The organism is Glutamicibacter sp. AOP12-B1-11 (assembly GCF_052379245.1).
Classification (GTDB): domain Bacteria; phylum Actinomycetota; class Actinomycetes; order Actinomycetales; family Micrococcaceae; genus Glutamicibacter.
In genome coordinates this window covers 56,138-101,480 of record NZ_JBQSYL010000017.1, presented here as the reverse complement: position 1 = coordinate 101,480, position 45,343 = coordinate 56,138, and the positions used below count along the sequence as shown (strand labels likewise).

The 45,343-nt window shown below is 60.8% G+C and carries 41 protein-coding genes and 1 riboswitch; of the genes, 23 read left to right on the top strand and 18 right to left on the bottom strand.

Going from position 1 to position 45,343, the window contains the following annotated elements; all coding sequences use genetic code 11:
- From ACT3UQ_RS11765 to ACT3UQ_RS11755, 3 genes are all read left to right on the top strand, one after another.
- Positions 1 to 1,379 (top strand): amidohydrolase (locus ACT3UQ_RS11765; RefSeq protein ID WP_444637159.1); only part of this gene is annotated, 1,379 nt, incomplete at its 5' end.
- Positions 1,380 to 1,383: 4 nt separating this feature from the next.
- A complete protein-coding gene (locus ACT3UQ_RS11760) occupies positions 1,384 to 2,748 on the top strand; it encodes an APC family permease (protein ID WP_105552698.1) in 1,365 nt (454 codons plus the stop codon).
- Positions 2,749 to 2,904: 156 nt separating this feature from the next.
- Entirely contained in the window at positions 2,905 to 4,428 is a 1,524-nt protein-coding gene (locus ACT3UQ_RS11755; protein WP_105552699.1) for a GMC family oxidoreductase, read from the top strand.
- Positions 4,429 to 4,513: 85 nt separating this feature from the next.
- On the opposite strand, the gene cycA is transcribed toward ACT3UQ_RS11755, so the two are convergent.
- From cycA to ACT3UQ_RS11735, 4 genes are all read right to left on the bottom strand, one after another.
- Positions 4,514 to 6,013: a D-serine/D-alanine/glycine transporter gene (gene cycA, locus ACT3UQ_RS11750; RefSeq protein WP_105552700.1), complete on the bottom strand. Its 1,500-nt coding sequence runs from the start codon at positions 6,011 to 6,013 to the stop codon at positions 4,514 to 4,516.
- 353 nt (positions 6,014 to 6,366) lie between these two features.
- A riboswitch (glycine riboswitch) is annotated at positions 6,367 to 6,464 on the bottom strand.
- Between the two features lie 627 nt (positions 6,465 to 7,091).
- Positions 7,092 to 8,129: a metallophosphoesterase gene (locus ACT3UQ_RS11745; protein ID WP_105552701.1), complete on the bottom strand. Its 1,038-nt coding sequence runs from the start codon at positions 8,127 to 8,129 to the stop codon at positions 7,092 to 7,094.
- Positions 8,130 to 8,346: 217 nt separating this feature from the next.
- A complete protein-coding gene (locus tag ACT3UQ_RS11740; RefSeq protein ID WP_105552702.1) occupies positions 8,347 to 8,604 on the bottom strand; it encodes a hypothetical protein in 258 nt (85 codons plus the stop codon).
- Between the two features lie 157 nt (positions 8,605 to 8,761).
- On the bottom strand, positions 8,762 to 10,675 hold the full coding sequence (locus tag ACT3UQ_RS11735; protein WP_105552703.1) for a metallophosphoesterase: 1,914 nt from the start codon (positions 10,673 to 10,675) through the stop codon (positions 8,762 to 8,764).
- Positions 10,676 to 10,996: 321 nt separating this feature from the next.
- Here ACT3UQ_RS11735 and ACT3UQ_RS11730 point away from each other — a divergent pair, with 321 nt between their 5' ends.
- Positions 10,997 to 12,127, top strand: a complete 1,131-nt coding sequence (locus ACT3UQ_RS11730) for a YkvI family membrane protein (RefSeq protein WP_444637158.1) — start codon at positions 10,997 to 10,999, stop codon at positions 12,125 to 12,127.
- Between the two features lie 173 nt (positions 12,128 to 12,300).
- Here ACT3UQ_RS11730 and ACT3UQ_RS11725 read toward each other — a convergent pair whose 3' ends face one another.
- Positions 12,301 to 12,618 carry a heavy-metal-associated domain-containing protein gene (locus ACT3UQ_RS11725; protein WP_105649665.1) on the bottom strand — a complete coding sequence of 106 codons (318 nt, stop codon included), beginning with the start codon at positions 12,616 to 12,618 and terminating at the stop codon, positions 12,301 to 12,303.
- 43 nt (positions 12,619 to 12,661) lie between these two features.
- Complete coding sequence (locus ACT3UQ_RS11720; RefSeq protein ID WP_096286191.1) at positions 12,662 to 12,991, bottom strand: metal-sensitive transcriptional regulator; 330 nt, start codon at positions 12,989 to 12,991, stop codon at positions 12,662 to 12,664.
- Positions 12,992 to 13,328: 337 nt separating this feature from the next.
- On the opposite strand from ACT3UQ_RS11720, the gene ACT3UQ_RS11715 reads away from it, so the two are divergent.
- Both ACT3UQ_RS11715 and ACT3UQ_RS11710 read left to right on the top strand, forming a co-directional pair.
- Positions 13,329 to 14,471 carry a lipid II:glycine glycyltransferase FemX gene (locus ACT3UQ_RS11715; protein WP_444637157.1) on the top strand — a complete coding sequence of 381 codons (1,143 nt, stop codon included), beginning with the start codon at positions 13,329 to 13,331 and terminating at the stop codon, positions 14,469 to 14,471.
- Positions 14,472 to 14,485: 14 nt separating this feature from the next.
- Complete coding sequence (locus ACT3UQ_RS11710) at positions 14,486 to 15,760, top strand: carboxylate--amine ligase (RefSeq protein ID WP_444637156.1); 1,275 nt, start codon at positions 14,486 to 14,488, stop codon at positions 15,758 to 15,760.
- A 38-nt stretch (positions 15,761 to 15,798) separates the two neighbouring features.
- Here ACT3UQ_RS11710 and ACT3UQ_RS11705 read toward each other — a convergent pair whose 3' ends face one another.
- The gene (locus tag ACT3UQ_RS11705) at positions 15,799 to 16,395 is read right to left on the bottom strand and encodes a CGNR zinc finger domain-containing protein (protein ID WP_105569531.1); all 597 of its coding nucleotides are present in this window, start codon (positions 16,393 to 16,395) and stop codon (positions 15,799 to 15,801) included.
- A 93-nt stretch (positions 16,396 to 16,488) separates the two neighbouring features.
- Between ACT3UQ_RS11705 and ACT3UQ_RS11700 the strand changes: the two genes are divergently transcribed.
- The 5 genes from ACT3UQ_RS11700 (at position 16,489) to ACT3UQ_RS11680 (ending at position 21,204) form a co-directional block, all read left to right on the top strand.
- Positions 16,489 to 17,547, top strand: a complete 1,059-nt coding sequence (locus tag ACT3UQ_RS11700; protein ID WP_444637155.1) for an LLM class flavin-dependent oxidoreductase — start codon at positions 16,489 to 16,491, stop codon at positions 17,545 to 17,547.
- A 52-nt stretch (positions 17,548 to 17,599) separates the two neighbouring features.
- A complete protein-coding gene (locus ACT3UQ_RS11695) occupies positions 17,600 to 18,235 on the top strand; it encodes an isochorismatase family protein (protein ID WP_444637154.1) in 636 nt (211 codons plus the stop codon).
- A gap of 101 nt (positions 18,236 to 18,336) precedes the next feature.
- Complete coding sequence (locus ACT3UQ_RS11690; RefSeq protein WP_444637153.1) at positions 18,337 to 19,581, top strand: CynX/NimT family MFS transporter; 1,245 nt, start codon at positions 18,337 to 18,339, stop codon at positions 19,579 to 19,581.
- Between the two features lie 85 nt (positions 19,582 to 19,666).
- A complete protein-coding gene (locus tag ACT3UQ_RS11685) occupies positions 19,667 to 20,839 on the top strand; it encodes a hypothetical protein (RefSeq protein ID WP_444637152.1) in 1,173 nt (390 codons plus the stop codon).
- A gap of 200 nt (positions 20,840 to 21,039) precedes the next feature.
- Positions 21,040 to 21,204 carry a hypothetical protein gene (locus tag ACT3UQ_RS11680; protein ID WP_181150366.1) on the top strand — a complete coding sequence of 55 codons (165 nt, stop codon included), beginning with the start codon at positions 21,040 to 21,042 and terminating at the stop codon, positions 21,202 to 21,204.
- A 121-nt stretch (positions 21,205 to 21,325) separates the two neighbouring features.
- On the opposite strand, the gene ACT3UQ_RS11675 is transcribed toward ACT3UQ_RS11680, so the two are convergent.
- Positions 21,326 to 22,264, bottom strand: coding sequence for a DMT family transporter (locus ACT3UQ_RS11675; protein WP_181148356.1), 939 nt, complete (start codon positions 22,262 to 22,264; stop codon positions 21,326 to 21,328).
- Between the two features lie 71 nt (positions 22,265 to 22,335).
- Between ACT3UQ_RS11675 and ACT3UQ_RS11670 the strand changes: the two genes are divergently transcribed.
- Complete coding sequence (locus ACT3UQ_RS11670; RefSeq protein WP_444637151.1) at positions 22,336 to 23,265, top strand: LysR family transcriptional regulator; 930 nt, start codon at positions 22,336 to 22,338, stop codon at positions 23,263 to 23,265.
- 127 nt (positions 23,266 to 23,392) lie between these two features.
- Positions 23,393 to 24,211, top strand: coding sequence for a PspA/IM30 family protein (locus ACT3UQ_RS11665; protein ID WP_105569537.1), 819 nt, complete (start codon positions 23,393 to 23,395; stop codon positions 24,209 to 24,211).
- Positions 24,212 to 24,285: 74 nt separating this feature from the next.
- On the opposite strand, the gene ACT3UQ_RS11660 is transcribed toward ACT3UQ_RS11665, so the two are convergent.
- The 4 genes from ACT3UQ_RS11660 to ACT3UQ_RS11645 all read right to left on the bottom strand — a co-directional run bounded on the left by ACT3UQ_RS11660 (position 24,286) and on the right by ACT3UQ_RS11645 (position 28,366).
- Positions 24,286 to 24,957: a hypothetical protein gene (locus ACT3UQ_RS11660; RefSeq protein ID WP_105569538.1), complete on the bottom strand. Its 672-nt coding sequence runs from the start codon at positions 24,955 to 24,957 to the stop codon at positions 24,286 to 24,288.
- Positions 24,958 to 25,554: 597 nt separating this feature from the next.
- The gene (locus tag ACT3UQ_RS11655; protein WP_444637150.1) at positions 25,555 to 26,418 is read right to left on the bottom strand and encodes a hypothetical protein; all 864 of its coding nucleotides are present in this window, start codon (positions 26,416 to 26,418) and stop codon (positions 25,555 to 25,557) included.
- On the bottom strand, positions 26,415 to 27,104 hold the full coding sequence (locus ACT3UQ_RS11650; protein ID WP_105552719.1) for a response regulator transcription factor: 690 nt from the start codon (positions 27,102 to 27,104) through the stop codon (positions 26,415 to 26,417). The genes ACT3UQ_RS11655 and ACT3UQ_RS11650 overlap by 4 nt, the downstream gene beginning before the upstream one ends.
- Positions 27,092 to 28,366 carry a sensor histidine kinase gene (locus ACT3UQ_RS11645; RefSeq protein ID WP_105552720.1) on the bottom strand — a complete coding sequence of 425 codons (1,275 nt, stop codon included), beginning with the start codon at positions 28,364 to 28,366 and terminating at the stop codon, positions 27,092 to 27,094. The genes ACT3UQ_RS11650 and ACT3UQ_RS11645 overlap by 13 nt, the downstream gene beginning before the upstream one ends.
- Before the next feature lie 122 nt (positions 28,367 to 28,488).
- Between ACT3UQ_RS11645 and ACT3UQ_RS11640 the strand changes: the two genes are divergently transcribed.
- A complete protein-coding gene (locus tag ACT3UQ_RS11640; protein ID WP_444637149.1) occupies positions 28,489 to 29,106 on the top strand; it encodes a GNAT family N-acetyltransferase in 618 nt (205 codons plus the stop codon).
- A 10-nt stretch (positions 29,107 to 29,116) separates the two neighbouring features.
- On the opposite strand, the gene ACT3UQ_RS11635 is transcribed toward ACT3UQ_RS11640, so the two are convergent.
- Positions 29,117 to 29,875: a FadR/GntR family transcriptional regulator gene (locus tag ACT3UQ_RS11635; protein WP_444637148.1), complete on the bottom strand. Its 759-nt coding sequence runs from the start codon at positions 29,873 to 29,875 to the stop codon at positions 29,117 to 29,119.
- A gap of 188 nt (positions 29,876 to 30,063) precedes the next feature.
- Between ACT3UQ_RS11635 and ACT3UQ_RS11630 the strand changes: the two genes are divergently transcribed.
- Genes ACT3UQ_RS11630 through ACT3UQ_RS11610 form a run of 5 tightly spaced genes read left to right on the top strand, consistent with a single transcriptional unit; the run spans position 30,064 to position 36,641 of the window.
- The gene (locus tag ACT3UQ_RS11630; protein WP_444637147.1) at positions 30,064 to 31,584 is read left to right on the top strand and encodes an ABC transporter substrate-binding protein; all 1,521 of its coding nucleotides are present in this window, start codon (positions 30,064 to 30,066) and stop codon (positions 31,582 to 31,584) included.
- Positions 31,585 to 31,617: 33 nt separating this feature from the next.
- Entirely contained in the window at positions 31,618 to 32,565 is a 948-nt protein-coding gene (locus ACT3UQ_RS11625) for an ABC transporter permease (protein WP_444637146.1), read from the top strand.
- Positions 32,565 to 33,416 carry an ABC transporter permease gene (locus ACT3UQ_RS11620; RefSeq protein WP_444637145.1) on the top strand — a complete coding sequence of 284 codons (852 nt, stop codon included), beginning with the start codon at positions 32,565 to 32,567 and terminating at the stop codon, positions 33,414 to 33,416. Before ACT3UQ_RS11625 ends, ACT3UQ_RS11620 begins: the two co-directional genes overlap by 1 nt.
- A gap of 2 nt (positions 33,417 to 33,418) precedes the next feature.
- Entirely contained in the window at positions 33,419 to 35,197 is a 1,779-nt protein-coding gene (locus ACT3UQ_RS11615) for a dipeptide ABC transporter ATP-binding protein (RefSeq protein ID WP_105552725.1), read from the top strand.
- Between the two features lie 28 nt (positions 35,198 to 35,225).
- Positions 35,226 to 36,641, top strand: a complete 1,416-nt coding sequence (locus tag ACT3UQ_RS11610) for an amidase (protein WP_444637144.1) — start codon at positions 35,226 to 35,228, stop codon at positions 36,639 to 36,641.
- A gap of 36 nt (positions 36,642 to 36,677) precedes the next feature.
- Here ACT3UQ_RS11610 and ACT3UQ_RS11605 read toward each other — a convergent pair whose 3' ends face one another.
- Genes ACT3UQ_RS11605 through ACT3UQ_RS11595 form a run of 3 tightly spaced genes read right to left on the bottom strand, consistent with a single transcriptional unit; the run spans position 36,678 to position 39,756 of the window.
- The gene (locus tag ACT3UQ_RS11605) at positions 36,678 to 37,454 is read right to left on the bottom strand and encodes a FadR/GntR family transcriptional regulator (RefSeq protein ID WP_105569542.1); all 777 of its coding nucleotides are present in this window, start codon (positions 37,452 to 37,454) and stop codon (positions 36,678 to 36,680) included.
- Positions 37,455 to 37,508: 54 nt separating this feature from the next.
- Positions 37,509 to 38,279, bottom strand: a complete 771-nt coding sequence (locus tag ACT3UQ_RS11600; RefSeq protein WP_105552728.1) for an SDR family NAD(P)-dependent oxidoreductase — start codon at positions 38,277 to 38,279, stop codon at positions 37,509 to 37,511.
- Between the two features lie 28 nt (positions 38,280 to 38,307).
- The gene (locus tag ACT3UQ_RS11595) at positions 38,308 to 39,756 is read right to left on the bottom strand and encodes an aldehyde dehydrogenase family protein (protein ID WP_444637143.1); all 1,449 of its coding nucleotides are present in this window, start codon (positions 39,754 to 39,756) and stop codon (positions 38,308 to 38,310) included.
- Positions 39,757 to 39,991: 235 nt separating this feature from the next.
- On the opposite strand from ACT3UQ_RS11595, the gene ACT3UQ_RS11590 reads away from it, so the two are divergent.
- The 3 genes from ACT3UQ_RS11590 to ACT3UQ_RS11580 all read left to right on the top strand — a co-directional run bounded on the left by ACT3UQ_RS11590 (position 39,992) and on the right by ACT3UQ_RS11580 (position 42,727).
- Entirely contained in the window at positions 39,992 to 40,630 is a 639-nt protein-coding gene (locus tag ACT3UQ_RS11590; protein ID WP_444637142.1) for a GntR family transcriptional regulator, read from the top strand.
- Positions 40,627 to 41,739, top strand: a complete 1,113-nt coding sequence (locus tag ACT3UQ_RS11585; protein ID WP_444637141.1) for a 3-isopropylmalate dehydrogenase — start codon at positions 40,627 to 40,629, stop codon at positions 41,737 to 41,739. The genes ACT3UQ_RS11590 and ACT3UQ_RS11585 overlap by 4 nt, the downstream gene beginning before the upstream one ends.
- A 154-nt stretch (positions 41,740 to 41,893) precedes the next feature.
- The gene (locus ACT3UQ_RS11580) at positions 41,894 to 42,727 is read left to right on the top strand and encodes an SGNH/GDSL hydrolase family protein (RefSeq protein WP_444637140.1); all 834 of its coding nucleotides are present in this window, start codon (positions 41,894 to 41,896) and stop codon (positions 42,725 to 42,727) included.
- Between the two features lie 74 nt (positions 42,728 to 42,801).
- On the opposite strand, the gene ACT3UQ_RS11575 is transcribed toward ACT3UQ_RS11580, so the two are convergent.
- Positions 42,802 to 43,224, bottom strand: a complete 423-nt coding sequence (locus ACT3UQ_RS11575) for a VOC family protein (RefSeq protein ID WP_444637139.1) — start codon at positions 43,222 to 43,224, stop codon at positions 42,802 to 42,804.
- A 209-nt stretch (positions 43,225 to 43,433) separates the two neighbouring features.
- Positions 43,434 to 43,856 (bottom strand): acyl-CoA thioesterase, encoded by a 423-nt coding sequence (locus tag ACT3UQ_RS11570; protein WP_105552734.1) that lies wholly within the window; start codon positions 43,854 to 43,856, stop codon positions 43,434 to 43,436.
- 241 nt (positions 43,857 to 44,097) lie between these two features.
- On the opposite strand from ACT3UQ_RS11570, the gene glsA reads away from it, so the two are divergent.
- A complete protein-coding gene (gene glsA / locus ACT3UQ_RS11565) occupies positions 44,098 to 45,126 on the top strand; it encodes a glutaminase A (RefSeq protein WP_105569547.1) in 1,029 nt (342 codons plus the stop codon).
- Positions 45,127 to 45,343: the final 217 nt, after the last annotated feature.

Below are 45,343 nucleotides of genomic sequence, written 5' to 3'. Positions count from 1 at the left end.
GTCGAGTCCGCGACTACGCCGCGGCTCATCCTCAGAAGCAATGGATCCTCGGCGCCTCCTACGATGGCTCGCTCGCCGAAGGCGGACTCTTCCGCGCCGAATGGCTGGATGAAGCTGTCGCGGATCGACCGGTAGTTCTCCGCGCTTGGGACTATCACACCGTCTGGTGCAATTCGAAGGCCCTGGAACTTGCCGGCGTCGACGCGTCCACCGCCGAACCTGAGCTCGGTGAAATCCCGCGAAACCCCGACGGGACGCCGGTCGGAATCCTGCGTGAGTGGGGCGCGGTAGACCTGCTCATGAGCGTCAACCCCGGTTATGACTTCGAAGACCGTGTCGAGGCCTTGGGCCGAGCCAGCGAAAAGTACGCCAGGCTCGGCGTGACCTGGGTGCAGGACGCCTGGGTGGAACCTGCGGATGTCGAGGTCTACTTCGAAGCAGCCCGCCGCGGACTGCTGCGCAACAGATACAATTTGGCGCTGCTCGCCGACCCGCGCGATTTCCCCGACTCGCTGCCGGCGCTGCTGCAAGCCCGGGAGTCGGTCGCAGCGTTCAACCACCGGCTGCTGAGCGCGCAGAGCATCAAATTCTTCGCCGACGGGGTGGTGGAAAACGAAACCGGCGCACTGCTGGAACCCTACTGCGGCTCGCTGCACAATCACGGGCTCTCGGTTTGGGAACCGGAACCGCTGGCCGAGGCCGTAGCCGCTGTGGTGGAGCAGGGCTTCCAGCCACACATCCACGCGATCGGTGACGCCGCGGTGCGCATGGCCCTGGACGCTATCGAAGGTGCGGTGAAGCTGACCGATCGCCAGCACGTCCGCCCGGCCATAGCGCATGTGCAGTTGGCCAAGGAGAGCGACCTGGAACGCTTCGCCCAGCTGGGCGTCATCGCGGTCATGCAGCCTTTGTGGGCGCAACTGGACCCGCTGATGAATGTGCTCACGGTGCCACGGCTAGGCGCAGAGCGCAGCGGCAACCAATACCGGATGCGCACGCTGCATGATTCCGGAGCAAAACTCGCTTTCGGCTCGGATTGGCCATGTTCTTCGGCCAACCCCCTGGAGGGGATTTCCATCGCGATCAGCCGGATGACCGAAGAACAGCATCCGGTCGGTGGCTGGATGCCAGAGGAAATCTTGGATATTGAAGCGGCGCTTGGCGCCTATACCGCGGGGGTGGCCTATCAGGCGGCTGCCGACCGGCTGGAAATGCCATGGGGTGTTCTCGAGGTGGGATGCAGCGCGGATATGGTCTGGCTGGAACGCGATCCACGCCTGCTGGACGCCGTCGAGCTGCGCGGGTTGCCGGTGCTTGGCACCTGGCTTGCGGGGGAAGAAATGTATCGTCAATGCAGCGCCGCCAGCGGGCGGGTGTAGCCTCATGCGCTCCACTTCTTCGCAAGTCGGCAACGAAGCAGGGCAGGGCCCCGGGGAGCTGAAACGAGTCCTGCGGCTGCCGCAGCTGGTGCTTTTCGGTCTGGTCTACATGGTTCCGCTGACCGTATTCACCACCTACGGCATCGTCACCCAAATTACCGGCGGCCGGTTGCCGCTGGCATATCTAATCACGCTGGCCGCCATGCTGTTCACCGCGCGCTCCTATGGCTTGATGTCCCGCGCCTTCCCGGTGGCCGGTTCGGCCTATACCTACACGCAGCGTACCTTTGGCGCGGGAGTTGGATTCGTCAGCGGATGGGCGCTGCTTCTGGATTACCTGTTTTTGCCGATGATCAATTATCTGGTGATCGGCATCTACCTGCATGAGGCGATCCCGGGGATACCCGCAACGGTTTTTGTCGTGGCCGCCATTGCGTTGGTTACGGTCCTCAACGTGATCGGAGTGGTCTCCATTGCACGGACCAACATAGTGATTATCGCCGTGCAAGCAATCTTTATCGTGGTGTTCCTAGCTCTTGGGTTTTCCGTGGCGTTCGGCGCCGGCGAAGTGGACATGCTGGCGCCATTCGCCGGCGACGGTTCGGCCCCCGGTTTCGCTCCGGTCATGGCGGGCGCCGCAATCCTCTGCCTGTCCTTCCTCGGCTTTGATGCCATCTCAACCTTCGCGGAGGAGACCCGCAATCCGCGCAAGACGCTGCCGACGGCCATCATGATCACCACCTTGCTATGCGGTGCGCTGTTCATAGTTGTTTCTTTCACCGGCCATGTGGCGATGCCAAGCAACGATTTCGGCAACGTCGATTCGGCGGCCGTGGATGTCATGCTGCATGTGGGAGGCAGTGTGCTCGCGGTGTTCTTCACCGCTGCCTATGTGGCTGGCGCAACCGGTTCGGCGCTGGTATCCCAAGGTTCGGTGGCGCGCATCCTCTATGCGATGGGTCGGGACGGGGTCCTTCCACGCAAGTTCTTCGGGAAGCTCAGCGCCAGATTCAGTACCCCGGTGCCGGCGATCATGCTGGTTTCCGTCATTTCGCTGTCTTCCGCGTTGATCTCGTTGGAAGTACTAGCCGAAATGGTGAGCTTCGGGGCGCTGGTCGCCTTCTCCATGGTGAACCTCGCGGTCATTGGACATTACTTCGTTGGGGAAGGACAACGTCGGGGCATCGAATTCTTCCACCACCTGCTGGTCCCGGCCTTGGGGTTTGCGCTGACCATCTGGTTGTGGACGAGCCTGACCGGCCGCACCTTGTTGATCGGGGTGCTCTGGCTCCTGATCGGGTTGGTTTATCTGGCGGTGCTCACCCGTGGATTTACCCGTCCGGTGCCGAAACTAGATCTCACCGAATGACTCCAAGGCTCAGGCTCAGGCTTCGCACGCAAAGACAAGGTCGTTGCACGCGATGACAAGAACCTGGCAGGACCGCGACGCAGACTGGAAGAAAGTAGCGCTCGCGAGTGATCCTGATCACCGAAAATCGGTGCTACGTCTCAATTAGGAGAGCTCATGAACAGTAAATCCGTCATCGTGGTTGGAGCAGGTTCTGCAGGATCCGTAGTCGCTCGTCGGTTGGTGGACGCCGGCGCCAAGGTGACGCTGTTTGAAGCCGGGGGAGAAGACACCAACCCTGCGATTCATGACCTGTCCCGCTTGGGCGAACTGTGGCACAGCCCAGACGACTGGGATTACCACACGGCTCCCATGCAAGGCGCAGCAAATAAACCAATGCACCTACCGCGCGGGAAGGTGCTGGGCGGATCCCACGCACTCAACGCGACCATCTGGGTGCGCTGCGCGCCGCAGGACTTTGACGGTTGGGCCGAAGAATCCGGGGAACGGTGGTCTTGGCGCAATGTCCTGCCCATCTATAAGTCCATTGAAAACTACTCCGAAGGCCCCAGTGAATTTCACGGCACAGACGGCTTGCTCCCGGTAGTCAACGACTACGAATTGGACCCGATCCAGCAGTCGATTGTCGACGCTGCCGTGCAGTCGGGGGTTAAATTCAATCCCGACTACAACGGGGAAAGCCTCGAAGGTGTCTCCAAAGAGCAGGTCAATATCGTAGACGGGGAACGGATCAATACCTGGAAGGCGTACCTGAAACCGGTGCGCGAGCAGCTGGAGATCATCACCAACGCCGAGGTGCACTCGGTAATAGTCCGGGACGGTGCTGCCGTTGGCCTTCGATACCAGCAAGATGGCGAGCTCAAAGAACTTCTGGCAGATGAGGTGGTACTGAGTGCAGGGGCTCTCGGTTCTCCGCAGATCCTGCTGCGTTCGGGTATCGGCCCGGGTGAAGAGCTTGAAGCGGTAGGAGTGAGACCGGTGCTGGAATCGCCGCAGGTGGGAAAGAACCTGCACGATCATCTGCTTGCACCGGTCATTGCCCAAACCACTACCCGAGATATTGACCCGCCACGGACCGGGGTCTCGGTGTCGCAGAGTCATCTGTTCGCCAAGTCGCGCGCGGAACTCGAAGTGCCGGACACCCAGCCGATTTTCTTCTCGGTTCCCATGTACTCCCCGGGGATGGACATGATCGAAGGAACCGCGTTTACCCTGCATTCGGGGATCGTCACGCCTGCAAGCCGAGGCGCGGTGACGCTGAGCGGGCCGAATCTCGATGACCCGGTAACCATAGACTTAAATGCCCTAGACGATCCGCAGGATATGAAGTCCTTCTTGTTCTCCATCAAGCAGTGCCGGGATATTGTGAAGCAGCGGGCACTCGCCGAGGACTGGGGCGCAGTGGAGGTTTACCCAGGTCCCACGGTGCAAAGTGATGCGGAGCTTGAAACTTACATTCGCAATAACGTGGTCACCTACCATCATCAGGTGGGTACTTGCCGGATGGGCAGCGATGACCAGGCCGTGGTTGACCCCCGGCTCAAGCTCAACGGGCTGAGCGGATTGCGGGTGATCGATGCGTCGATCATGCCGAAAATTACTACCGGCAACACCAATGCGCCGGCGATTCTGATCGGCGAGCTCGGTGCGCAGTTCCTCATCGAGGATCTGGAGCTCTAAGTACCTTAAACCGCCTTGCGGGGCTGTTGCAGGGCGGACCGAGGGTAGGCGCCGCACACCAAGTGGGGTGCGGCGCCGATCTCAGTTAATCTATGGACACGGCTTGTTTCTCGGATTCGCCGACCGCTTCGGTCGCAGCCGGGCCGTGGATGCGGAAGGCCCCGGCATCTTCCTTCTCCACCGCGACCTTTGCCACATGCGCGGCACGAAGTGCAACGTGCCCCGGCTTGCTGCGCACCACGCGGTATCCGATAGCCAGACCGATGAACCACAGCGGGGTGATTAGCAGTGCCGACAGCGTATCGCTCTGCGTGGTCAACGCCCAGAGGATGAATCCGAAGAAGGCCAGCACCACATAGGGCATGAAGGTGCCACCGGGCATCTTGAACTTGCTCTGCGCATGCAGGTGCGGACGGCGCTTGCGGTACACGAGGTAACTGACCAAGATGATCGACCAAACAAACATGAAGCAAAGGGCCGCTACGGTGGTGACCAAGGTGAAAGCTACCATCACCGAATCGCCGCTGTAGAGCAGCACCACTCCGGCCAGCAGGAACATGCAGGAGAACATCAGCGCGTTGCGCGGCACCTTGTTTTCGGACAATTGGGCGAAGGCCTTCGGCGCATCGCCCTCAAGGGCCAAGCCGCGGATCATGCGGGAGGTCGAGTAGATGCCCGAGTTCGCGCTGGACGTCGCGCTGGTGAGCACCACGAAATTGATAATGCCCGCCGCACCGGCCAGCCCGGCCAAGGCGAACATGCCCACGAAGGGGGATTCTCCGGCGGAGAACAAGCGCCATGGCTGAACCGCCATGAGGATGATGAGCGCACCCACATAGAAGATCAGAATGCGGATAGGAATGGAGCTGATGGCCTTGGGGAGGGTCTTCTCGGGGTCCTTTGTTTCGGCAGCGGTGGTGCCTACCAACTCAATTCCCACGAATGCGAATACTGCAATCTGGAAACCTGCAACAAAGCCCATGAAGCCGGTCGGGAACATTCCGCCGTCGGTCCAGAGATTGTTGAAGGACGCGGTAGCACCGTTGTGCCCGAAGCTGGTGATGACCATGACCAGGCCAACAACAATCAGCGCGCAGATGGCCACGATCTTGATCATGGAGAACCAGAACTCGGTTTCGCCGAAGGCCTTCACCGTGGCCAGATTCAGTACCAGCAACAACGCGATACATGCGAGTGCCGGGATCCAGAGCGGAAGGTTCCCCCACCAGAAAGCGACGTAGTGCGCGATGGCCACCACATCTGCGATGCCGGTGACTACCCAACAGAACCAGTAGGTCCAGCCGGTAAAGAACGCGGCCCACGGGCCGAGCAGGTCACCTGCGAAGTCCGCGAAAGTCTTGTAGTTCAGGTTCGAAAGCAGCAGTTCGCCCATGGCACGCATGACGAAGAACAGCATGAAGCCGATAACCATGTAAACGAAGATGACAGATGGCCCGGCAACCGAAATGGTTTTACCCGAGCCCATGAACAATCCGGTGCCAATGGCACCGCCGATTGCGATGAGTTGGATATGACGATTTGAGAGCCCGCGTTCGAGTTTGGGCGAAGAGCTGGTATCGCTCATGCTGCTGCCTTCCAGGAGTGGTGAGGTGCTTCGATGAGGTGCCATGGCGAATCACTAATGGTTTCGTCACGTTGTGGCAGATCTACGTTCGCACTCGAACCGTCAGACTCCGGGACAAATTTCTCTGCGCCGCAACGTAGCGGGCGAGGTCCAGCCAGGGACCGCCCGAAGCGAACGCGGAGATAGTTTGCCAAAGGGAGGACTTTCGAATCGGGTGCGTACGGTGCGGCACGGTTCTTAGTTCCTCCCCAATCTGTTTGAAGACCTGAGAGTTTTCGCCTCGACCCGGTGAGGGGTCAGAGAGTTGCTCCGTCGGTGAGTATGGACTAGTCCATACTGCTTTCCAGATTCGCCTCGTCGTGGCGGTACGGGTGCCTGAGAGTTTCCCGGGGAGGAATTGCTCCTACGGCGCCCGCCCTTGGCTTGGGCGGGACTCTCCCGCCACGCGTCAACGGCGTACTGCTTGTGATTGCAGTCACAGTATGCCCGGCTCTTTTCTGCTTGCGCAAACCGGCATGGAGTTTATTGCGTGAGCAATCTATGGCTTGCTCAGGCCTGAGCCCGGCATTGGGCGGTTTTGGGGGAGGGGCTCGTTTTAAATATGAAGCGTTTTGTTGCCAAGTACGCACGGTGCCGCCGGATAATAATTTGCACATACTTTGAACAGAGTGAAATTTACTGGTCAGAAAGAGGGGAGCATATTCGCGGATCAGCTTTAGGACGAAATAAGTATGAAAATTTTGCAGCGGCTTCCTGAAAAATTGTTCTGGATGTTGGCTGCGTACGCCGAAGGTGTTTCGTTTTCTCCCGATGCTGCGCGCAACGCGGCGGCCTCGGTGTAGTTCTACCTGTCGCAAGTGCCGGGCATCGTACCTAGATTGGAATCGCCGGCCCGAACTATCCGCCGGTAATTAAAAACTAGAGCCCAGCCAATGGGCTGGGCTCTGGTTCATCACTCGCACCTTTGAGGAAGGTAGTTACCACTCTAGGGGCGGCAACTGTTTGGCTACTGTGTGCGCGGTGCTTATTCGCTTTGCACGCTGAGCGGATGCGCTAGGGCGGCGCCTCCTCGACGAAATTAGTTGGTGAAGGGAACGCGCTCCCAGCTGAGAATTTCTGCACCCTGTGCTGAGTTGGGCGCGACGCTCACGCGCAGCCACTCTCTTGATGTTGCGGCGCCCTCGACGGTGACCCGCTGCAAGTTCGGAACCGGGTCAACGCCGTAGACCTCTAGCCACGGTGAACCGGCGGCCAGCGGCGCATCTTCGTTGAACACGTGGCTGTCGCCATTGACCAGATACACCGGTCCGCCGAAGGCTGCTGATTCGTTGGCCAGGGCCTCGACGAACGACTTGAAGCCTGAAACGGATTCGGGGTTTGCCAGGGAATCATCCTCGAACCCGGGGGTGAACATATCTGCCTGGGTCATCACCACTACGGCGCGCGCCTGGGATCGTTTCGCATTGGCGAATGTTTCGGCCAGTTGGTCGAGGTTGGCTTCGGTGCGCAGCGCGACTTCTTCCAGCTGTTCGGAGGTTGGTTCGGTCAGTCCGAGCCCAGTCCACGGAGCCAAGGAGTTATTGGAACCTTGGACGTTCACCACGGAGAAGGCGATACGGTTCTTCGTGAATTGAACGTTTTCCGGTAAACCGATGTCAGCCTGGGAATCTACCCGCATGGTGCCGCCCAAGGTCTTGTTTTCGACCGGGAAGAACATCTCACGCAGGGTATCCAATCGCTCCAACGGGTTGTAGGCACCGTTATTGGCACGGTGGCAGTCAACCCATTCGTTGTCGCCCGGGGTGAATACCAGCGGAGTTTGAAGTCTGTCCAGTTCCTTCCTGACCAGGCCCAGGCGTTCGTCGGTGCACCGCTCGGAACCTGCCTTGATATCTCCAACGTGGGCAATGAAGCGAAGCTCGTCTTGCTCGTTGAGTTCACTGACCATGCTGGGGAATTCGGCCAGCTGGGCTGCGCCGTAAGGGATGTCTCCAATGACACCAAAAGTGTAAGCAGACTCTGCGGAGCCCGCGGAATTCGCAATTGCTGGGGCCGCCGGGGCGACGAGAATTGCGCAGGCTAGAGCGGCGAGACCGGGTAGGAATCGATTACGCATGGTTCACTCCTAATTTTCGATGCGAGGCGAAGCTGAAAAGACCTCTGCCACGCTACGCGGCAGGGGTTAAGCGCCGGCAACAGGAGCATGGCACGAGGGCGAAAACGAGCCTGCTCGAGCCATCTTCTCGGAGGCCTGAAACAACAACGGCTACCGGAGCCTATGAAACATAGGTAGCGGTAGCCGTGTGACGGTTGAAGAAGGGGTTGCGCTGGATCTACTTCTTTTCCTGCGGGTCGGTTGCCAACACCGCTTCGGTGTAGCGGCGTTCAAATTCCTCGGCGGAAACCAGCTCGCGCTCCACGCGGAAGGACGATTCCGGGATGCCGAGAACTGCCGAGATGAGGGTGCGGGTGTATCCGGCAATCTTGCGGGACTTCCGAGTGGAGGTGACATGGTCCAGTTCCGGGACCCAGATGTTCCACCAACCTGCTTGTTTGCCCACCACCGCGTGGAATACTCGTTGTTCGTTCATCTGTTGTCCTACTTTCATGGATGCACCAACCGTGAGTCCAGCTAGAGGTAATTGCTTAGAACAGGCAGTCAATTGCTCACTGCCTGTTCTAATGTTCTATCATCGGTGGCATCTGCGCCAAGACAACTTGCGCCACCTAGCAGCAATTGGCCTGTGGCTACTTCGCCAAAGGCGCGCCGTCCTGGCCGACCGGGAAGGTCACCACATCGTCGTATACGCGTCGTTCGGTGTGTTCAAGCTGGTATTCCGAATCCAACTTCGGGAAGACGTATACCGGGGTCAAAGTGAGCTCTGCTCCTTTGGCCTTCTTCGCGATGTCGATTTGCAGGTGTCCGTAGTGCAGACCGCCGGATACGAGCTGTGCTACGCCGTTTTCATCCTCTTTCCAGGTCTCTGGCTGATCTGCCGGGGCTGACCACTGTGAATGCGAGTTGAAGCGGAGCGGTTCGTACTCGCCCTGAGCATTCTGCACCAACTTTTCGCCACGCAGGCCGTCGGCGGCCACCCCCACATCATAGGAGTGGAAGCCTCGTCCGTCGCCGTCCGCATCTACCCAAGAGCGCTCGAACATTTCATCATGGCCGGAGATGACTGCGGCGACACCATGATCCTCGAACATTGGCGAGTAGGCACGCATTGCGGTGCCGGACTGGTTATCGGGGTGCTCATGGTTCGGTGGGGTGCCGTGCACACCGTTGGAATAAGCCGAATGGTGGAATTGGACGAGCACAATCTGGCCGTCGGCGCGGGCTTCGGCCAATTGCTTCTCGGTCCAGTCCCATTGGGCGGACTGCGCATCCATATTCGGCAGGTCAACCTCTTGCTCGGTTGAGCCGGGGAAAAGATCCTTGAAGCCCTGAACGTAGGATTCAAAGGTGAATTGCCCCTGGGTGTCGGTGGACTGGTTCTCGGCGGTCAGGTTGGTGTCGTCCCCGGAGAATTTTTCGCCGGACAAGGTGCCGGTGTCGGTGTTCTCATCGGGTCGGCCATTGGTGGAGTCCAAGGTCAGGACGGTGACCGGCCCATGATCCACCCGGTAGTAGGAGCCCTTGTGTTCGGGGTGCTCCGGGTCCTGCGGCAAGGAGAAATAATCCAGGAAGCGGTTGCGTGAAATTACCGCGGGGGTGCGGTCTGCGTCCGAACCGTAGCCACCGTTCAGGGCCGCATAGGTTTCCCAGTTGCCCAATGCCGGAAGCAACGGAACATTGGAGGCTAGATCGGAGTGTTCCCCGGCGACATGTCCGAAGAACTCATCCCATGCCGGTTGGTATCCCGAGCCCTGTGTCAGGTCCCCGGCCATCATGACCAGATCCGGGTTGGCAGCCTGAACATGCTTGAGGTTTTCGTTGAAAGCGGTGGACTGGTCCAGCGGATAGCGCAAGGTCGGCTGGCCATACCGGGTGGTCATTCCAAAAGTCTCGGCCCATTGCGATCCGTCGCCTGGGCGCTGCAAGGACTCGGAGGTATATCCGTTGACCGGGGAAAGCTCCCATTCACGGTGCTCGGTGCGTCCGCGCGGTTCGGTCTCCGAGTCGGAGAAGGCGACAATGCGGATGTTCTTCCAGGATTTTCCATCTGGCGCTGTTTCGAAAGCGGCAGTATGCGTCTGTCCTGATTGGGTCACGGTGTAGTTGTATTTCTTACCTGGTTTGAGGCCCTCAAGGGTCACCGAATGCTTGTAATTGGAGTTCGACTTCAGCCAGGAGCCCTGTTCAAGTCCGGGGATGTGCTGCTCCAGTTCTGCCTGGGTGTACTCCATCAAGTCCAGGTATTCAGGCTCGCTGCGTTGGACGCTGCTATTTCCTTTGCCAGGCTGATTGCCGAGACCCGGCCCCTGGACTGAGAGGGTTCCTGGGTGGTCGGTTTCGCTGATCCAGTTGATGGTCATCGAGGTCGAGCCTGGTGCCTGCAGGTAGGGCAGAACACGAAATCCGGGTTCTGGAGATTTGGCGGTGGACGCCGGGAAGGACATGGGGGCGCTGGCTGGCAGGGCTGCCGCCGGTGTAGCAGGCGCGATGGCCAGCGGGAGCAGAACGGCGGCCGCGAGCGCGACGGCGGTGGGCTTGTGCATGAGCAATTCTCCTGTGCGAGTGTGATCGCCCGGGTTGGCGGGCAATACCTCGAGGATGCACAGCGCGAATGGACGAAAAGTGCACGGAAGGAGTCGAAGAGGTGAACCTGCCCGGTGATCCTAATCTCCGTTTCGTGGGAAATTCTGGTTTGCCAGGTGCGGGATCGGGTTTTCGCGGTCCATGACGTTGGTCGCGCGTGCTTCCAGCCTTCCCGAATGTTGACTGCGTCACGTTTGAGATATACCTTTAATCACATTTTGATATATGAGGTTCGATATCGAACGTGCGGTGTCGAGCGAACCTTCTGAGAGGGAATCTACATGTCAGATAAGGTCGTTACCCGAGCGCATTTAGCAACGGTTGAAAAAGGCAGCTTCTTCCGGGTCTTGACCTACGCGGGGGCAATAATGGCGTTTTTGATCGGCTCAGGTTTTGCTACAGGCCAAGAGATTTTGCAGTACTTCACCTCGTACGGCTACTGGGGAGTCTTTGGCACCGGGCTGCTGGTTCTCGTGCTCATGACGTATGTAGCAGTGGAGTTCTTCGTTGTCGGGCAGGCAAAGAAATATGATCGCCCGTCGCACATCTTCCGCTATTACTGCGGAAAGCACTTGGGGTACTTCTTCGACTTTTTCTCAATACTGTTCGTCTTCTTGAGCTTCACGGTGATGGTAGCCGGCGCGGGCGCCGTATTCGAGGAGCACTACGGATTGTCGAAGTTTATTGGCGGCATCGGTTTGGCTGTTGCGGTCGGCATCAGCGTCTGGTTTGGCCTGAAGAGTCTGGTTGACGTCATCGGCAAGATCGGACCGCTGGTTGTTGTGGTGGCTATTGGGCTTGGACTGTTGGCGATTCTGCGTAATCCAGCCGGGATCTCTGAAGGACACCAGTTGCTTCCGGGGCTGGACCTTATCCAGGCATCCACAAACTGGTTCATGGCTGGACTTTCCTACGTGGGTTTCTGCATGCTGTGGCTGGCGGCCTTCCTTACCGCGTTAGGTAAGACGGCGAGAAGCCGCAAGGAGGCGGTTGCCGGTGGAATTACCGGTGCGGTGGTGTTCTCGCTGGCCTGCGTTGTCGTCGGGCTGGGGCTGCTGGCCAATATCACCCGGGTGGGTGGAACCGAGATTCCCATGCTGGTGCTGGCGAAGGATATTAGCCCCGTACTTGCCGCAGGAATTTCGGTCATGATTCTCGCCGGAATCTATACCACCGCGGTCCCGCTGCTGTGGACCGTGTCTTCGCGATTCTTTGCCGACAAGACTCTCCGATTTAAGTACCTGACCATCACATTGGCAGTACTAGGAACGGTTATCGGGCTGATGCTGCCATTCTCGCAAATGGTCAACGTTGTCTATGTCATCAACGGGTATGTAGGTGTTCTTCTGCTGGCGTTGATGGTGGTGAAGACGATCTCACGAGTTGTCCGGCGCCACCCCGTGTCGCGCTAAGCCTGGTTGCCTCGGAGAGATGCGTGATTGCCGGTGAACGGTGAACGGTGAACGGTGAACGGTGATCAGGTCTAGCAAGCCACCAGGGGGATGATTGTGTTCCCGGCGGAGTGGGAATCGTATCGAGGGTCTGTAGAACGCTCGTCCCGCATCCGCGCCTGCGCGGTGGGTTCCTAGTTGCCGACGGATTCGAGAGTGTACCCGGCTTCTTCGATCGCGTTGCGTATGATTTCCTGCTCAACGGCGCCGCTGGTGTTGAGGATTGCCGTGGAGATCCCCTTCGCGTCCAAGATGATCTCGACGTTCTGGACCTCGGGGATTTCGTTGAGTTCTTCAGTTACCGAAGAGACGCAATGGCCGCAGGTCATTCCCGAGATCTTCAGTTCGGTCTGGCTGATGATGGGGGTAGCCTCCGGACGCGGAATGATCTGCAGTCCTTGGCTGGTGGACTTCGAGTTATCGGAACATCCGCAGTTGCAGGCATGGCTCATGTTTGGATCTCTTTCGTGGAAAAGGTTGGAAGGTCTTCGAGGATCAGCGCAGCAACCGGGAGATGGCTGCGGTGGCTTCCGAGATCTTGTCTTGAACGATGCTCGCATCCCCGGACTGGATTGATTCCTCGGCGGCTCCCACCACGCAGTGGCCGATATGGTCTTCGACTAGTTGGAGGCTGACCTTGTGCAAGGCTGCGTTGATGGCTGAGATCTGGGTGAGAATATCAATGCAATACTTGTCCTCATCAACCATGCGGGCAACTCCGCGCACCTGGCCTTCGATACGGTTCAAGCGCTTTCGCAGCGCCTCCTTTTCAGGAGTGTATCCGTGGGGTGCTGTGGGTTGCGCCTGCTTAGTTTGAGAGTCCATACATCAATAATACCCCCGAGGGGTATGAATTGCACGTGGCCTCAATGGTGACTTTCGGTAAGAAAATTATTTGCAGGACTTAGTCTCCGCATGGGCTTCTCTGGCTCGTTGCCTGCCCTTGGAAATCATGGGCCAAGGCGCGTCCTGCGAGTTCTGTCCGCCACGGCTCACGTATGCAACTGGTTTCCGGCAAGTGCGGGTGTCCAATTGCTCACAGACTGACACCGCGCACCAGTTGGTTTCTGCCAGTGATCCTGCGAGTGTTCTTGGGCGCGAGGGCCGCTGGCGGTATGTCTCAACCCGGGGGCGGTGCGCAAACCACGATAGGCTTCTACGTGTGAGCCACAATGAACTTCGCGTGCGTCCGATATCCAGCACCGAGCACTCCGCGTTCCTTGCAACCGCGCAAGATGTCAGCTTCCTTCAGCGTCCCGAATGGGCGCAGGTCAAGGGGGGATGGCGGGGCGAATCGCTCGGTTGGTTCGAAAGTGACACCCTCGTTGGAGTCGCCCTGGTCCTGCACCGCCATGCGCCGGTGATCAAAAAGACCCTCGCCTACATACCCGACGGCCCGGTCATTGATTTCACAACCTATGACCCGCAGGGTGTGCTTTCTATTCTCGCTAGCTATCTGAAAAACCGCGGCGCCTTCCAGCTGCGCCTCGGCCCAGGGCTGGCGATGCGCACCTGGGGTGCGGCGGCTGTGCGAAAAGCATTTGGCAAGGAAGAGCTTGCTTCATTAGCGGACCTGGAAACCGTGTCGGTCAATGAAGAAGCCCATAAGCTCAACGAGGCGCTCGGCGACTTGGGGTTCACCAAGCAGGACGTCGGAATGGACTTCGCCGCGGGGCAGCCGGAGTACGTGGCCCGGGTTGCGCTACAAGATGCCGAGGGAAACCAGCTGGATACCGAGCAGGTCATGGCTTCCTACTCCTCATCCACTCGCAACGAAACGCGTAAGTCGCTCAAGAGCGAGCTCAAGGTTGAAATCGGCGAGACCCAGGACATGGCACGCTTCCATGCACTGTATAACCACACGGCCGAACGCCAAGAGTTCACCGGTCGCCCGCTGAGCTATTTCGAAAAGATGCACACGGTACTTAATGCTGCGGTACCCGGCTCCTGCACCCTCTACATCGCTAGCCACGAGGGCGTCGACCTGGCTTCGGCTATTGTGCTGCGCTCAAGCAACCTTGCGTGGTATCTCTACGGCGCCTCGTCTTCCGAACAGCGCAAGCTCTTCGCGCCCAAGGCTCTGATGCATCACATGATTTCGGATTCCACCGAGGCTGGATGCAGGTACCTGGACCAGGGCGGGGTGAGCGCCACCTTGGATAGCGCACACCATCTGGCAGGGCTGACCAAGTTCAAGACCAACACCGGCTGCGATATCGTGCAAACCAATGGCGAATGGGATCTGGCGCTCAACAAACCACTTGCTTGGGCATTTGAGAAGTACATGAACTGGCGACAGAAGTAGGAACCAAAAACCTTATGGTAATCGAGAATTCTCAGCCTTTCGTTCCCGTTATTCTTGGCGGAGATATCGGCACCTACACCCTCGCCCGCGAATTCTATGAGGCATACCAGGTGCGCTCGGTCGTTGTGCCTGCCTCAGGCAACGGGGTAATCGAGCACTCGGTGGCCATCGAACTGCATCCCATCGGGTCCATGGTTGACCAGGGGCGGGTAGTTGAAGAACTCATCTCCCTGGCCCAAGAGCTTAACGCCGAAGTGGATCGACCGCTGATGCTCTTCGGTTCCCTCGATTTCCATATCATGCTGATCGCCGAGCACCGTGCGGTGTTGAGTGAATATTTTGTCATCCCTTACCCGGAACTGGGAACCATCGAAGGCGCCGCGCTGAAGGAGAACTTCTACGCGCTCGCCGACCGGCTGGGAATTGCGCACCCGCGCACCGCCGTTTACCGGGCCGGAGAAGACCTGCAGGAATTGGCGCAGTCGCTGACCTTCCCGCTGATCGGCAAGCCCTCGAGCTCGGGGGACTGGATCGCCGCCAAGTTCGAAGGCAAGCAGAAAATCCACACCCTGCGGAGCATCGCCGAACTTGAGGACCTGCTCACTCGTATCGACGCGAGCGGCTACACCTCGGGGTATATCCTGCAGGAATACATTCCCGGTTCGGATGACGCGATGCGTCTGTGCACTTATTTCGCCACTCAGGACAAGAAGGTCATCTTCGCCGGATACGGCGAGGTGGTGGTCGAAGAGCACGCGCCGCTGGTGCTCGGTAATTCCGCAGCCATCGTCACCGGGCAGCATGACCAGATGTCCCAAGATGGTGCGCGCCTGCTCGAAGAACTCGGCTGGCAGGGGATCGCGATGATCGATGCCAAATACGACCACCGCGATGGATCCATCAAATTCTTTGAAATCAATCCTCGTCTGGGACGCAATCATTATTACCTGACCGCGGCCGGAGTTAATCCTGCGCGTTTTTACGTCACCGAGTTCCTTGGCGTCGAGTTTGATCGCTCAGACCCGCACACCGATGCGGTCCTCGATACCGGGATCGGAATCTTGCAGCTAAGCCGCCAGCATCTGTTCACCGTGCTCCCGCACCATTTGCTGCGCCGCTTCTTGGATAGCGAAACCGGGCAGAAGGCTGCCGCATTGCTGAAGTCCGGGAAGGTTTCCAACCCGCTGAAATTCAAGGCAGAGAAGCATCCTCGCCGGAAGTTCTACCTGGTGCTCAATGCGGTCAACCACTACCGCAAGTACAAGAAATTCCCGCCGCGTAGCCTGTAGGCATCTGCATCCGGCAGTTTTCAGCCAAGGCCCTGAGCCTAGGCTGAGCTCTTTAACGCCTTCTCGCGTTTGCGTGCATAAGCACGAGCGGCGCGGACTCGGTCCCCGCAGCGGGTCGAGCACCACTGCCGCCGCCCATGGGTTCTCAGCAAGAACCGCTGGCAGGGCTCGGCCTCGCATTGTGCCAGTAACGCTGACTCTTCCGAAGCTAGAAGCGTCGCGGCATCTTCGGTGATCACCGACATCGCATATTCCACCAGGCGCGTGACCGGGTGCTCCGTCGAGCGGTAGAACCCGTTGTCGGGGGAGTAGCGCAGCAGCGGAATATGCGGGGCCGCGGTTAGCGCCTTGTTTAACCGCTCCAGTATCTGCGGATCGAAAGGCTGTTGCGCTGCGCTCATGGAGAAGGCTTCACGCAGGTCTGCGCGCAATCCGCTGAGCCTGTTCTGGCAGTAGGACTGCAATGCGGCATCTTCGTCAACCAGCTCGCGCCTCTTGAGCCAGGCGGTCGTTTCCTCTGGGGAATCCAGCTCGTCGACAATCTTCCCGCCGGGTAGGTGGAGCACGCTGTTGACCAGGTCGAGGCTCAGGTGCTTTTGTGTGCCGGGGGCTGGGGGTAGCAATGCTTCGGACATGCATCTCATGGTATCAGTAGATATTTATCGTGAGGTCGTGTTATCTTGATATCACGTTATAAATAGATTTTATCCGTGATAAAGAGGTTTTACTTGTACCCCGCACCAATGTTCGGATCCGCACCCTTTGCGCTCAACGCCCATACCGGTGGCAGCGTTGGAGTGGGACGCACCGCCCAAGAAGGCTTTAATGCGCTGATCAAGCTCGCACGAAAAGCAGACGAACTGGGATACCACCGCTTCTGGATGTCTGAGCACCACGCGATGCCGGGTCTGGCGGTGTCCTCACCTCCGCTGGTGCTCTCGCGCCTGACCGCAGAAACCGAGCGAATCCGGCTGGGCGCCGGCGGCGTGATGCTCCCGAACCACGCACCGCTGGTCATCGCTGAGCAATTCGGAACGCTGGACGCGCTGGCCCCCGGGCGCATCGATCTCGGGCTCGGCAGGGCGCCGGGCACCGATCATGCAACGGCCACCGCGCTGCGCCGGGGCGAAGGAGCGAATGACAACTTCGCCCAGCAGGTTGCCGAGCTGGTGGGATTCATGAATGACGATTTCCCCGAGGGGCATCCCTACAGCACCGTCCATGCGGTCCCCGGCCCGTGGCAGGCCAAGGAAAACCGGGTCCAGCACCCGCAGCTAGCTACCGAGCTTTGGATGCTCGGCTCCTCGCCGTACTCCGCTCAACTGGCGGCAAAGCTCGGCCGCCCCTATGCCTTCGCCCTGCAATTCGGGGATGCCGACATCGACACCGCGCTGCGCATCTACCGGGACAATTTCGAACCCTCCGCGGTGCTCGACGCTCCTTACTCCATGGTCAGCGTCACCGCGGTTGCCGACGAAGACCCGAACGAGGCCAAGCGCCAGGCCTCCAGCATGGCCATGGCGATGCTGCGCATGTTCAAGCGCGAATCCTTCACGCTGTTCTCCCCCGAAGAGGTCGCGGCCTTCGACGGAACGCTCAACGAACGGTCCATCATCGAGATGTACACCGACCGTGCCTTCACCGGCACCGCAGCCACCGTGGCAGGGCGCCTCGAACGACTCCAAGAACAAACCGGAGTTGACGAGATCATGCTGGTCATTGGGGCCTACTCGGCAGAGGCGGAGATCAACACCCTGGAGCTGCTGGCCAAGCACTACGGGGCGTAGCCCGCCTGCATCCGATTCATTCGCTATACCCGACAGAAAACAGGAGAAGAATATGAACACCCCACGCCGTGCCCTGATTGTCATCGACGTCCAGCAGGAATACTTCGAAGGCCTGCTGCAGATCCAGTACCCGCCACGCGAACAGTCCCTGGCTCGCACCGCCCAGGCGATCGACGCCGCGCAGAGCGCCGGAATTCCGGTATATATCGTGCAGCACCAGCTTCCGTCCGAAGCGCCGGTGTTCGCAGATGGTTCGGCAACCTTCAAATTGAACCCTGAAATCGAACGGCGTGCAGACAAGGCCGCGAAGGTCTTCACCAAGGCCTACGCCAGTGTTTTTGCCGGCACCGAGCTCGAAAGCTGGCTGCGCGAAAATGAGATAGACACGATCGCGGTGACCGGATACATGACGAACAACTGCGTCATCGGTTCCGTGGCCGCCGCCGAACCTCTGGGATTCAAGGTCGAAGTGCTCTCGGACGCAACCGGCGCCATCAACATCGGCAACGAGGCGGGTTCCGCCAGCGCGCAACAGGTGCATGGAACCTTGATGGCATTGCTGCACTCCAACTGGGCTGCGGTGGCAACCACCGAGGCCTGGATCGGCGCGGTCGACGCGGGCGCGGCGCTGGAAGCGAGCAATCTGGTCGTCTCGGCGATGGAAGGCCAGAAGCAGCACCGGCAGTAGCTTGGCCAAAGGGCGGGCGTGAACTTGAGAGTTCACGCCCGCCGTTGCGTAAGAGGTAATCAAGGGCCTGTTACCCGATGTTCGCTGGCTAGGATGAAGCCATGGACTCCAAACACCCAGTGCTGCCCAAGGGCTTCGGCGCGCTGCTGATCATCGCCTTGGTATTCGCGGCGTTGAACCTGCGCCCGGCGGTAACCTCACTTGGTTCGCTACTGGACCCGGTCATTGACGGTCTGGCCATGAATGGCTTCGTCGCCGGGCTCATCACCGGCGTGCCGCCCCTTTGCTTCGCGTTGCTCGGGCCGCTGGCCCCCAAGCTGGCCGGAAAACGCGGCCCAGAAGTGGTAGTTATCGCCGCAATGCTGGCAATTCTTCTTGGCCTGGCCTTGCGCTCGGTGGCCCCCAATACCTGGGTGTTCTTCATCTTTACCGCGGTGGCGCTGGCCGGCATCGCGGTCGGCAATATCCTGATGCCGGTGCTCGTCAAACGCTGGTTCCCCGCAAAAATAGGAATAGTCACCGGCGCCTACACCACCGCGGTGGCCCTCGGCGCCTCGGTCGTCGCAACCGTCGCGGTGCCCGTAAACGAGGCAGTGGGCGGCGCCTGGCGACGAGGACTAGGGATTTGGGCGATACTTGCGCTGATTGCGGTATTCATCTGGGTCGTAGTCTTTTTCGGGTTGCGCAATCAGATCGCGCAGCGCCAGCTGCCTTCCTCGAACCTATCCGTCGCCGCCCTGGAGATCGGGCCGATGAGCCGCAACGCCACCGCGTGGTGGGTGGCACTCTTTTTTGGCGCCCAATCAACTGTCGCCTATATCCTCATGGGGTGGGCGCCGAAGATCTTCACCGACTTCGGCGTGAACCCAGCGTATTCCGGTGCATTGCTCGGGGTGATCCTCGGCGTCGGGGTGCCGCTGTCCTTCATCATGCCGGCACTCGCTGCACGGTTTTCGCACCAGGGGCCTCTGGTGATTATCAATGGCATAGCCGGGATACTGGCGGTGATCGGCATATTCATCGCGCCGGTGCAGGGAGCCTTTATTTGGGCGGCGCTTTTAGGCATCTGCGGTTCGAGCTTCCCACTAGCGCTGACCATGATCGGGCTCAAGGCGCATACCGCGGCCGGGGTGAGCAGGCTTTCCACCTTCGGGCAATCGGTGGGCTACCTGATCGCAATTCCCGGGCCCTTCCTCGTCGGAGCCCTCCACGAGGTGACCAATTCCTGGACCACGCCGCTATTGCTGATCGCTGCGGTGATCATTTTCCAGACCTTCACCGGCATCATGGCGGGCCGGCCTCGTTTTGTCGAAGACAACGGCGCCCCAATTCGCATCGACGCCTAGCCCGCCAAGAGCATTCCGGATCGGATGACCTGCAATCAGCTACTCGGATCCCGAGGTTTGGGCGGGAGAGACATAGACTGAAGCAGTGGAAGAAAACGGCAGCCTGCGCATCAGTAAGAGTCTCTGGGCAGCGGCCATATTTCTGGCCGTCATGCTTCTCTGCCTCGTCGGCGATCCCGCAAGGTGGGGAGAATCCCTTGGCCCTGCACTCGTAGTCGCTGCCGGAATTCTTGCCGTCGGGTTCGCCGTCCTTTCCGTACTGCAAGACCGTTTTCCGCGTGCGATCATGCTCATCGCAGCTCTGGGGATCTGTGCCTGGCTAACGCTTGAACTGCCGCATATTGCACTAGTTATCCCCCTGCTTTATTTTCTCGCGGGGGCAACTCGTGCCGGACACCGCACCTTCGCGTTGCTTAGCGCGGCGGGCATCCTGCTCTTCGGCATGGCGCTACAGTTGATCCAGCGACAAGCACCGGCAGAAATCTTCGATTATGAGCTGCTGGCCTTCGCCGCGCTGGCGCTGCTGGCCGTTGCCTTCGGAGAACTGCGGGCAAACCGCAAGATCCTGCGCGAGCATATGGAACAGCTTGAGCACGTGGCCCGCCGGGCGTCGAACGCGGAAACAGCACAGCAGCAGTTGACCAAACGCGCACGGGTGACCTATCAGCTTCATGACGAGATTGCCCACAACCTTGCGGTGGCTTCGTTGCATACTAATGCTGCCCTCGACTCCGAGCTGACCGATACCAGCACGGCTCTGCGCCTGATTCATGTGCGCCAAGCGGTGACCGGGGCGTTAACGGCCCTGCGCCGTACCTTCGATGCCTTGGGGCATCAAGAACCTCCCGAGGAATTATCTGCCACCCTCGAAGATGTCGAACGGATTGCCGCCTCGCTGCGCGATGCCGGAATTGAGGTGAACATCCATAGTTCGGGGCTTGGGCAAACCGAGAATTTCCCGCAGCTAGCCATGCGGATTATCCGTGAGGCCGCCACAAACGCGGTTAAGCATGCGGATCCGAGCGAAATAGTCATTTGGATCCGCGAGAACGATGACGAAAACGGGACTCCGCACTGGACCGTGTCGGTGCGCAACAACGGTGTTCCTAGGCCTAATCCGCAGGCCCGTCCCGGGCAGGGCCTGACCCGGTTGCGTACGGCAACCGAAGAGGACGGCGGAACCATAGAGTGGGGACGGCTGGGCTCGAACTACCTGCTGTCGGCAACCGTGCGCAAAGAAAATGACAAGAAATCATAGCTTCGCAGGCCCTGATTCGTAAGCCTGGTGTGCAGTAGGGCCCCGTCACCCGCCATGTGCTTGGAGCACCTGGATCTTCCCTAGTGAGGCCCTAAGCAAAGTAGCTATAGCCGGGTTCGAAAACCGGGCGTAGAGTGAAGGCACCAAACAATGCGGCACTTGCGACAGCGCGGGGCTCGCACACACTATGGGAGGTCGAGATGGGCGATTTTCGGGCATACACCATGGAGGAACGGGCCACGTATTTGGCACCGTCTTGCGAGCGCTGCGGACAGCACCGGCATGTGGTGTGGGAAAAGGTCGAGGAAACCGAAACATATCTTCCACGCGATGCCGGATGCTCCAATGAGGCCTGCACCGCGTAGCGGATGATCATCCGAGGCGATGCGGGGCCTTTCCGCAGTGCCATTCTTGTCGCGCCGGTGCCAGGGCATCTCGTTGCGGTGCCAGGCCGGAGTATTTTCCGGCCCCGGGCATCTAGCGCAATCATCCCCGGACCACCGGTGCGGGGGCCTTCGGGCGGCTCGGTCCGCTACCCCGCCAGCGCCGCTCGGCACGTGCGCCCCACCAGGTTGCAAAGAGCAGCACCGCGGCACCAGCGTATCCGAGGGTGCCGATGCGCTCCCCCGCGAGAAGCACCCCGACGAGCAGCGCCCATCCGGGTTCCGTGCCGAGCAGCATGCCCGCCCGTGATGCCGAGGTGTGCTTCGTCGCCCACAGCTGCCCGAGAAACGCGAAGATGGTGCAGCCGAGGCAGAGATAGCCAATGGTGAGCCAATTCGCGGCACCGAAGTCGGGAATGTGATCCAGCAGCGAACTTCCGCCCCACGCGGCAAAGATGGCCGCGCCAAATACGATCTCCATCGTGGTCAAGCCCAGCACGTCGGCGTTCTTGCCGACGGTGAACCGCGCCTCGGCCACACCGAGCAGGGCCCGCGTTGCCGCCGCGGCGAGCATCAGCCCATCGCCGATGTTGAGCTCGGAAAAACTTTGCCCGCCCACGAGCAGCATGATCCCGATCAGGGCGAGCAGGATGCTTGCGACCAGCGAGGGGGAGAGCCGTCTTTTGGTGAGTGCGGATTCGAGGATCGGGGTGAGCAGGATGGACAGAGCGATGATGAGTCCCGCGTTTGTGGCGCTGGTGAGCGTGACCCCGATCGTCTCCAGAGCGATGGTCGCCGCGCGCAGCGTGCCCAGCGCCATGCCGGGAAGGGCCGAATCCCGGAGCCTGAATTGGGGACGGGACAGATGCACGCACAACAGGATCGCGGCCGAGGGGAGGAACCGGGCGCACATCACCGCAGCTGCCGAGGAGGCCGCCGCCAGGTCTTGGGTTGCCAGATAGCTTCCGCCCCACATGATTGCGACGATCAGGAGTACCAGGTCGGGAAGGGCGCGGCGAAGGCGGGGAAAAGCGGAGGTCATGCTTTTACAGTAGAGAGGCATTCCATGCAGAACAACGGGCAGTATCTTCACTATCGCGTAAGCTGAGCTTCATGGAAGTGCATCATCTTCGAACTCTTCGGGAACTCAGGGACCGGGGGTCGGTCACCGCCGTGGCGCAGGCGCTGCATCTGTCCCCGTCCGCCGTATCCCAACAGCTCGCTTCGCTGCAGCGGGGCGTTCAACTGCCGCTGACCGAGCAACGCGGCCGCGTGCTGGTGCTCACTCCCGCGGGCGAGCGGTTGGCGGATGCCGGCGGCGAGGTGCTCGAATCCCTGGCTCGCGCGGAGAACTCGGTGGCGGAGTATCTCTTGGCGCGCCGCGAGCCGGTTTCAGTCACCGCCTTCCACAGCGCCGGCCTGGCCTGGTTTCCGTCGCTGATCGCCAGCAGCCTGGCCGACCCCGATGGGCCGGCGGTGCGCTGCCGTGACGAGGATGTGTCGATCAACGGTTTCATCGATTTGGTCGGCGACCACGATGTGGTGATCGCCCACCGCCCGCTGGCCTCGGATCCCTGGCCGGGCCAGCGGGTGCATGTCACTCCCGTGCTGCAGGAGCCGATCGACGTGGCGATCCACCGGGAGCATCCGCTGGCGAAACAGCAGACGGTGAGCCTGCCCGATCTGGTGGGGGAGACCTGGGTCGCGGCCCATGAAGGCTTCGCGCTGGAGCCGCTCCTGGTCCAGGCGATGTTTGCCAGCGCGGGCACGCCGATCCAGATCACGCACCGGGTGAATGAGTTCAATCTGGTGGCGGCCATTATCGCCGAGACGCGCATGGTGGGACTGCTGCCTCGGTACACCGGCTTGATCCCATACTTCCGCGAGCACGTGGTGCTGCGCCCGATCCAGTCACTCGCCCTGGGCCGGCATATCGACGTGCTGACGAGGCCAGAAGCGCAATCCCGGGTGAGCACACGCAGCGTGATCGAGCGCATTGTCAAAATTGCAGAGGAGACCCGCCGCCATGCCGAGGGCAGCTAGAGAACTACGCCGACCCCGTGCGGAGCCGGGAAAACACGCTCAACGCACCGCGGAATTCAGCCGCGCAGTTTAGCGCTGGGTGCCGCGTCGCATAGAGTTAAAGCTGCGGTTAACGAAGGGACGCACCATGGCCAAGAAACGCTCAATTTGGGCCCGTATTTTCGGGATCGGCAAAGCCAACGCCAATGCGGCACTCGACGCGCTCGAAGATCCACAGAAGATGCTGGACCAGCAGGTCCGCGACTACACCAACAACATTGCCCAAGCCGAATCGGCGGTAGCCCAGACCATCGGCAATCTGCGCATGGCCGAGGACGACCAGGCCAAGGCGATGGAAGAGGTCAAGTCCTGGGGCAAGAAGGCGCTCGCGGCGTCGAATAAGGCCGAGGAGTTCTCCACTGCCGGGGACTCCACCAATGCGCAGAAGTTCAATCAGCTAGCCACCGTCGCGATTCAGCGCCAGATGGCGGCGGAGAAGAAGGTCAAGGACCTCGCTCCGCGCATCGCCTCCCAGCGCGAGGTGGTGGCCAAGCTCAAGGACGGGCTGAACACCATGGGCGCCAAGCGCGTCGAACTTGTCGCCAAGCGTGATGAGCTCGTCGCTCGTGCCCGCAATGCGAAGACCCAGGGCCAGATGATGGAGACCCTGAAGGCCTTGGACCTGAATGATCCAACCTCGGAGATCAGCCGCTTCGAGGATAAGATCCGCCAGGACGAAGCCAAGGTCCGCGGAGCTTCCGAACTTGCGGCCTCCTCGCTCGACTCGCAGTTCGCCGCACTAGAAGATTTAGGTGAAGAAACCGAGATCGAGGCCCGCCTTGCGGCGATGAAGGGCGAGCAGAACGTGCTCGATGAATCCCCAGCACCGCAAGCCGTTGAATCCCAGGCCCCGCAGATGTCTGAAATCGAGGCTCGGCTGGAAGCCATGAAGAAGAACCAAGCATAGTAGTGCCAGAGAAATAAAGAGCGAGTCGGAGAACAAATTTGTTCTCCGACTCGCTCTATTTCTACCGCGGATGATTATCGAATTAGTGATCCCCAAGCCGAGTAATACGGGGTGAAGTCAGTCTCTTCGCTACCGCGGTGATCAACGAATGTGTTTGAGTCTCCATGCGAACGGCCGATATAGAAGTGGTAGAAACCGCCATTGATTTGTCGGTCACGTACTATTTCCTTCATCTCTTCACTAGTTAAGATAAAGAAGAGAGCGTTACCCGTTTCGTCTTCTGCCGAGAGTACGAAGGACTCGTAGCGCTCACTATCAACGTCTTCAGGGCGTGGAGTGTGCCACGCAGAAAAATTATCTGAGCTATCGAAGTAATTGCGGCTCGCAGCTAAATAAAAGGCGTGTTCTGTTCCATCTTTTTCAACGATCCGCAATTTGTTGCTTCCCCGATTGCCATGGCCCTTTATTGAGACTTCGAGTCCTGCTTGCTTTAACTTAGCAGCCAAGCTAGTGATCGCAACGGTACGTGTAGTTGGTACCTTTTCGGTTTCGTTGGTATCTTCAACAGGCATCTGGGTAGGAGCACCCGCAAGGTTTTCAAGAGCAACAATACGCTCGGTCAACTTTTGGATGAGATCGTCCTTTTCAGCGTCACGCTTCTGAAGCGTCTCGATGTTAAGTTCTGCCTTTATTGTCCGACCATATGTTTCAGTCAATGTGGTGAGAACTGCTTCGTTTAGATCCATTATGCTTTCCTATCATCAAGATGCGGGACCATGTGAGCCGCTATCTGGTTACTATCTTGGCAGATAGAATCCTATCATTCAACCTCTATCAAGGGATTGAGGTTCTATCTTTTAGTCAACTTGACCTTAAAGTCCTAGTCGTATCAATATTTGAGTAACGGTAAATCTTTTTATGCTGAGATAGGATTCCATCCGAGGCTGATGGAGCAATTTCTGACTAATAGAACGATCAGATTCAAAGTTCTATCTAGATTTCTTGATTGAGTTTTCAGGCCTGCTTTGCACTTCAGGGGGAGAGTATTTACTGTATGACGTTGTCAATTTGGAGCTTCCGCGCGGAATCTAAACGAGTATAGAAGTGCGACAACTGACAACGAGAAGGTCTAACGTATTGGCAGATTGCCATCAAAGAGTGTTGATCTGTGGTTGTTCATTCAACGATATGGCTGTTATTGGCGTCGGGTGCTTCTGAAATCGAGGCTCGGCTGGAAGCCATGAAGAAGAACCAAGCATAGTCTTAAAATGAAAGCTGGCCTCGGGCCGACGCGGAGATCCGCTTCGGCCCGAGGCCAGCTTCGTCTTACCGGAAGATTGCGCCTATTTCGTTGGCGTTGTCGCTTCCGCCCCGGGGCGCAAGACCACGTTCCCGGCCGAGACCTCAACCTGAACCTGGTGCTCCGAGGCGGAGTTGACGCTCAGGCCGTTCTCCACGCCGCCTGCCGAAACATCCTGGAGCACGTTGTATTCGGTATCCGGCAGGGTCAGCTGCAGCATCCCCGCGCTGACTTCTGCCTGGACGCTGCGCGGCGCGCTGCCGGTGAAGGTGCTGTCGATGCGGCCGGCGGAAACATCGAAGTTCGCGCTCTGCACGTCAGCCATGTCGATATCGGTTTTCCCGGCTCCCAGTTCCACACTCAAGCCCTTGGCCGAGCCGGAAGCATCCAGGGTGCCGCCGCTCATCTCCATGACCAGATCGTTGAAGTTGCCATCGACCGAAAATTCTCCGGCGGACATCTTCAGATCCGCATCGAGCGTGCCTTCGTTGAGCGAACTAGGCAGCGTCAGCGTGACTTCGTTTTCATCCCAGTCGCAACCGGTGAAGCACCAGTCGCCCCAGTCGTTGGGCGAACTGACCAGCAAGGTGCCGGCGTCGCGGCGGAGTTTCCATTCGCCGCTGCGTGCGCTGCGCACCTCCAGCGTTGCCTCGGGAACATTGGCGAAGAGCACGGTGAACCTTCCGGCATCCGCGTCTACCTCCAGTGCGGTGACGCCCCCGGCGCCGACGCTCTGCGAGCTGCTGGAGTTGGCGAGGCTGTGTGAAGCACGCCAAGCCGAGGTGGCGATCACCCCGAGGATGACCAGTGCGCCGATGAGGCCCAGCACCAGGGTCAAGGTTTTCTTCGAGCCGGCCGGTTGCGGATTCTGCGGTGCAACCGGCGCGTTGATGGTTGGGGAGTTCATGGGTTTGTCCTGTCGCTGCGAGTGGTGCCCAGAGTTTGAATATGAGCCAGGGCGGCGAGCACACGCCGGTTTCCTGTCCCATCTGCCTCGAGTCCAAGCTTCTGGAAGATCGAGGTAATGTACTTTTCAACGCTTGCCTCCGAAAGGAACAGCAAGGCGGCAATGGCCTGATTCGATTTGCCTTCGGCCAGCGCCGTCAGCACGCTGCGTTCCCTGTCGGTCAACCGTTGCATCCGGTCATCGTGATTGCGTCTGGTCAACAGCTGTGCCACCACCTCTTGGTCGAGTACCGTGCCGCCACCGGCGATCTGCTCCAGCGAAGCAATGAACTCGGTGACATCCGCAACGCGGTCCTTGAGCAGGTAGCCCAGGCTTCCGGACTGCATGGAGATCAGCTCCGAAGCGTAGCGTTCCTCCACGTACTGGGAGAGCACCAGCAACGGAAGTTGCGGGTAGTTCTTGCGTACCTCCAGCGCGGCGCGGATTCCCTCGTCGGTGTAGGTCGGAGGCAGCCGCACATCCAGGATGCAGATCTGCGGGAATGCTGATTCCTCGGCCTGGGCCAGGAAATCCATAAGTCCGCCGGTATCAGGCAGGTCCGCGACCACCTGATGCCCGGAGTGGTCCAGCAGCCTGACCAGGCCCTCGCGCAGGAGCACCGAGTCTTCGCAGATTAGGACGCGCATGGCACGTTCACCTCCACCGCGGTCGGACCGCCTTGCGGGCTGTCAAGGCGCAGCGTGCCGCCGGCAGCCAGGACGCGGTTGTTGATCCCATCCAGTCCGCCGCCGGGCAGGATCTGCGCCCCGCCCACCCCGTTGTCTTCGATGCGCGCGAAGAGCCAGCGCCTGCCGGCCTCCTCGCGTTCGCGCACCGTCACTCGGCAGGTCGCCGCCCGGGAATGCTTGGTCGAGTTGGTCAGCGCCTCGGCAATCGCGAAGTACACCGCCGATTCGCTGTCCCTCGGGTAGCGTCCGGAAAGCTGCACATCGAGTTGCACCGGGATATGGCTGCGTCCGGCTACCGCGGACAGGGCCGCATCCAATCCGCGGTCATCGAGCACCGAGGCGTAGATCCCGCGGGTGAGCTGGCGCAGCTCGGTAATCGCCGACTTGGTCGAGGCATGCGCCTCGGCGATCAGCTCCTTGGCCTGCGCCGGGTCCTTGTCGATCTGCTGATGGGCCAGGCCCAAGGTCATGCCCACCGACACCAGCCGGGGCTGGACCCCGTCGTGCAGGTCGCGTTCGATGCGGGTGCGTTCCACCTCAGCGGCACGCACCGCGCCTTCACGCTGGACCGAACTGGTTCGCACCCGCTCGGTCATTGCGGATTCCCGGGCAATCGCGCCGATGATGGCGCAGGTGACCGCGCGGTGCAAGAAGGCCAGGCCGACTATCACCGCGGCACCCAAGAGGGTGAAGAGGAACAGCCAGGGGGCCTGGGAAGCCGGAACCAGCAGTCCGAAGGGACCAGTTACGGTGTCGGTGGCGCTCAGCGGAGCGAAGCCGACGATTGCGGTATGCACCGTCCACTGCAGCGCGCCGATCATCAGCGAGCCGAAGATGCAGGAGAGCACGAAGCTGCCAAAGGAGGCCCACATGCGTCCGCTGGCGAGGTTCCGGCCCAGGGAGCGAATGTACTCGCCGAACCCTTCGCGGCGTCGTGGACGCCAGGATAAGGTGGCGACGTTCAGGTCATAGAGCCCGGAGACGCGCTGTATTTCGAGCCAAGAGAGCCCGAAGAGCGCGTAGAGCAAGCCGATGAGCACGATGATGCCGAATCCCAGGAGGAATATCAGCGCGGCACCTGCTGCGAGCCAGCCGAGCAAGAGCCAAGAGATGGCGGTGCCGACGCTGCCCAGAACTGCCAGGTGAAGAATCGTCAGTCCGATTCTCAACGGTGGCCGGACGGTGTTCTCGTCCGGGAGAAGCTTTGGTGATGAAGTCATAGCTCAACAGTATGCTGACGTGGCCGCCAGCAACATCGAGAGATCCGGAGAAGAAGGGTAGGGAAAACCCGAATGATTTTCTTGGGCTATCGCCAAAGCACCCGGGGGTGCAGGATGGATGCATGGAAGCAAATGCGCAGAGTCCAGCAGCAGACAAGGCCAACTGGGAAGTGCTGCCGCTGACCGCGGATCGTTTTGCGGATTTCGCCGCGGTGGTCAATCCCGGCGGACGCGAGAAGCATTGCTGGTGCCTTTCGCATCGCCTGGGAGCCAAGGAAATTGAGCTGCTCGGTGCCGGGGACCGGGCAGCGGCAATGCGCGCCCTGAGCGCCGAGCCCATCGCGCCGGGAGTGGTGGCTTACCGGGATTCGGTACCGGTGGGCTGGTGCAGTATTTCCCCGCGGTCGCAGATCCCGCTGCTGGAGCGTTCGAAGCTCATTCGCCCGGTGGATGACCTGAAGGTGTGGAGCATTATCTGCGTTGTGGTCCGCAGCGGCTACCGCCGGCAAGGGGTAAGTACCGAAATGCTAACCGGCGCCCTTCGGTACGCCCAGGCGCTCGGCGCGCCCGCGGTGGAAGCCTACCCGGTGGATCCCGAGGGGCGCATGGACCTCACCATGGCATTTGTGGGGACGCGGAAAATGTTTGAGCGCGTGGGATTCGAGCTGATCGGGAGCACGGATGCGGTGGCCAGCCGGATGCCGCGGCTGATCATGCGAAAAGACCTCACCGCGCACTGAGCCCCACCTGCTAGGCGGGGTTGACCAGCGCCTGCAGGCCGCGCAGGCCCTCTTCATCCAGGCTGTGCTTGAAGTAGGAGGAGATGGCCGTCTTGGCCGCGTTCCCCGCGGTGGCGGGCTCGCCGGCGGCGATGGCGTCGAAGATGGCGCGGTCCAGGGCCACGACCTTCTTCATTTCACGCCGCTCGTTCTCCGAATGGCTCATTTGCTCATTCATGACGTTGAGGATGGCTCCCGATACCGCCTCGCCGCAGATCCGCAGCAACGCGTTGCCACTGGCCTCCCAGACGGCTGCGTGGAAATCCAGGTCGGCGCGGTTGAAGGAATCCGATCCGGTTCCCGCTTCCACCTCCATCCGTTCGATGGCGTCGCGCATCGCGGCCAGCTGTTCGGCGTTGTGCATGACCGCCGCCAATTGGCAGGCCGAGCTTTCCAGCACGATGCGGAACTGGACTAATTCGGAAAGCGACAAGGAGGCAATCCGCGCCATATTGGCAAAGGAGCGTCCGAGATTATCCGGCGAAACCGGCAGAACTATCGGGCCGCTGCGGCTGCCGGGCCGAGAAGCGATAAGCCCCTGGCTTTGCAATACGCGCAGTGCTTCGCGCACCGTTGGCCGGCTCACGGAGAATTGCACCATCAGCTCGCGTTCGCTGGGAAGGTGCTGCCCGGGCTCGATTTCCTTGGAAAGAATCGCCTCTTCGATTTGCTGCACAACTCGCTCGTAGGTCAATGTCGGCACGGCCGGCGTGAAAGTCAGCTTGCTCATGTGGAGCCTTCCTTTGATTGCGAGGATGAGTGCGTTATGGACAAAGCTAGCGCAGCTGCCCCGGCCGCGCGGTCTCCACCAAATATGTCGTTTACTGGTAAGACCAGAAAACTTAGTAGAAATATCAGCATATATGGTGTTGTATGGATCACATCACTCAGTTGTCACTTTGACCCGATGGAGATCTCATGAGCGCGAAAAAGAATTACTGCCGATTGGCAGCGGCCGCAGTGGTTGGTTCCCTCGTCCTGACCGCCTGCTCGGCGGGATCCGGCGGAAATTCTTCGGAAGGCTCGGCGGAAAACACCTCGGTCACGGTGGCGCTGACCGGTGAACCGGTCAACCTCGACTTCACCACCACCGCAGGCGCCGCCATCCCGCAGGCGCTCATGTCCAACGTGTATGAAGGCCTGGTCGAGATCGACCAGGCGGGCAAGATCCAGCCGCTGCTCGCCGAGTCCTGGGAGCTGAGCAACGGCAACAAGACCTACACCTTCAAGCTTCGCGAGGGCGCAACCTTCTCCAACGGCGAGGCCTTCACCGCCGAGGACGTCAAGTTCAGCATCGAACGCGTCCAGTCCGACGCCTGGGTCTCCAGCCTGAAGAAGAAGATGGATATCGTCGACTCGGTGGAGGTCAACAGCGACACCGAGGTCGCCATCACCCTCAAGCAGCCAAGCAATGCCTGGCTGTTCGATATGGGAACCCTGGTCGGCGCCATTTTCGATCCGAGCGGAGTCGATGACCTGGCGGGGACCGCCATCGGCACCGGCCCCTACGAGATCGACGCATGGAATCGCGGCCAGTCCATCGAGTTCGCGACCCGCGAGGACTACTGGGGCGAAGCTCCCACAGTGGAGAACGTCTCGCTGCGCTACTTCGCCGATGCGGTGGCCACTACCAACGCGCTGCAGTCCGGAGACGTGGATGTCGTCTACAACATGCAGTCCCCGGAGCTGCTCTCCAGCTTCGAGTCCGATGGCAAGTACCAGGTCCTCGACGGCACCTCAAACGGTGAAATCGTGCTGTCGATGAACAACAACATGGCCCCCTTCGACGACTTGCGGGTGCGCCAGGCGGTGATGCATGCCATCGACCGGCAGGCCGTGGTGGACACCGCCTGGAACGGCTACGGCACGGTGGTCGGCGGCCCGGTCCCGACCACCGACCCGTACTACGAAGATCTCAACGACGTCTACCCCTACGATCCGGCCAAGGCCGAGTCCCTGCTGGCGGAAGCCGGCGCCCAGGACCTGGATATCACCTTCACCGTCCCGACCCGCCCCTATGCCACGGCGGTCTCCGAAATTGTCGTCTCCCAGCTGGCCGACGTGGGAATCAACGCAAAAATCGAATCGGCGGAATTCCCTGCGGTCTGGCTGGACGAGGTCTTCACCAAGCAGGACTACCAGATGTCCGTGGTGCTGGCCGTGGAAAGCCGGGACGTGCTGGCCATGTTCAACAATCCGGACTACTACCTGGGCTATGACAACTCAAAGATCAAGGACCTCGCTGCCGAGGCGGACGCCGCCGATGAAGCGGGCTACGTGGAGGGCATGAAGCAGGTGGTGCGCACCATCGTCGACGACGCGGCGGCGAATACCCTGTTCATCTTCCCGAACATCGTCGTTGCCAAGGCGGAGGTCACCGGAATTCCGGAGAACTCCGTGACCGAGGCGCTGGATCTGACCAACCTCGGCTGGAAGTAATCCGCAGCACCGCTTCGGCAGAGAGGAACGCACTTGGGCATCCGATTACTGACTAACCTCGTGAGATTTGCTGTCACCTACGTGATTGCAACTATTGCGGTGTTCTTCTTCATGCGCGCAATTCCCGGGGACCCGGCGCAGATCGCCTTGGGCGTGAACGCCACCCCGGAACTACTGGCCAAGACGCGGGCCGAGTTCGGCACCGACCGGCCCCTGATCGTGCAGTACTTCGACTGGGCGCTCGGCCTGCCGGCCGGGAACTTCGGCACCTCCTACGTCACCCGGCAAGATATCAGCCCGCTGATCATCGACCGGGTCCAGGTGAGCCTGATCCTCGTGGTGCTGGCAATGATTGTCGCGCTGCTGATCGCCGTGCCTTTTGGCACCTACGCGGCGGTCAAGCACCGCAACCCCAGCGGCATCCTCATCAGCGGGGTCAGCCAGCTAGGCGTTGCCATTCCCAACTTCCTTGCGGGCATCTTGCTGGTGGTCGTCTTCGCGGTCGGGCTCGGCTGGCTGCCGGCCAACGGCTGGACGCCGCCGGGCGAAGACTTCGGCGATTTCCTGGCCCGTGTGTGCTTGCCGGTGCTGGCGCTGGCCTCGGTGCAGGGCGCGATCCTGACCCGCTACGTCCGCTCGGCGGTGATGGAGGTGATGAGCGAAGACTACCTGCGCACCGCACGGTCCAAGGGGCTGGGCAAGCTTGAATCACTGGTCAAGCATGGCTTGCGCAATGCCTCCATTCCGGTGCTGACGGTGACCAGCGTGCAGCTGGCGGCGCTGATCATCGGCGCCGTGGTGATCGAACGGGTCTTTGTCATCCCCGGCTTGGGATCGATGCTGCTGGACGCGGTAGGCAACCGCGACCTGCTCACGGTCCAGTCGGTGGTGATGGTGCTGGTGGCCATCACGCTGATCATCAACCTGGTGGTGGACGTGCTCTACACGATCCTGGATCCCCGCATTCGAAAGGGAGCGTAATGGCTGCCGAACAAGTACCAGTCGAGAAAACCCGCCGCAAGCTTTCGCTCACGCTCATCGTGGGCGGATCATTGGTGGCAGTTGTGGTGCTCGCCGCCCTCGTCTCATTCTTTTGGACCCCTTACAACCCGGTCCAGGCATTTCCCGCGGACCGCTTGCAAGGTTCCAGCGCCGCGCACCTGATGGGCACCGACCGCTACGGCCGGGACGTGTTCTCCGGGGTGCTCTACGGGGCGCGCATCACCTTGCTGGTCGGTCTGGTGGCCGTTGGCATCGCGCTGGTCATCGGCACGCCCTTGGGAATCCTCGCCGGAATGCGCGGCGGGATCACCGAAGAGGTCACCATGCGTGGCGCGGATATCCTGCTGGCCTTCCCCGCCCTGCTGGTGGCCATCATGTTCGGTGCGGTCTTCGGCGCCAGCACGCTCACCGCGATGCTCGCCATCGGCATCGGCTCGATCCCCGGGTTCGCCCGCGTGGCTCGCAGCGGAACCCTGCAGGTGATGAGCACCGAATACATCATGGCCGCCAAGGCCTCCAGCCAGAGCGGCTGGAGAATTGCCCGGCGCCACGTGATGCCCAATATCGTGGGCATGGTGGTGGTGCAGTGCTCGGTTTCCTTCGCCATCGCGGTGCTTGCCGAGGCGGCCCTGTCATTCCTTGGCTTGGGCACCCCGCCACCGGTTCCCTCCTGGGGGCGCATGCTGCAAGAATCCCAGCAGTTCCTTGGCACCTTCCCGATGTTGGCCGTCTGGCCAGGTGCCGCGATCGCCGTCGCGGTGCTCGGCTTCACCCTGCTCGGCGACGGGCTACGCGACCGCTTTGACCCGAAACTGAACGGAGAGCGCTGATCATGGCGAAGCATGCAGAGGCCGCCACATTGCTGGAGGTCAAAAACCTGTCCATCGGCACCAAGACGCGCACCCTGGTCAGCGACTTCAACCTGAGCATGGCGCCCGGAGACCGGGTGGGCCTGATCGGGGAGTCCGGCTCGGGCAAGTCCATAACCACCTCGGCGCTGATGGGATTGCTCCCCGAAGGGGTCACCGCGCAAGGCTCAATTCAGCTCGCGGGCTATGGAGGAAACCTCGTCGAGGCCAGCGATCGGGAATTGCAGAAGATCCGCGGCAAGGACATGGCCATGGTCTTCCAGGAGCCGTTGACCGCGTTGAATCCGCTGATGAAGGTCGGCCCGCAGGTCGCCGAGATCATGAGCAGCCACAAGACCGTGCCCTCAAAGGCCGCGGCCCGCGCGCGGGCGGTGCAGATGCTGGAATCGGTGAAGCTCCCGGACCCGGAACGTGCGGCACGCTCCTACCCGCATCAGCTCTCCGGCGGCCAGCGGCAACGCGCCATGCTGGCGATGGCGCTGGCCAACAACCCGGGCCTGCTGCTCTGCGACGAACCGACCACCGCCCTGGACGTCACCGTGCAACGCCAGGTGCTCGACCTGATCCTGGAATCGGTGACCGAGCGCGGCACCGGGCTGCTGTTCATAACCCACGACCTGTCGGTGGTGGCCAACGTCTGCGACCGGGTCCTGGTCATGAACAACGGACGGGTGGTGGAGGAAGGAAGCACCGAAGAGGTCTTCAGCAATCCGCAGCACCCGTACACCCGGGGACTTCTTGCCGCCTCCGATCTGGACGCCACCGACGCCCAGGGGCGCCTGTTCACCGTGGCCTCGGCCGCGGCATATGTGCCACCGAGCGTGCGGGAGGAGCCGGCCCCGGCGGAACGGGTCCCAGAAGAGCCGGTGGCGGCCCCTCCGGAGCCGGCCACCGTCGGCGAGGCGGAGCCAGCCGCGCAGGGGGAGCCTTCCGAAAACCCGGTGATCAGTGTCGCGGACCTGCATCGGATCTACCCGGTGAGCCGTTCCACCCTCTTCGGCAAGCCCTCCGAGGTACACGCCCTGCGCGGGGTGTCCTTCGAGGTGGCCGCCGGACAGCGCTTCGGGGTGGTGGGCGAATCGGGTTCGGGCAAGTCGACGCTGCTTCGCATTCTGGCGGGCCTTGACCAGCCTTCCTCCGGCAGCGTGCAGGTCGCGGGAAACCAGGTCTCCGGAGCGAAGGAACGCGATCTGCTGCAATTGCGCCAGCAGCTGCAGATCGTCTTCCAAGACCCCATGGGATCCCTGGACCCGCGGATGCGGGTCCGCGACATCATCGCCGAGCCGCTGCTCGCCCCGGGGCAAAAGGTGGACAGCGCCAAGCTGCGCAAACAGGTGGCCGAAATGCTCGGAGCCGTGGGGCTGCCGGCCGACGCGGCCGAACGCTTCCCGCACCAATTCTCCGGCGGGCAGCGCCAGCGCATTTCGATTGCCCGCGCGCTGATCTGCGAACCGCGGGTGCTCGTGGCCGACGAACCGGTGAGCGCCCTTGACGTCTCGGTTCGGGCGCAGGTGCTGAACCTGCTCTCCGACCTGGTGGATGACTACCAACTCACCTTGGTCTTCGTCTCCCACGATTTGGGGGTGGTGCGTTATATCTGCGACAACGTGGTGGTGATGAACGAGGGGCAGATTGTCGAAAGCGGCACCACCGAACAAATCTATGAGAACCCGCAGCACGAGTACACCCGGACACTGGTGAACTCCTCGATGTCCCTCCAAAACGAACTGGCACTGCGCTAGAAGCACTTGCGCATTTTGAAAGGTCCAGATGTCTCAGCTATCCAAACGCACCACAGCGCTGCACCAGCTCTCCGCCCGCGAGCTCGGCCAGAGGTATGCGGCCAAAGAGCTCTCCCCGGTCGACGTCGCCGAGGCGGTGATCACCCGGATCCAGGAACGCGAACCGGTGCTGAACGCCATGTATCAGTTCGATCCGGAAGACATTCGCCGCCAAGCCCGGATGAGTGAAAAACGCTGGGCAACCGGGCAGCAACGCGGTGCCCTGGATGGGGTGCCAGCCACGGTGAAGGAAAACGTGGCCCGCGCGGGAATTCCCATGCCCTCGGGGACCGCGCTGGCCAATCCGAAGGTTCCCAGCGCCAACGCACCGATCACCGACCGGATTCTCGAAGCCGGATCGGTGATCCTCGGATCCACCACGATGCCGGACTGGGGCATGCTCTCCTCGGGCGTCTCGAGCCTGCACGGCATTTCGCGCAGCGCCTGGAATCCGGCGTGGACCACCGGCGGCTCCAGCGCCGGGGCCGGGTCGGCGGCCGCGGCAGGGTACGGTCCGCTCCATGTGGGAACGGACATTGGCGGTTCGATTCGGCTGCCCGGCGGCTGGCAGGGGCTGGCCACGCTCAAGCCGAGCGCCGGGCTGATTCCGCTGGATGCCCCGTATATCGGACGCGCCGCGGGACCTATGGGGCGCACGGTGGATGACATCGCGGCGTTCATGTCCATTCTCGGCCAGCCAGACATCCGCGATTATTCCGCGCGCCCCTATGCGCCCATGGACTTCGAAAACCCGCGGGACAACGTGCGGGGTTTGAAGGTCGGGCTGCATACCGTGGCCAATGCCGGAGCCGAGGTCGATCCCGAGGTGCTTGCCGCCGTGCAAGCGGTCGCGGAGACCTTCGCGGAAGCCGGGGCCAACGTGCAGCGGCTGGATCCGTTTATCGATCAAGGCATGCTGGACCGGCTCGACAAGTTCTGGCGCACCCGTTCCTGGGCCGACTACCGGGAGCTTTCCGAAGCAGACCAGGCGAAAGTCCTGGACTACATCGTGCGTTGGTGCGCCGGCGGCGCCGGATTTGATGGTGCGGACACCATCCGGAACTTCGGCGCGATCGACCAGATGCAACGGGCCACGATCGCCGCGACCGCAGGCTTCGATCTGGTGATCTCCCCGGTCTCGCCGATGGCCGCCTTCCCCGCCGAGCAGCCGATGCCGGTGGTGGACCCGGATGTGACCATGAGCCACATCGCCTTCACCGTTCCGTACAACATGTCGGGCCAACCTGCTGCCACGGTCAATTGCGGGTTCACCGCCAACGGGCGGCCCATTGGGGTGCAGCTCTCCGCCCGGGTCGGCGCCGATGCCGATCTGCTGCGCGCGGCACGCTGGTATGAGGCGCATCGCCCGGCGCAGGCAACACCGAATTGGCTGGCCCTGGACTAGGCCCACCGGGCACGGTCGAGCCTGCCCTTTGGGGGATCAGGGCTCGGCCGGGCTGCCGAAGGAGGCCAAGGCGGCCAATGCTTCGCGCTCCTCGGCGCCCAGCAGATGCCCGTAGTATTCGAATAGGCTGCTGCGCGCCAGATGCTCCGCCAGATGTGCATCCTTTTGCTCGATGGCCGCAAACACCTCGGCGTGATGATCGATGGTGCGCAGCATCAGTGCATGGTCATCCGAGCTTTGCTCGATGCGCGAGGCGATGAGCTGTTCAATTGATTGGCGCACGGCTTCGCCGGAGATCTGCAACAAGGCATGGCCACTGGCCTTGGCGACGACATCATGGAAATCGAGGTCAGCTTCGCTGAAGGCCATTTGGCCCTGCAGGCGCGCGGCCCGCATGCGCGCCATCGCCTTTTCCAGCTGCAAGAGATCGGCATCCGTGCGCCTCGTCGCGGCGAGCGAGTTCGCCGAGGACTCCAGGGTCATGCGGTAGATGAGCAGATCGGCAAGGCTGGAGGCGGAAGTATGGGTGAGCCGGGTGATCATTTTGCGCAGCGGCGTGGCCGTAGGGGAAAGCACCACCGCTCCGCGCGGATCACCCGGGCGGGAGGCGATCATGCCGCTGCTTTCAAGCACCCGCATCGCTTCGCGCACCGAGGACCGGCTGATCTGGAAACGGGTCACCAGTTCGCGCTCGCCGGGCAGGTGGTCGCCGATTTTCAGCTCCCCGGCGAGCACCTGATTCTCGATATGGCTGACAATCGCCTCGAAGGCGCGGGTCTTCGCCGCGGCCGGAGCTTCGGGTGTCTGCGGCAACTTAAAATCCTTTCCCTCAGGGTTCTCGCTGCACCCCCCCAGCTGGTGTGCAGGCTAATTTGGCGGGGTGAAGCGTCCGTCGATTGCGGTCCAGCCGCCGTCGACCGTCAGCACCGAGCCGGTGACAAAACTTGAGGCCGCCGAGGCCAGGTATACGATGGCCCCGGCCATTTCTTCGGGTTTGGCCCAGCGTCCCAGTGCGCTCTTCTCGGAATAGGCGTTGTACCACTGTTCGTTCGCCTTGATCTGGCTGGTCAGCGGGGTCTCCACAACGCCAGGGGCAATGACGTTAACGCGGACTGACTGGCCGCCGAACTCGGCCGCGGCGGTGCGCACCAGCTGGACCAGCGCCGCCTTGGTGGCCGCGTAGACGCTCTGCCCGGGCTCGACGACCGTGGCGCGGATGGAGGCGATGCCGATAATCGACCCGCCGCCGTTGGCCGCCATCCGCGGGGCGAAGGCCTGGAGCAGTGCGAAGGAGGCGCGCAGGTTCAGATTCACCACGCGATCGAATTCTTCCATGGAGTAGTCCACGATGCGCTTGCGAACGTTGGTGGCCGCGGTGAAAACCAGCGCGCTGATGTCGCTGTATTCGGCGGCTGCCGCCCGTACTGCCTGGAAATCCAGGACATCGAGTTCCAGCACGGAAGCGTTCGCGCCGAGTTCGCCGGCGGTGACCTGGACCGCTGCCAGGTCGCGATCGGCGCAGATGACCGCGGCGCCATGGGCGCCGAGAGCCAGCGCGGCCTCGCGGCCAATGCCGCTGCCTGCGCCAATCACCAGGACGCGGCGGCCGGAAAACTGAAACAACTGCGTGTAATCCATCGATGAATCTTTCTCTGAGGACTGCTAGTTACGGCCTGATCATGGCCATGCGGGTCACGGTGAATTCTTCGATGGCGAAGCGCGGTCCCTCGCGGCCTATGCCTGAATCCTTGACCCCGCCATAGGGCATGATGTCGGAACGGAAGCCCGGAATTTCGTTGACTACCACCCCGCCGACTTCCAGCTCATCGATGGCCCGGAACGCGGTTTTCAGGCAGGTGCTGTAGATCGCCGCCTGCAGGCCATAGCGCGAATCATTGACCAGTTCGAAGGCGGTGTCCAGATCCGGGACAGTGCGCAGGCAGATCACCGGCCCGAAAATTTCCTCGCACCACAGCTGCGCATCGGTGGGCACGCCGCTCATCACCGTGGGCCGGATGGCCCCGTCGCGCACCTCGCCGCCGCTCAGCACCTGCGCGCCGCGTTCGACGGCGGCGGTGATCCAAGCCATGATGCGCTGGGTGGAGGCTTCGTTGATCACCGGCGCCACGCGGGTGTCGGCCGAGCGGGGGTCGCCCACGATGACCTCGGAGATGCGGGCGAGCAGCTGCCGTTCAAATTCCTTGGCGATTTTTTGATCGAGGAGCACCCGCTGCACCGAGATGCAGGCCTGTCCATTGGCATAGAACCCACCGCGAAGCACCGCGTCCACCGCGTCCGGGATCACCGCGTCGGCGGCCACGATGAAGCCGGTGTTGGATCCCAGCTCGAGCACCGCCTTGCGTGGTGCCGCGTTTTTCGCGATCTGGTGGCCTACCGCGGCGGAGCCGGTGAAGGAGACGACGGCCGAGCGCGGGTCGCCGACGAGTAGCTCCCCGACCTCGATCCCGCCGGTGACCAGCTGCACCGCCGCGGCACTGACCCGATGCTCGGCAAGCGCCTCGCGGATCAGGTGGACCGCCCACAGGGTGGCCAAAGGGGTGTTGGGGGCGGGCTTGAGAACGATGGGGCAGCCGGCGGCGAGGGCCGGAGCCAGCTTGTGGCTTGCCAGCAGCAGCGGGTAGTTGAATCCGGCGATGCCAATGACAATTCCTGCCGGCTTGCGGGTCCAGTAGCCGATCATTCCCGCACCGGATGGCTGAAGGTCCAGCGGGACAGTTTCGCCATGGGCGTGGGCGACCTCTTCGGCCGCCGCGGCCCAGGTAGTCAGGGTTCTTGCGACCTCAACGCGGCAGTCGACCAGCGGCTTGCCGGTTTCCAGCACCAGCAGGTTTTCCAGCTCTTCGCGATGGGCGGCGAGTTTCTCGTGAACCGCAAGCAGAATTGCCCGTCGGGTTCCGGTGCTCAGCCGCGCGATTTCCTTGGCGACTGCCTGCGCCGCATCGAGCGCTTGGCTCGCATGCTCGGTGGTGCCGACGGGAGCCTGGGCAACGATCGACGAATCGTAGGGGAAAACGACTGGTGCGGAGCTTTCGCACGGAACCCACGCGTCACCAATGGGCAAGCCATCCGGAAAGGCCTTTGAATAAGTGGACACCGTTCCTGCTTTCGCGTCGTCGACTATCAGAAGCACTACTGGTCTGACCAGTAGATGACCAAAGCTAATCAGTGATCTAGCTCGCAGTCAATGGATTTTGCCTAAATGGCACCAACTATTGCAAAAACTCCTAAATTCATTGACATGTGGTGATGCACCGGGAACAGTGATTCTCACCAAATAACTTCTGGATACCAACAATCGCGGGCAACCGCCGGAGCACGAGGCGGTGACGATGACTTCCGAATGGCGGAGCAATGTCTCCCTGGCCCGGGAAACCGCGGGAGTAATCAGCGAACGCGTATTCTCCGGGCGCTACCATCCCGGACAGGTTCTTGCGCAGAGCAAGCTGTCCCAAGAGCTGGGCTTGAGCCGCACCCCATTGCGGGAAGCATTGAGCCTGCTTGAGCGAGAGGGAATCATCTGCATCGACGCGGGCGGCCGCGCGACGGTCCGGAGCATGGCCGGAAGCCAACTCCGCGAGGCGCTGGTCTTTCGCGAATTGCTCGAATCCGCGGCGTGCAAAATGGTGTGCGGCCAACTGCCCGAAACGGTGCTGGATGATCTTCAGCGGTTGATCCAGCAGGCCCGCACCGGTGATCAACGCCCGATGTCCAGATTCCACCTGGCACTTCTCGACGCTTCGGACAACAGCCACCTGCAAAGCTTTTCGGGCTTGGTGCGGATGACCGAAGAAGTCATCCTTCCCGGCCTCGGACGGCACGGGCAGGCATTTGAAAATTCGCTGTCCGACTTAGCGAAGCTTGTCCTCGCCCTATGCGAAGGTGCTAGCGGCAGGGCTCTGCAGCACCTCTCCGAGTACTTCCAAAAGCAATTAGCTCTCCTGGACAATTCTGAAAGGCATTCCGCGTGAAAACTTATAACATTGCAGCAATTCCCGGAGACGGCATCGGCCCCGAGGTCATGGACGGGTCGCTGAAAGTACTGGCCGCGGCTCAGCAGGCGTTTGGGTTTGCGCTTCAGCTGACTAAATATGAGGCGGGGGCACAGCATTACCTGCAGACCGGAGAATTATGGGGCCCCGAACTTGCCGAACAACTTCGCGGTCACGAGGCAATTCTTTTCGGCGCCATGGGCGACCCCGCGGTGGAACCCGGGATCCTCGAGCGCGGTTTCATCTTGGCGATGCGCCAGGAATTCGAGCAAGCCGTGAACCTGCGTCCGGTAAAGCTCTATCCGGGTGTGGCAACGCCCATCGCCGGGCTGACTCCCGAACGCTGCGATCTGGTGATCGTCCGGGAGAACACCGAGGGCGCCTATGTGGGCCAGGGGTCCACCATTCACGCAAACACCGAGCACACCGTGGCGGTGCAAGAATCGGTTAATACCCGTGCGGGCATCACACGAGTGGTCGAATACTCATTCAAATTAGCCGCTAGCCGGCGCGGAAAACTCACCCTGTGCCATAAGAAAAATATCCTCATCGAAGCCGGCAAGCTATGGCAGGAAGTGGTCACGCAGGTCGGGGCACGCTACCCGCAGGTCGAAGTGGACTATGTCCATGTAGACGCTATGTGCTTCCACCTGCCGGTAGCTCCGGAACGATTCGACGTGGTGGTCACGGATAACCTGTTCGGCGATATCATCACCGATTTGGGTGCGGTGATCCAGGGCGGACTCGGCGTGGCAGCCAGCGCGAACCTGAACCTCGACGGATCGGCCCCGAGCATGTTCGAAGCCATCCACGGTTCGGCCCCAGACATCGCTGGCAAGGGGTGGGCTAATCCCGTTGGCGCCATTTTGTCCGCGGCCATGCTGCTGGCGCATCTGGGCGAAACTCAAGCGGCACTGGCCATCGAATCCGCCGCGGTGCACGTGCTCGGTGAACTCCCGGTGCTCGCCGGCCCGGATATGGGAATGGATACCGCAGGGATCGCCGAGGCGATTGCGCTTCAGGTTTCGCAGGACTTCGAGAAGGTGGGCGGCCACTCGGTGATGAACAGCCTGGCCGAGGTGCGCTGAGCGAGAATTGCGGACTGTCGCTGATCGTCGGCCCGGGGCAGGCCTGCTTGGCGATTCGCGCGCACCAAGGCGAGCCCGAACGACATGTGGCGGTAAGGCTTCGTTTGCCGCTAGGTCATTGGCTGGTCAATTGCCGACGGTAGCGTAGCCAGTCATGAGTCGGCTATTTGTAGCAATCGGGGATTCGTTCACCGAGGGTGTGGGGGATTGGGAACCTCGCCTGCCCAATGGGGTGCGTGGCTGGGCGGATCGAGTGGCTAAGCAGCTCTCCAAAGAAGATCCCGGGTGGCGCTACGCCAACCTTGCTATCCGCAGCCGCCGGCTGGATCGAATCATCGAAGAGCAGATCGAACCGGCCCTTGCCATGAACCCGGATGTCATCAGCTTTTATGCCGGCGGAAATGACATTCTGGAGTTTCGCAAGGACCTGGATGCGGTGCTGGCAAATTACACTGCCGCGGTGGAGCGGCTGGCAACCTCCGGGGCCCAAATTTTGCTGTTTACCGGCTTCGACATCCCGGTGCACCCGATGCTTGCTCCGTTTAAGCGGCGCAACTGGAAATTCAACGATCGTGTCCGGGAGCTAGCACGTCAGCACGGTGACACGGTCACGTTGGTGGACTACTGGGAATGGGAGGTCTACAGGGATCGGCGCATGTGGGACGTCGACAAGCTGCATATGAATCGGGCCGGGCATCGCTACATGGCCATCAGGGTTTTAGAGATCCTGGGGGCCAACCATCAGCTTGCATTCGAAGACTTCGGCGACATCGAGCGGGTATCTCCGGTGCAGGCGGTGCGTCGCGACGTGGAGTGGCTGCGACAGTGGGTCCTGCCGATGTTCGGACGCAGAATTCGCGGGGTGACCTTGGGAGATGAGCTCGAACCGAGATGGCAGCAGCCGATCCGTCCGGCGGACGGCATGAAGAAGCTATACCGCAAGGGGCTGCAGAAAAAGGCCAGGCGGCACGCTAAAACGCCGGATTAGCGAGATCAGCAATCAGGGGTCCCGCCGCGGCCCCAACGGACCAGCGGCAGAACCCCTGTTAGCCGATTGTTGAACTAGCCTCCAGGATTCTCCATGGCTTCCGGGCTCATCCATGCGATTTCCCAGACGTGTCCGTCGGGATCCTTCACGGCCGCTTGGTACATTCCCGGGAACGGCTCGTCTGCCGCGCGGTAGATGCTCCCTCCGCCGGTCTGGGCATTGGCCACGAACTCGTCCACGCCCTCCCGGGTGTCAGCCGAGATGGCGTTGAGGGTCTCGCGGTGCGGTGCGCCCAGTGCGGGCACGTCTCCATCGACGAGGAAGCTGGCAAAGAATTCCTGGACCAGCACCATCACGGTGATGTTATCGCTGATCATCCAGGAGGAAGCATTCTCGTCAGAGAAGACCGGGTTCTTCTCGAACCCCAACGAAGCGTAGAAAGTGTCCGCCTTGGCTAGGTCAGCGGTGGGTAAATTGACGAAGATCATCCGGCTCATACTCAATACCTCGTTCGGTTGGGGGAAAGGCGCTTAATGCGTCCGGCACTTACTTTGCCCTACCAAGTCACGCGGAACAAGAGGTAATGTATGCAAATTTTCGGGACGCAAATTGAGCCTTGATGCGAAACGGCCCCGATCCTCGTCACGAGGATCGGGGCCGTTTCCACACCGCCAACCGGGTAATGGCTGAAGGCATCCGCTGGAAGTTAGATAAGAGCCTTGGTGATTTCCAGGGGAATACGGTCACGGGTGTAGGTGATGTGGTCATAGCCGTGTGGTTCTGGCTTGCCGTCTTCGCCGATGTTCACGAACACAATCTTCTCGATGGTCAGGATGGATTCCTGGGTGAAGATGTTGCGTACCTCGGCACGCAGCGTGACCGAGGTGCGACCGAAGTCGATGGCGGTCAGGCCCATCTCAATGAGGTCGCCTTCCTTGGCGGAAGCGATGAAGTTGATTTCGGACATGAATTTGGTGACCACGTGCTTGTTGCCAAGCTGGATGATCGAGTAGATGGCCGCCTCTTCGTCGATCCAACGCAGCAAGCTTCCGCCGAACAGCGTGCCATTTGCATTGAGGTCTTCGGGGCGAACCCATTTGCGCGTATGAAAAGTAATACCCTTAGCCATACTGAAAATGCTAGGTCAGAATGGGAGTTAACGCTGTAAGGCCGTGCACATTGTCACCGAAAACACACTTTGCTCCACGGTAGGAGCCGCAGCAGCACCACCGCGGAATCGATCAGCTGGCATCGTTGAAGCTGCGCGGCCAGTCGCACTCCGAATTGAAAGATGCCAGCTGAGGTCGCTGTTGGTAGTCTCAAAACAGGTAGTAGGAAACTAATGGCGCCATAGGCAAAGGCAGGTGAAGATGAACTATCCTTCGGAGGGGAATAACGAAACTATTCCTACCGACTTTGACGACGTCGAACAGCAGGTATCCACTGGTGCCCTAGAGCATCAACGCATCGACGAGCTTCTCAAAGAGGCCCATGAACGCTATGCCGATGCGGATGACGGTCTGCTGGCCCACTACATCCCAATCCTCGGCCAAGCTGATCCGAACCTGTTTGGCATTGCCATGTCCCACGTTCGCGGATCCGTGCATGAAGTTGGCGACTGCCGGCATCTCTTTTCCATCCAGTCAATCTCCAAGATGTTCGTCTACGCTTTGGTCGTGCAGGAGCATGGGCGCGAACTCGTGCGCGAGCGCATCGGGGTGAACAACACCGGGATGTCCTTCAACTCGGTGATGGCCGTTGAGCTGAATAATGGGCACCCGATGAATCCGATGGTGAACGCCGGAGCGATTGCCACCACCGAAATGATTCCCGGCAAGACCGCAGCGAAGAAGTGGGAGAACGTCAGGGAAGGGCTCTCGGCATTCGCCGGCCGCGCGCTGTCCCTGGATGACGAGGTCTACCACTCCGAGTCGCTGGCCAACGAACGAAACAAGGCTTTGGGCCGTTTGCTCAAGAGCTACGGGCGTCTCGAGGGGGACCCGTTGGATGCCGTGGATACCTATACCAAGCAGTGTTCGCTGAATGTCACCGCCTACGACCTTGCCGTCATGGGCGCGACGCTGGCCGACGGCGGGGTTAACCCGGTGACCGGAAAACAGGTAGTTGATGCGGATGTCTGCCGTGACACCTTGGCCGCTGTGGCGTCGAACGGCCTCTACGAGCGTTCGGGCGAATGGCTCTTTGAAATCGGCATACCAGCCAAATCCGGAGTTTCCGGAGGCATCGTGGCTGTAGCGCCCGGCAAAGGCGCCATTGGCGCCTTTTCGCCACCCTTGGATATGGCTGGCAACTCGGTTCGGGCACAGCTGGCCATTGGGCAGCTTTCGCGCGCCATGGGGTTGAACCTATTTGCGTCGGCTCCGAATCTAGAACGCTGACTTTAATTATTCGATGCGATGGCAGCTCTAGAAGGAGTTATCTACTTGGCCAATAATTTATAGCCGGTCGGGTATTGGGTAACAGGCTAGCGGTGGCACATGGAGTTAGGCGATATAATTTAGTATCTAGATATCCTCTAAAGTCACTACTCAGCACGGATTAGCTTGGAAACATCTGATTGTGCTTCAGGTGGCGGGAGAAAACCCCGCGAGAAAT

Coding starts and splice junctions, on each gene's coding strand:
- ACT3UQ_RS11760 (WP_105552698.1), top strand. CDS start 1,384: ATGCGCTCCACTTCTTCGCAAGTCGGCAACGAAGCAGGGCAGGGCCCC.
- ACT3UQ_RS11755 (WP_105552699.1), top strand. CDS start 2,905: ATGAACAGTAAATCCGTCATCGTGGTTGGAGCAGGTTCTGCAGGATCC.
- cycA (WP_105552700.1), bottom strand. CDS start 6,013: ATGAGCGATACCAGCTCTTCGCCCAAACTCGAACGCGGGCTCTCAAAT.
- ACT3UQ_RS11745 (WP_105552701.1), bottom strand. CDS start 8,129: ATGCGTAATCGATTCCTACCCGGTCTCGCCGCTCTAGCCTGCGCAATT.
- ACT3UQ_RS11740 (WP_105552702.1), bottom strand. CDS start 8,604: ATGAACGAACAACGAGTATTCCACGCGGTGGTGGGCAAACAAGCAGGT.
- ACT3UQ_RS11735 (WP_105552703.1), bottom strand. CDS start 10,675: ATGCACAAGCCCACCGCCGTCGCGCTCGCGGCCGCCGTTCTGCTCCCG.
- ACT3UQ_RS11730 (WP_444637158.1), top strand. CDS start 10,997: ATGTCAGATAAGGTCGTTACCCGAGCGCATTTAGCAACGGTTGAAAAA.
- ACT3UQ_RS11725 (WP_105649665.1), bottom strand. CDS start 12,618: ATGAGCCATGCCTGCAACTGCGGATGTTCCGATAACTCGAAGTCCACC.
- ACT3UQ_RS11720 (WP_096286191.1), bottom strand. CDS start 12,991: ATGGACTCTCAAACTAAGCAGGCGCAACCCACAGCACCCCACGGATAC.
- ACT3UQ_RS11710 (WP_444637156.1), top strand. CDS start 14,486: ATGGTAATCGAGAATTCTCAGCCTTTCGTTCCCGTTATTCTTGGCGGA.
- ACT3UQ_RS11705 (WP_105569531.1), bottom strand. CDS start 16,395: ATGTCCGAAGCATTGCTACCCCCAGCCCCCGGCACACAAAAGCACCTG.
- ACT3UQ_RS11695 (WP_444637154.1), top strand. CDS start 17,600: ATGAACACCCCACGCCGTGCCCTGATTGTCATCGACGTCCAGCAGGAA.
- ACT3UQ_RS11690 (WP_444637153.1), top strand. CDS start 18,337: ATGGACTCCAAACACCCAGTGCTGCCCAAGGGCTTCGGCGCGCTGCTG.
- ACT3UQ_RS11680 (WP_181150366.1), top strand. CDS start 21,040: ATGGGCGATTTTCGGGCATACACCATGGAGGAACGGGCCACGTATTTG.
- ACT3UQ_RS11675 (WP_181148356.1), bottom strand. CDS start 22,264: ATGACCTCCGCTTTTCCCCGCCTTCGCCGCGCCCTTCCCGACCTGGTA.
- ACT3UQ_RS11670 (WP_444637151.1), top strand. CDS start 22,336: ATGGAAGTGCATCATCTTCGAACTCTTCGGGAACTCAGGGACCGGGGG.
- ACT3UQ_RS11665 (WP_105569537.1), top strand. CDS start 23,393: ATGGCCAAGAAACGCTCAATTTGGGCCCGTATTTTCGGGATCGGCAAA.
- ACT3UQ_RS11660 (WP_105569538.1), bottom strand. CDS start 24,957: ATGGATCTAAACGAAGCAGTTCTCACCACATTGACTGAAACATATGGT.
- ACT3UQ_RS11655 (WP_444637150.1), bottom strand. CDS start 26,418: ATGAACTCCCCAACCATCAACGCGCCGGTTGCACCGCAGAATCCGCAA.
- ACT3UQ_RS11650 (WP_105552719.1), bottom strand. CDS start 27,104: ATGCGCGTCCTAATCTGCGAAGACTCGGTGCTCCTGCGCGAGGGCCTG.
- ACT3UQ_RS11645 (WP_105552720.1), bottom strand. CDS start 28,366: ATGACTTCATCACCAAAGCTTCTCCCGGACGAGAACACCGTCCGGCCA.
- ACT3UQ_RS11640 (WP_444637149.1), top strand. CDS start 28,489: ATGGAAGCAAATGCGCAGAGTCCAGCAGCAGACAAGGCCAACTGGGAA.
- ACT3UQ_RS11635 (WP_444637148.1), bottom strand. CDS start 29,875: ATGAGCAAGCTGACTTTCACGCCGGCCGTGCCGACATTGACCTACGAG.
- ACT3UQ_RS11630 (WP_444637147.1), top strand. CDS start 30,064: ATGAGCGCGAAAAAGAATTACTGCCGATTGGCAGCGGCCGCAGTGGTT.
- ACT3UQ_RS11620 (WP_444637145.1), top strand. CDS start 32,565: ATGGCTGCCGAACAAGTACCAGTCGAGAAAACCCGCCGCAAGCTTTCG.
- ACT3UQ_RS11615 (WP_105552725.1), top strand. CDS start 33,419: ATGGCGAAGCATGCAGAGGCCGCCACATTGCTGGAGGTCAAAAACCTG.
- ACT3UQ_RS11610 (WP_444637144.1), top strand. CDS start 35,226: ATGTCTCAGCTATCCAAACGCACCACAGCGCTGCACCAGCTCTCCGCC.
- ACT3UQ_RS11600 (WP_105552728.1), bottom strand. CDS start 38,279: ATGGATTACACGCAGTTGTTTCAGTTTTCCGGCCGCCGCGTCCTGGTG.
- ACT3UQ_RS11590 (WP_444637142.1), top strand. CDS start 39,992: ATGACTTCCGAATGGCGGAGCAATGTCTCCCTGGCCCGGGAAACCGCG.
- ACT3UQ_RS11580 (WP_444637140.1), top strand. CDS start 41,894: ATGAGTCGGCTATTTGTAGCAATCGGGGATTCGTTCACCGAGGGTGTG.
- ACT3UQ_RS11575 (WP_444637139.1), bottom strand. CDS start 43,224: ATGAGCCGGATGATCTTCGTCAATTTACCCACCGCTGACCTAGCCAAG.
- ACT3UQ_RS11570 (WP_105552734.1), bottom strand. CDS start 43,856: ATGGCTAAGGGTATTACTTTTCATACGCGCAAATGGGTTCGCCCCGAA.
- glsA (WP_105569547.1), top strand. CDS start 44,098: ATGAACTATCCTTCGGAGGGGAATAACGAAACTATTCCTACCGACTTT.